The 55902-nt window shown below is 70.2% G+C and carries 55 protein-coding genes (2 of these 55 only partly in view); 33 read left to right on the top strand and 22 right to left on the bottom strand.

Features of this window, described 5'->3' with window-relative positions:
* Positions 1 to 185, bottom strand: partial view of a hypothetical protein gene (locus JGU66_24475; protein ID MBJ6763940.1) — the 5' end (the start) only. The gene continues 949 nt to the left of window position 1, outside the view; the window shows 185 of its 1134 coding nt (coding positions 1–185); the start codon lies at positions 183 to 185; its stop codon lies beyond the left edge, outside the window.
* 87 nt (positions 186 to 272) lie between these two features.
* Between JGU66_24475 and corA the strand changes: the two genes are divergently transcribed.
* Positions 273 to 1214 carry a magnesium/cobalt transporter CorA gene (gene corA, locus JGU66_24470; protein MBJ6763939.1) on the top strand — a complete coding sequence of 314 codons (942 nt, stop codon included), beginning with the start codon at positions 273 to 275 and terminating at the stop codon, positions 1212 to 1214.
* 14 nt (positions 1215 to 1228) lie between these two features.
* Positions 1229 to 2014, top strand: a complete 786-nt coding sequence (locus tag JGU66_24465) for an alpha/beta fold hydrolase (GenBank protein MBJ6763938.1) — start codon at positions 1229 to 1231, stop codon at positions 2012 to 2014.
* 21 nt (positions 2015 to 2035) lie between these two features.
* Here the strand turns inward: JGU66_24465 and JGU66_24460 are convergent, their stop codons facing one another.
* The gene (locus JGU66_24460) at positions 2036 to 2833 is read right to left on the bottom strand and encodes an SRPBCC domain-containing protein (GenBank protein MBJ6763937.1); all 798 of its coding nucleotides are present in this window, start codon (positions 2831 to 2833) and stop codon (positions 2036 to 2038) included.
* A 472-nt stretch (positions 2834 to 3305) separates the two neighbouring features.
* Between JGU66_24460 and JGU66_24455 the strand changes: the two genes are divergently transcribed.
* The 10 genes from JGU66_24455 (at position 3306) to JGU66_24410 (ending at position 17544) form a co-directional block, all read left to right on the top strand.
* Positions 3306 to 4355, top strand: coding sequence for a DUF1702 family protein (locus JGU66_24455; GenBank protein MBJ6763936.1), 1050 nt, complete (start codon positions 3306 to 3308; stop codon positions 4353 to 4355).
* 1588 nt (positions 4356 to 5943) lie between these two features.
* Positions 5944 to 7266, top strand: coding sequence for an RnfABCDGE type electron transport complex subunit D (locus tag JGU66_24450; GenBank protein MBJ6763935.1), 1323 nt, complete (start codon positions 5944 to 5946; stop codon positions 7264 to 7266).
* Positions 7263 to 13079 (top strand): SDR family NAD(P)-dependent oxidoreductase, encoded by a 5817-nt coding sequence (locus tag JGU66_24445; protein MBJ6763934.1) that lies wholly within the window; start codon positions 7263 to 7265, stop codon positions 13077 to 13079. Before JGU66_24450 ends, JGU66_24445 begins: the two co-directional genes overlap by 4 nt.
* Complete coding sequence (locus tag JGU66_24440; protein ID MBJ6763933.1) at positions 13066 to 13491, top strand: acyl-CoA thioesterase; 426 nt, start codon at positions 13066 to 13068, stop codon at positions 13489 to 13491. The genes JGU66_24445 and JGU66_24440 overlap by 14 nt, the downstream gene beginning before the upstream one ends.
* Before the next feature lie 23 nt (positions 13492 to 13514).
* The gene (locus tag JGU66_24435) at positions 13515 to 13784 is read left to right on the top strand and encodes a peroxidase (GenBank protein ID MBJ6763932.1); all 270 of its coding nucleotides are present in this window, start codon (positions 13515 to 13517) and stop codon (positions 13782 to 13784) included.
* A gap of 48 nt (positions 13785 to 13832) precedes the next feature.
* Positions 13833 to 14156, top strand: coding sequence for a peroxidase (locus JGU66_24430; GenBank protein ID MBJ6763931.1), 324 nt, complete (start codon positions 13833 to 13835; stop codon positions 14154 to 14156).
* Positions 14116 to 14922 (top strand): ABC transporter permease, encoded by an 807-nt coding sequence (locus JGU66_24425; protein MBJ6763930.1) that lies wholly within the window; start codon positions 14116 to 14118, stop codon positions 14920 to 14922. Before JGU66_24430 ends, JGU66_24425 begins: the two co-directional genes overlap by 41 nt.
* Positions 14923 to 14930: 8 nt before the next feature.
* Positions 14931 to 15713: an ABC transporter ATP-binding protein gene (locus tag JGU66_24420; GenBank protein MBJ6763929.1), complete on the top strand. Its 783-nt coding sequence runs from the start codon at positions 14931 to 14933 to the stop codon at positions 15711 to 15713.
* A complete protein-coding gene (locus JGU66_24415) occupies positions 15710 to 16483 on the top strand; it encodes an ABC transporter permease (protein MBJ6763928.1) in 774 nt (257 codons plus the stop codon). The genes JGU66_24420 and JGU66_24415 overlap by 4 nt, the downstream gene beginning before the upstream one ends.
* A 2-nt stretch (positions 16484 to 16485) precedes the next feature.
* Positions 16486 to 17544 (top strand): ABC transporter substrate-binding protein, encoded by a 1059-nt coding sequence (locus JGU66_24410; protein ID MBJ6763927.1) that lies wholly within the window; start codon positions 16486 to 16488, stop codon positions 17542 to 17544.
* A gap of 32 nt (positions 17545 to 17576) precedes the next feature.
* On the opposite strand, the gene JGU66_24405 is transcribed toward JGU66_24410, so the two are convergent.
* Both JGU66_24405 and JGU66_24400 read right to left on the bottom strand, forming a co-directional pair.
* Positions 17577 to 18299 carry a glutathione S-transferase family protein gene (locus JGU66_24405; protein ID MBJ6763926.1) on the bottom strand — a complete coding sequence of 241 codons (723 nt, stop codon included), beginning with the start codon at positions 18297 to 18299 and terminating at the stop codon, positions 17577 to 17579.
* Between the two features lie 10 nt (positions 18300 to 18309).
* A complete protein-coding gene (locus tag JGU66_24400; GenBank protein ID MBJ6763925.1) occupies positions 18310 to 18690 on the bottom strand; it encodes a hypothetical protein in 381 nt (126 codons plus the stop codon).
* Between the two features lie 229 nt (positions 18691 to 18919).
* On the opposite strand from JGU66_24400, the gene JGU66_24395 reads away from it, so the two are divergent.
* From JGU66_24395 to JGU66_24385, 3 genes are all read left to right on the top strand, one after another.
* Positions 18920 to 20074, top strand: coding sequence for a hypothetical protein (locus JGU66_24395; protein ID MBJ6763924.1), 1155 nt, complete (start codon positions 18920 to 18922; stop codon positions 20072 to 20074).
* 55 nt (positions 20075 to 20129) lie between these two features.
* The gene (locus JGU66_24390) at positions 20130 to 21059 is read left to right on the top strand and encodes a bZIP transcription factor (protein MBJ6763923.1); all 930 of its coding nucleotides are present in this window, start codon (positions 20130 to 20132) and stop codon (positions 21057 to 21059) included.
* 69 nt (positions 21060 to 21128) lie between these two features.
* A complete protein-coding gene (locus JGU66_24385) occupies positions 21129 to 21587 on the top strand; it encodes a TfoX/Sxy family protein (protein MBJ6763922.1) in 459 nt (152 codons plus the stop codon).
* A gap of 24 nt (positions 21588 to 21611) precedes the next feature.
* Here the strand turns inward: JGU66_24385 and JGU66_24380 are convergent, their stop codons facing one another.
* From JGU66_24380 to JGU66_24370, 3 genes are read right to left on the bottom strand one after another with little or no spacing between them, the layout of a single operon-like run.
* Entirely contained in the window at positions 21612 to 21995 is a 384-nt protein-coding gene (locus tag JGU66_24380; GenBank protein ID MBJ6763921.1) for a hypothetical protein, read from the bottom strand.
* A gap of 36 nt (positions 21996 to 22031) precedes the next feature.
* Positions 22032 to 23036 (bottom strand): membrane dipeptidase, encoded by a 1005-nt coding sequence (locus JGU66_24375; protein ID MBJ6763920.1) that lies wholly within the window; start codon positions 23034 to 23036, stop codon positions 22032 to 22034.
* Positions 23037 to 23063: 27 nt separating this feature from the next.
* Positions 23064 to 24164 carry a serine/threonine protein kinase gene (locus JGU66_24370; GenBank protein MBJ6763919.1) on the bottom strand — a complete coding sequence of 367 codons (1101 nt, stop codon included), beginning with the start codon at positions 24162 to 24164 and terminating at the stop codon, positions 23064 to 23066.
* A gap of 270 nt (positions 24165 to 24434) precedes the next feature.
* Between JGU66_24370 and thiS the strand changes: the two genes are divergently transcribed.
* The 6 genes from thiS to JGU66_24340 all read left to right on the top strand — a co-directional run bounded on the left by thiS (position 24435) and on the right by JGU66_24340 (position 29316).
* The gene (thiS, locus tag JGU66_24365) at positions 24435 to 24635 is read left to right on the top strand and encodes a sulfur carrier protein ThiS (GenBank protein ID MBJ6763918.1); all 201 of its coding nucleotides are present in this window, start codon (positions 24435 to 24437) and stop codon (positions 24633 to 24635) included.
* A gap of 14 nt (positions 24636 to 24649) precedes the next feature.
* Entirely contained in the window at positions 24650 to 25435 is a 786-nt protein-coding gene (locus tag JGU66_24360) for a thiazole synthase (protein ID MBJ6763917.1), read from the top strand.
* Positions 25435 to 26052: a thiamine phosphate synthase gene (locus tag JGU66_24355; GenBank protein ID MBJ6763916.1), complete on the top strand. Its 618-nt coding sequence runs from the start codon at positions 25435 to 25437 to the stop codon at positions 26050 to 26052. The genes JGU66_24360 and JGU66_24355 overlap by 1 nt, the downstream gene beginning before the upstream one ends.
* 19 nt (positions 26053 to 26071) lie before the next feature.
* Positions 26072 to 27115, top strand: coding sequence for a hypothetical protein (locus JGU66_24350; protein ID MBJ6763915.1), 1044 nt, complete (start codon positions 26072 to 26074; stop codon positions 27113 to 27115).
* Positions 27116 to 27128: 13 nt separating this feature from the next.
* Positions 27129 to 28016, top strand: a complete 888-nt coding sequence (locus JGU66_24345; protein MBJ6763914.1) for a DUF4129 domain-containing protein — start codon at positions 27129 to 27131, stop codon at positions 28014 to 28016.
* 130 nt (positions 28017 to 28146) lie between these two features.
* Positions 28147 to 29316 (top strand): DUF4350 domain-containing protein, encoded by a 1170-nt coding sequence (locus JGU66_24340; protein MBJ6763913.1) that lies wholly within the window; start codon positions 28147 to 28149, stop codon positions 29314 to 29316.
* Positions 29317 to 29320: 4 nt separating this feature from the next.
* Here JGU66_24340 and JGU66_24335 read toward each other — a convergent pair whose 3' ends face one another.
* The 5 genes from JGU66_24335 to JGU66_24315 form a co-directional block, all read right to left on the bottom strand.
* Entirely contained in the window at positions 29321 to 30523 is a 1203-nt protein-coding gene (locus tag JGU66_24335; protein MBJ6763912.1) for a glycosyltransferase, read from the bottom strand.
* A gap of 35 nt (positions 30524 to 30558) precedes the next feature.
* Positions 30559 to 31620: a glycosyltransferase family 4 protein gene (locus tag JGU66_24330; GenBank protein MBJ6763911.1), complete on the bottom strand. Its 1062-nt coding sequence runs from the start codon at positions 31618 to 31620 to the stop codon at positions 30559 to 30561.
* Between the two features lie 15 nt (positions 31621 to 31635).
* Complete coding sequence (locus JGU66_24325) at positions 31636 to 32154, bottom strand: serine acetyltransferase (GenBank protein ID MBJ6763910.1); 519 nt, start codon at positions 32152 to 32154, stop codon at positions 31636 to 31638.
* Positions 32155 to 32260: 106 nt separating this feature from the next.
* Positions 32261 to 33772, bottom strand: a complete 1512-nt coding sequence (locus JGU66_24320) for an oligosaccharide flippase family protein (GenBank protein MBJ6763909.1) — start codon at positions 33770 to 33772, stop codon at positions 32261 to 32263.
* The gene (locus JGU66_24315) at positions 33769 to 34938 is read right to left on the bottom strand and encodes a polysaccharide deacetylase family protein (GenBank protein MBJ6763908.1); all 1170 of its coding nucleotides are present in this window, start codon (positions 34936 to 34938) and stop codon (positions 33769 to 33771) included. Before JGU66_24315 ends, JGU66_24320 begins: the two co-directional genes overlap by 4 nt.
* A gap of 286 nt (positions 34939 to 35224) precedes the next feature.
* Here JGU66_24315 and ccmA point away from each other — a divergent pair, with 286 nt between their 5' ends.
* The 10 genes from ccmA (at position 35225) to JGU66_24265 (ending at position 43733) form a co-directional block, all read left to right on the top strand.
* On the top strand, positions 35225 to 35884 hold the full coding sequence (gene ccmA, locus JGU66_24310) for a heme ABC exporter ATP-binding protein CcmA (GenBank protein MBJ6763907.1): 660 nt from the start codon (positions 35225 to 35227) through the stop codon (positions 35882 to 35884).
* Between the two features lie 44 nt (positions 35885 to 35928).
* Positions 35929 to 36576, top strand: a complete 648-nt coding sequence (locus JGU66_24305) for a heme exporter protein CcmB (GenBank protein MBJ6763906.1) — start codon at positions 35929 to 35931, stop codon at positions 36574 to 36576.
* A gap of 2 nt (positions 36577 to 36578) precedes the next feature.
* Positions 36579 to 37298, top strand: coding sequence for a cytochrome c biogenesis protein CcsA (ccsA, locus tag JGU66_24300; protein MBJ6763905.1), 720 nt, complete (start codon positions 36579 to 36581; stop codon positions 37296 to 37298).
* Position 37299: 1 nt separating this feature from the next.
* Positions 37300 to 37485, top strand: coding sequence for a hypothetical protein (locus JGU66_24295; protein MBJ6763904.1), 186 nt, complete (start codon positions 37300 to 37302; stop codon positions 37483 to 37485).
* Between the two features lie 6 nt (positions 37486 to 37491).
* Complete coding sequence (locus JGU66_24290) at positions 37492 to 37977, top strand: cytochrome c maturation protein CcmE (protein ID MBJ6763903.1); 486 nt, start codon at positions 37492 to 37494, stop codon at positions 37975 to 37977.
* On the top strand, positions 37974 to 39998 hold the full coding sequence (locus JGU66_24285) for a heme lyase CcmF/NrfE family subunit (GenBank protein MBJ6763902.1): 2025 nt from the start codon (positions 37974 to 37976) through the stop codon (positions 39996 to 39998). Before JGU66_24290 ends, JGU66_24285 begins: the two co-directional genes overlap by 4 nt.
* Positions 39995 to 40549 carry a redoxin domain-containing protein gene (locus tag JGU66_24280; protein MBJ6763901.1) on the top strand — a complete coding sequence of 185 codons (555 nt, stop codon included), beginning with the start codon at positions 39995 to 39997 and terminating at the stop codon, positions 40547 to 40549. Before JGU66_24285 ends, JGU66_24280 begins: the two co-directional genes overlap by 4 nt.
* Before the next feature lie 158 nt (positions 40550 to 40707).
* A complete protein-coding gene (locus JGU66_24275) occupies positions 40708 to 41883 on the top strand; it encodes a zinc ribbon domain-containing protein (protein MBJ6763900.1) in 1176 nt (391 codons plus the stop codon).
* 374 nt (positions 41884 to 42257) lie between these two features.
* Positions 42258 to 42764, top strand: a complete 507-nt coding sequence (locus JGU66_24270) for a cytochrome c-type biogenesis protein CcmH (protein MBJ6763899.1) — start codon at positions 42258 to 42260, stop codon at positions 42762 to 42764.
* A gap of 3 nt (positions 42765 to 42767) precedes the next feature.
* A complete protein-coding gene (locus tag JGU66_24265) occupies positions 42768 to 43733 on the top strand; it encodes a tetratricopeptide repeat protein (GenBank protein ID MBJ6763898.1) in 966 nt (321 codons plus the stop codon).
* Positions 43734 to 43781: 48 nt separating this feature from the next.
* Here JGU66_24265 and JGU66_24260 read toward each other — a convergent pair whose 3' ends face one another.
* The 9 genes from JGU66_24260 to JGU66_24220 form a co-directional block, all read right to left on the bottom strand.
* Positions 43782 to 44984: a GNAT family N-acetyltransferase gene (locus JGU66_24260; protein ID MBJ6763897.1), complete on the bottom strand. Its 1203-nt coding sequence runs from the start codon at positions 44982 to 44984 to the stop codon at positions 43782 to 43784.
* A gap of 66 nt (positions 44985 to 45050) precedes the next feature.
* Entirely contained in the window at positions 45051 to 46229 is a 1179-nt protein-coding gene (locus JGU66_24255; GenBank protein ID MBJ6763896.1) for a DegT/DnrJ/EryC1/StrS family aminotransferase, read from the bottom strand.
* Positions 46217 to 47341 (bottom strand): GNAT family N-acetyltransferase, encoded by a 1125-nt coding sequence (locus JGU66_24250; GenBank protein MBJ6763895.1) that lies wholly within the window; start codon positions 47339 to 47341, stop codon positions 46217 to 46219. The genes JGU66_24255 and JGU66_24250 overlap by 13 nt, the downstream gene beginning before the upstream one ends.
* Positions 47342 to 47373: 32 nt before the next feature.
* Positions 47374 to 48456 (bottom strand): YvcK family protein, encoded by a 1083-nt coding sequence (locus tag JGU66_24245; GenBank protein MBJ6763894.1) that lies wholly within the window; start codon positions 48454 to 48456, stop codon positions 47374 to 47376.
* Between the two features lie 62 nt (positions 48457 to 48518).
* Positions 48519 to 49886 carry a sugar transferase gene (locus JGU66_24240; GenBank protein ID MBJ6763893.1) on the bottom strand — a complete coding sequence of 456 codons (1368 nt, stop codon included), beginning with the start codon at positions 49884 to 49886 and terminating at the stop codon, positions 48519 to 48521.
* An 80-nt stretch (positions 49887 to 49966) separates the two neighbouring features.
* Entirely contained in the window at positions 49967 to 50704 is a 738-nt protein-coding gene (locus JGU66_24235; GenBank protein MBJ6763892.1) for a CpsD/CapB family tyrosine-protein kinase, read from the bottom strand.
* A gap of 29 nt (positions 50705 to 50733) precedes the next feature.
* Positions 50734 to 52146, bottom strand: a complete 1413-nt coding sequence (locus tag JGU66_24230) for a chain-length determining protein (GenBank protein MBJ6763891.1) — start codon at positions 52144 to 52146, stop codon at positions 50734 to 50736.
* Positions 52147 to 52177: 31 nt separating this feature from the next.
* The gene (locus JGU66_24225) at positions 52178 to 53326 is read right to left on the bottom strand and encodes a hypothetical protein (protein MBJ6763890.1); all 1149 of its coding nucleotides are present in this window, start codon (positions 53324 to 53326) and stop codon (positions 52178 to 52180) included.
* Positions 53327 to 53398: 72 nt separating this feature from the next.
* Positions 53399 to 53971, bottom strand: coding sequence for a polysaccharide biosynthesis/export family protein (locus tag JGU66_24220; protein ID MBJ6763889.1), 573 nt, complete (start codon positions 53969 to 53971; stop codon positions 53399 to 53401).
* 385 nt (positions 53972 to 54356) lie between these two features.
* Here JGU66_24220 and JGU66_24215 point away from each other — a divergent pair, with 385 nt between their 5' ends.
* The gene (locus JGU66_24215; protein ID MBJ6763888.1) at positions 54357 to 54551 is read left to right on the top strand and encodes a hypothetical protein; all 195 of its coding nucleotides are present in this window, start codon (positions 54357 to 54359) and stop codon (positions 54549 to 54551) included.
* Positions 54552 to 54638: 87 nt separating this feature from the next.
* Complete coding sequence (locus tag JGU66_24210; GenBank protein MBJ6763887.1) at positions 54639 to 55088, top strand: EVE domain-containing protein; 450 nt, start codon at positions 54639 to 54641, stop codon at positions 55086 to 55088.
* On the opposite strand, the gene JGU66_24205 is transcribed toward JGU66_24210, so the two are convergent.
* A protein-coding gene (locus JGU66_24205; protein MBJ6763886.1) for an amino acid permease crosses the window boundary here: on the bottom strand, positions 55036 to 55902 show its 3' portion. 600 nt of this gene lie beyond the right edge of the window; 867 of the gene's 1467 nt are visible here — the last part of the coding sequence; its start codon lies off the right edge, out of view; the stop codon is at positions 55036 to 55038. The genes JGU66_24210 and JGU66_24205 overlap by 53 nt on opposite strands.

The following is a 55902-nucleotide window of genomic DNA, read 5'->3' as shown; positions in this document are numbered from 1 at the left end:
GAGTCCGCGACGGGGGACTCGTACTTCACCAGGTCCAGGTCGCTCAGGCGGGCGATGGCGTGGGCGGCCGCGAGATACACTTTTCGCAACCGCTCGGCGACGTCACGGTCCGCGAGGCCCTGGAGGATTTCTTCGAGCCTCGGGGTGAGCGAGGCCTGGGGGTTGTTTTCGGCAGCAGCAGACACGGGATTCCTACTCTAACGCTCGACTTCCGGCGCGGGGAGTTCTAGCACCGCCCGGGAGCCGAGGAACCAGTCCAGGAGCGCTACGGGATGATTCAGGTCTGTCTGCTGGAGGACGGCAAGATCCTCACGGGCGGCGAGGAACTGCTCGACCGACCGGGCCGCAAGTGGATCGACGTCAGCGAACCGACCGAGGAAGTCATGGGTCGGCTGGCCACGCGCTACGGACTGCACCGACTCGCGGTGGAGGACACGCTCCACCTGGATCAACGGCCCAAGCTGGAGGAATACCCGGGCCACCAGTTCATCGTCCTCCAGGGCTTCACGCGGGGTGCGGACGTGTGTCAGCTCACGCTGCACGAGCACCACTTCTTCCTCGCCGAAGACTGGCTCATCAGCGTGCACTCGCTGAACTTCCCGGGGTTCGAGTCGGTGTCCAAGCGGGTGAAGGATGATCCGCGAACGCTCCAGGAGCGGGGCACGGACTTCATCCTGTACATGCTCGCCGACACGTTGGTGGACGCGCAGTTCCCCATCCTCGACAGCTTCAGCGAGGAGTTGGAGGACCTGGAGGTGGCCATCTTCGAGCGGCCGGATCGCTCCCAGCTCCAGCGCATCTTCGAGCTGAAGCGGATGCTGGTGACGCTGCGGCGCGTGCTGTCCCCGCAGCGGGACGTGGTGAGCCTGCTGTCGCGCCGAGGCGTACCGTTCATCCACGAGCGCACGACGCTCTACTTCCGCGATGTGTATGACCACCTGGTGCGGCTGTACGAGCAGATCGACGCGGGCCGGGACATCGTGGGCAACGCCATGGATGGCTATCTCTCCATGGTGGCGAACAAGACGAACGACATCACCAAGCAGCTCACCATCTTCGCCACGTTGTTCCTGCCCCTGTCCTTCATCGTGGGCTTCTTCGGGCAGAACTTCGACGTGCTTTCGACGCCGCAGCACTACACCGCGATGTGGGCGATGATCGTCGGGTTCCCGCTGGGGCTCATCGCCTGGTTCAAATACAAGCAGTGGCTCTGAGCCGCGAGGATTCCATGCCACACATCACGACCGAGGATGGCCATTCCCTGCACTACCGCGACGTGGGCCAGGGCCCGGCGGTGCTGTTGCTGCATGCCTTTCCGCTCACGGGCGCCTCGTTCGACGCGCAGGTCGCGGCGCTGTCATCGCGCTACCGCTTCATCCTCCCGGACCACCGCGGCTTCGGGCGGACGGCGCCCGGCGAGGGCCCGCTCGAGATGAGCCGCATCGCTCGGGATGCGCTGGCCCTGCTCGACGCGCTCCAGGTGGACTCCGCGGTGGTGGGCGGCGTCTCCATGGGAGGCTATGCGGCCATGGCGCTCCTGCGAGAGGACGCGGGCCGGGTGCGTGGACTCGTGCTGGTGGACACGCAGGCCACCGCGGATGACGACGCGGGCCGGGAGCGGCGTGAGGCCAACGCACGCGAGGCCCTGGAGCACGGACCCGAGGCCGTCGTGAAGAGCCTGCTGCCCAAGCTGGTCGCCGAGGGCCCCGACTCGCCCGTGGGCCGTTGGGTCGCGGCCCAGATGCGCGAGGCCTCGCCCACCGGACTCGCCGCCGCCCAGCGCGGCATGGGCCTTCGCCCCGACAGCAAGGACATGCTCGCGCGCTACGCGGGGCCGGCCCTCGTGGTGGTGGGCGAGCAGGACGCCATCACGCCCCTGGAGAAGGCCCAGCAGATGGCGGGGCTGGTGGCGGGCGCGCGATTGGAGCTCATCCGTGGCGCGGCGCACCTGTCCAACCAGGAGCGGCCCGAGGAGTTCAACGCCGTGCTGAGAAGCTTCCTCGACTCGCTGTGAGCGACATGGCGGCGACACGCCTCACCGTGTCGCCAGCCACGGCCCCATCAGGGCGAACAGCAGCGCGGCCTGTCCCCAGGAGTGGCCCTCCAGCCCCGCGAGCAGGCGGGCCCACAGGGCGGCGAAGCGCCGTCGCTCCGGGAGCTGCAGCGCGGGCGGCAGCGCGGTCCAGCCTTCGTGGGTGATGCCCACGTAGGCGCCTCCCCGTGACGCCTCCACCGTGACCACGGCGCGCGTCTCCGCGCTGCCCCAGTCCGCGCGGTGGAAGTCCGCCACCACCTGATTCGGCCCGGGTGAGTGCAGGGCCACGTCCGCGCCCTCGAAGCCGCTGCGCCACCAGCGCGGATCGCTCATCGTCCCCAACACCGTTCGGGGCGGCTCGCGCGTCAGGGCCGCGGTGCCAATGGTCTGGCTCCACTCATAGCGAGACGTCCGGCCCGTGGTGACGAAGCGCTCCAGGCGCGACAGGAAGTCCACCCAGCCCGCGCGCAGGCTGTCTGCTTCGGCGGAGGTGCGCGCGCCGCGATCGGTGACTCCCACCAGCGTCCCCGCTGCCTCCGGAACCAGCTCGAACTGGATGTGGAAGACAGGCCCGAGGCCCATGAAGCGCCATTCCCAGCCCAGGAAGCGCTCAGGGACCCAGCGGGTCACCTGACCCAGGAAGCAGTCTCCATCTCCGAAATCGAAGCAGAACGAGCCCTCGGGGCCCAGGTCGCCCGAGTCAGCGAACCACCGCGACAGCCGAGGCCCCTCGGTGAGATCCCTCCAGACGTCCTCGGGGGGATGAGAGATGGGGGCCCGCAGGGTGACGACATGCATGACGCGCTCCGGGAGGTGGGCCGCCGGTGATCCCGCCGGGGCGGCCAGGAAAGACTCCGTTGGGGTGCCACGACACGGAAAGCCGCCTCCCCCGTCTGACATTGCGCGGCCCGCCTCGGGAGGTAGCACGGCGATAACAAATTTGTCGACCTGGCGAGGAGGGCAATGTCTGCGTTTCCCTCGGAAGAAACCCTCGAGAGGCTCAACAAAAGCAGCCACTTTCGAGCGCGACGCAATGACATCCAGACCCTACTGCCCGCAGGTAGCAGAACCTGTCGGAACCCAAACACTCACCCACTTCTCCCTCTCAAGCGCAATCCTTGCCACCAGGGCGCGCGCCTTGACGAGGCAGAGAACCGGCGATGTATAAACCATCTAACCCAAAGCAAGCGATTGCCCTCGCGGCACGGCCCTCCCTCCGGCCTGCCGCAAGCCATCACAGTTTTGTCTTCACGCAGGCCCGGGGTCCCCCATGCCCGCAACGCCGCTTCGCGACGATGTGAAGGAATCCCCTCCAGGCTCGGCGCCGCCCGAGCCCCTCGGTGACACTCGAACGTCCTGGCTGCCACGGCTCGCCGCGGTCGCACGGCGAGGCGTCTTCGGGCTCGCGGACTCCGAGGCGTCCTTCGCGCGGCGTGGCTTTCGCGGCGCGGGAGGCTCCACGCAGGCCCACCTGGAGCACATCGGTCGCACGTTCATCCTCGGCTACAACACGGCGCTGGAGACGCCGCGCGCGGACGGACTCGTGCCTCGGCTCCAGCACGTCGATGTCAGCATGCGTGGCTTCGCGTTCGAAGGCGCGGCCATGGCGCTGGCGTTGCTGGACACGCTCACGCCCTGGGGCCCATCGCGCGTGAATGCATTCCTGGAGGGCGGCGCGCAGTCTCATGTGTACATGGTGCACGTGGGCGCCGGATGGGCCTGGGCGCGCCTGCACCGCGACGCGCGACGCGCGCGCGCGGCGATGGATCCCCTGCTTGGCTGGCTGGGCGTGGATGGCTACGGCTTCCATCAGGGGTACTTCCATCCCCAGCAGTTCATCGAGCGACGCGCACGCCCCGGGCTGGGCGGCTATGCGGACCGCGCGTTCGACCAGGGCCTGGGGCGCAGCCTGTGGTTCGTGGAGGGCGCGCACGTCGAGCGCGTGGTGTCACGAATCTGGAGCTTCCCCACGTCCCGGCGCGCGGACCTGTGGGCCGGCGTGGGGCTGGCGTGCACCTACGCGGGTGGCGTGGAGCGCGAGGCATTGGGGGTGCTGCGGGACGCCGCGGACGACCACCTGCCGGCCCTGCGCCAGGGCGTCGTCTTCGCGGCGCGGGCGCGAGAGCGGGCGGGCAATCCCGTTCCCCATGTCACCTGGGCCTGCGAGGTGTTGTGCGGTCGCGGCTTCAGCGAGACCGCGGCCCTCGCCGAGTCCGCCCTGGAGGCCTGCGGCCCAGAAGACAGTGAAGACGCACCGCGCTTCGAGCGCTGGCGCCAGAACATCCAACGGGCCGTCGCGCCCCCCGCGAGGTCCTCATGAGCACGCTACGCACCCTCCTGACCCGGCACGCGGCGCGACTCGCCGCGCTGTGCGCCGTGCTCGTCCTGTATGGCTTCGCGCGCCTGCCGGAGCTGGGCTCAGCGGAGCGGACCGCCGCCGTCGCGCGCTTCCACTTCGAGCGCGAGCCCTTGCCCGTCGCGACACCGCGTCCGCCCGAGCGATACACCCGGGAGGTCAATCCCTCGCTCCAGCGCATCCAGGGATGGATCTCCGCGGTCGGTGCCGCCGTGGCGCTGCACGACCTGGACGCGGATGGGCTGCCCAACGACGTGTGCTACGTGGACACGCGAACGGACCAGGTCATCGTCGCGCCCGCCCCTGGCACGCCCGCGCGCTACGCCCCCTTCACGCTCGACGCGGCGCCGTTCGCCTGGGATGGCAAGACGATGGCGCCGATGGGCTGCCTGCCCGCCGACCTCAACGAGGATGGCTGGACGGATGTGGTCGTCTACTACTGGGGTCGCACGCCCCTCGCCTTCCTTCAGCGCCCGAGCGAGCCCGGCACGGCCTCGGCCTTGTCCGCGGAGCGGTTCGTGCGACAGGAGCTGGTCCCCGGCGGCGCGAGATTCTTCACCAACGCCGCCACCTTCGCGGACATGGACGGTGACGGACACCCGGAGTTGATCCTGGGCAACTACTTCCCGGACGGGGCCCACCTCCTCGATGTCCAGGCGACCGAGCCAGACGAGATGCAGGACTCGATGACGCGCGCCTTCAACGGCGGCGTCGACCACTGGCTGCGCTGGGTGAGTGCCACCTCCGGAGAGACGCCCTCCGTCACCTTCGCGGAGGTGACGGGCCTGCTCGATGATCCCGAGGAGGAATCGCTCGTCTCCCACGGGTGGACGCTCGCGCTCGGAGCAGCGGACCTGGACGGCGACGGGCTGCCCGAGCTGTACATCGCCAACGACTTCGGACCGGACCGGTTGCTGCACAATCGCTCGCAGCCCGGGAAGCTCCACTTCGCCCTGCTCGAAGGCCGCAAGAGCCTGGGGACGCCCAACTCCAAGGTGCTCGGCCGGGATTCGTTCAAGGGCATGGGCGTGGACTTCGGGGACACGAACGGCGACGGACTGCTGGACATCTTCGTCAGCAACATCTCCGCCGAGTTCTCGCTGTTCGAAAGCCACTTCCTGTTCGAGAGCACGGGCGAGCTGTCACGGATGCGCGAAGGCGTGGCGCCCTACGTGGACACCAGCGAGGAGCGCGGCGTGGCGCGCAGCGGCTGGGGCTGGGAGACGCGCTTCGGCGACTTCGACAACGACGGCACGCTCGAAGCCACACAGGCCACCGGCTTCCTCGCGGGCACCGTGGATCGCTGGCCCGAGTTGCAAGAGCTGGCCACGGCCAATGACTCACGACTGCGCCACCCCGAGAGCTGGCCCCGGTTCCAGGCCGGCGATGACCTGAGCGGGCATCAGCACAATCCCTTCTACGTGCGCGATGCGACAGGGCGGTACCAGGACCTCGCGGTCGACGTGGGCCTGGGGGCCACCGAGGTCACCCGCGGCATGGCCACCGCGGATGTCGACGGAGATGGCGCGCTCGACCTGGCCATCGCCAATCAATGGGCTCCCTCGTACCTCGCGCACAACCGTGCGCCCGCGCCCGGCGCCTTCCTGGGCTTGAGGCTGTTGCGCCCGGTGGGCGGCGACGCGGGCGGCACGGTGACGGTCGTGCCCGGGCTGCCTCGCGAGGGAGGCAAGGCCACCCCCGTGATTGGCGCGGCGGCCGAGGTGATTCTGCCCGATGGGCGTCACCTCGTCGGACAGGTGGATGGCGGCAACGGGCACTCCGGCAAGCGCAGCCCGGAGCTTCACTTCGGCCTGGGGGTGGTTCCCATCAACACGCCCATCACCGTGCGCGTGTCATGGCGAAGTGCCTCTGGACAGCTCCAGCACCAACAACTCTCGCTCACGCCTGGCTGGCACACCCTGCTGCTGGGGCGCGTGAACTCGGAGGTCACGCCATGAAGACCTGGGCCGGCTCGCTTCGCCTCGGGGGCCTTCGCCGCTTCGCTGTCGCCATCACCGTCCTCAATCTCCTGGGACACTCGGTGCTGGGGTTCGAGATGGCCTGGGCCCATCCGCTCGTCGCGCTGGGTACGGCGTACGCGATGGAGCTGATGCTGGAATGGCTGGAGGCGCGCGCGCAGGGACGCGCGCCGCGCTTCACGGGAGGCGTGAAGGCACTCGTCGACTTCCTCCTGCCCGCGCACATCACCGGCCTGGCGGTGGCCATGCTGCTGTATGCCAATGCGCGCCTTGCTCCCGTGGCCTTCGCGTCGGCGGTGGCGATCGCGTCCAAGGCCCTGTTTCGCGCGCCTGTCGAAGGGACGTGGCGCCACTTCCTCAATCCCTCCAACTTCGGCATCAGCGTGACGCTGGTGGCGTTCCCCTCCGTGGGGATCGCACCGCCGTACCAGTTCACCGAGAACCTATTCGGCGTGGGCGACTGGGTATTGCCTGCCGTCATCGTCTGCACGGGGACGTTCCTCAATGCGCGCTTCACGCAGCGACTGCCGCTCATCGCCGGGTGGCTCGGAGGCTTCGCGTTGCAGGCGATGCTCCGCGCGTGGCTGATGAATGGCGCCATCATGCCGCCGCTCATGCCCATGACGGGCGTGGCCTTCGTCCTCTACACCTTCTACATGGTGACGGATCCCGGGACGACGCCGCGCCAGCCCTTGGCCCAGGTGCTGTTCGGCGCCAGCGTGGCCGCCGCCTACAGCCTGCTGGTGGGCCGGCACATCGTCTTCGACCTCTTCTTCTCCCTGACGCTGGTGTGCCTGGCACGCGGCGCCCTGCTGTACGCGCGCGCCCTGCTCCCCCGACGTGACGCTCCGCCCGCTGCCCTCGCCACCTCAGCGGGGGGTGAGCCGCACTCATGAAAGACATACCGCTCGCCGTCGTCGGGCTCGCGTGTCGGTATCCAGACGCGAGTTCGCCAGCGGAGCTTTGGGAAACGGTCGTCGCCCAGCGTCGCGCCTTCCGTCCCATGCCCGCCGCGCGCCTCCGGTTGGAGGACTACTTCTCCGAGGATCCACACGCCGCCGATCGAACACCCGTGCGAGAGGTCGCGGTGTTGGAGGGCTATGTCTTCGATCGCCTGCGCTTCCGCGTCGCGGGCAGCAGCTTCCGCTCCGCGGACATGACGCACTGGCTGGCCTTGGAGGTGGCGGCGGATGCGCTGCGCGATGCGGGGCTGGATGAAGGGCGTGACCTTCCGCGCGAGACCACCGGCGTCGTGGTGGGCAACACGCTGACCGGCGAGTTCTCGCGCGCGCAGGGCTTGCGGCTGCGCTGGCCCTATGTCCGGCGGATGGTGGAGGACGCCCTCGGGCGGGAGCGATGGGAGCCGGAGCGGCTCGCGCTCTTCCTCGCGAGTCTGGAGGATCGCTTCAAGGCCCCGTTCCCGCCCGTGGGCGAGGAGACGCTGGCCGGAGGCCTGTCCAACACGATCGCGGGCCGTATCTGCAACCACTTCGACCTGAAGGGCGGCGGCTTCACGGTGGATGGCGCGTGCGCGTCGTCGCTGCTCGCGGTGACTCAGGCGTGCGGCGCGTTGGTGGCGGGGGACCTGGACGTGGTGCTCGCGGGCGGAGTGGACCTGAGCCTCGATCCCTTCGAGCTGGTGGGCTTCGCCAAGACGGGCGCGCTGGCCCTCGAGGACATGCGCGTCTACGACGATCGCTCCGCGGGCTTCTGGCCCGGCGAGGGCTGCGGCTTCGCGGTGCTGATGCGCCATGACGACGCGGTGGCGCGAGGGCTGCGCGTGCGCGCCTGGGTCCGGGGCTGGGGGGTGTCGTCGGATGGACAAGGAGGACTCACGCGCCCCGAGGTCGAAGGGCAGCGGCTCGCCTTGCGCCGCGCCTATCACCGCGCCGGCTTCGGCATCGACACCGTGGGCTACTTCGAGGGCCACGGCACCGGCACCGCGGTGGGGGACGCCACCGAAATCCAAGCCCTCTCGACGGCCTTGCGCGAAGCGGGGGCACCTCGCTCTGTCGCGGCGGCGCTCGGCTCGGTGAAGGCAAACATCGGGCACACGAAGGCCGCTGCGGGACTCGCGGGATTGATCAAGGCCATCCAGGCGCTCGAAGCCCGCGCCCTGCCGCCGATGCCAGGAGCAGGTCGGCCGCACGCGCTGCTGCGGGGCGAGGCTCCGGTGCTGCGCGTCCTGCACGACGTGGAGGAGTGGCCCGACTTCGGTCCGCCCCGCGCGGCAGTCAGCGCCATGGGCTTCGGCGGCATCAACACGCATGTCGTGTTGGAGGCGCCCACGTCGACGCGGCGCGCCCCGCTGGGGCTCCGCGAACGTCGACTGGCCGCATCCGCGCAGGACGCGGAGCTGTTCCTGCTGGGCGAGGCCAACCGCGAAGCCCTGGCCGCTCGCGTCGGCGTGCTTCGCGAACAGGTTCCGCAGCTGTCGCGCGCGGAGCTGGTGGACCTCGCGTTCGAGCTGCAACGCAGGGCGGGAGGCTCGCGGTTCCGAGCCGCGCTCATCGCATCCACGCCGGGGGAGCTGAGGACTCAGCTCGACAGCCTCGCCCGCGCGTTGGCCGAAGGCGTGACCTCACGATGCGATGTCGAGGCAGGACTGTTCCTGGGCGAAGGCGCGCGAGCTCCCCGCATCGGGTTCCTGTTTCCGGGCCAGGGCTCTCCCGCGCATCTCGGAGGTGGAAGCTGGCGGCGCCGCTTCGCGTCCGTCCGCGACTTGCTGGAAGCCCGCGTGCCGGAGGATGGGCCAGACGCCACGGTGGACACCGAGGTGGTTCAGCCGGCCATCGTCGCGGCATCGCTGGCGGGCCTGCGCGTGCTCGCGGAAGCAGGCGTCGTCGCCGAGGTCGCGGTGGGCCACAGCCTCGGGGAGTTGACCGCGCTGGGTTGGGCGGGGGCGATGGATGAAGCCCCACTGCGTGCGCTCGCGCGGGCTCGGGGACAGGCCATGGCCGCGCTGGGTGTGCCTTCCGGAGCCATGGCGGGAATCGCCGCGGACCGTGCACGCGTGGAGCCCCTGCTCGTCGGCCTCGAGGCCAGCGTGGCCGCCTGTAACTCGCCTCGCCAGACGGTGGTGTCGGGCGAAGCGCGGGCGGTGGACATCGCCACGGCACGCGCACGAGAGCAAGGGCTCGCGGTCGCGCGGCTCGCGGTGTCCCATGCCTTCCACTCACCGCTCATGGCTCCGGTCGCGGAGTCGCTGCGTGCCTCCCTCGCGAGGACCTCGTTCCTTCCACTGCGCCGGGCCGTCGCCTCCACCGTGAGCGGGCGGTTGATCGGCGCGAATGAGGATCTCCGCGCGCTGTTGCTGGAACAGCTCACCGCGCCGGTTCGCTTCACGTCGGCGATGGAGGCCGCCGGCCCCGTGGACCTCTGGCTGGAGGTCGGACCGGGACAGGTCCTTACGGGCCTGGGAGCAGACAATGTCTCCACGCCCATCGTGGCGCTCGATGTCGGCGGTGCCTCGCTGCGGGGACTTCTGCGCGCGGTCGGTGCGGCGTTCGCGATGGGAGCCCCCTGCGTCCCCTCCGCGCTGTTCGACGGGCGATTCACCCGGCCGTTCGATCCCTCTCGCAAGCTCTCGTTCTTGGAGAATCCTTGCGAGAGCGCCCCCATCCCCGACAGCGCCGCGCCGCGAGATCCGCGTCCGGTCGCGCAGCCCGAGAAGACGACGGGCCGCGACGACAGTCCACCCGAGGCGCGGGCCCAGGGCTCCGCGCTGGAAGTCGTTCGACGACTCGTCGCCGCTCGCGCAGAGCTTCCGGAGCAGGCCATCGGTGATGACGACCGCCTCCTGGGTGACCTGCACCTCAACTCCATCAGCGTGTCGCGCATTGCCACCGAGGCCGCTCGGGTGCTCGGCCTTCCCCCGCTCCTCGCGCCGCTGGAGTTCGCCCACGCGCAAGTGCGAACGCTGGCCCAGGCCCTGGAAGACCTGCGTCGCGAAGGGGCCCACACGCGCGAGCCTGCCGCATCCCTTCCCGACGGCGTGGATGCTTGGGTCCGCGCCTTCGCCGTCACGTGGAGTCCACGCCCGCTCGCGCCACCCGGACCGCACGCCTGGCCTCCCGGTGCATGGACCGTCTTCTCTTCCGCGTCGGAGGCCCGCGCGACGGAGCTGAGCGCGCGTCTGAACGCAGTCTGTCCGGGCCCTGGCATCGCGGTGGTCGTCTCCCCAGTGACGACCGAGGCGGATGCCCTGATGCTACTCCGAGCCGCGCACGCCGCGCTGGAGGGGCGTGGGCCGATGCGCTTCCTGGTCGTCCAGCACGAAGGCGGGTGCGCGGCCTTCGCGCGTTCGCTCCGCCTCGAGGCGCCCGACCTCGCGGTGGGAGTGGTCGATGTCCCCGAGGCTCATCCTCAAGCCCTGGAGTGGGTGCTCGCGGAGGCGCGTGCCCTGAGTCCTGGCATGCGCGAATGCCGCTACACCCGCGAGGGCGTCCGTGAAGAGCCCGAGCTGCGCCCACTGTTCCCCGCCAAGGAAGTCACACCCGGGCTGGATACGAACGACGTCCTGCTCGTCACGGGCGGAGGAAAGGGCATCACGTACGAGTGTGCCTTTGAGCTCGCGCGCAGCAGTGGGGCGCGGCTCGGACTGCTCGGCCGCTCTCGCCCAGAAGAAGACGCCGTGCTCGCCACGAACCTCCAGCGACTCGAGGCCGCGGGCATTCGTGCCAGCTATGTCGCCGCGGACGTCACGGTTCCGGAGGCCGTTCACCGAGCGGTGCGCGAGCTGGAGGCGACACTGCGGGGCCCCATCACGGGGGTGCTGCACGGCGCGGGGCTGAACGTTCCTCGACCGCTGGCTCGGCTCGATGAATCCTCGCTGCGCGCGACCCTGGCCCCCAAGGTCGAGGGCCTGAAGAACGTGCTCGCGGCGGTGTCCGCCGAATCCGTGCGCCAAGTCATCGGGTTTGGCTCGGTCATCGGTCGACTGGGCTTGGAGGGACAAGCCGACTACGCGCTCGCCAATGCGTGGCTCACGCGCGAAGTGGAGCGCTGGGGCGCGCAGCACCCCGCGTGCCGGTGCCTCTGCGTGGAGTGGTCCATCTGGTCCGGACTCGGCATGGGTGAACGGCTGGGACGCGTGGAGGCGCTCGCCCAGCGCGGCATCCAGGCCATTCCTCCAGAACAAGGCGTGGCCATGCTGCGAGCCCTCCTCGCGACACCCTCGTCCCCTGTGGCGGTGGTGGTGAGCGGACGCATGGGCGCGCAGCCCATGCTCTCTGCGGCATCCGGCGCCCTGCCCTTCCTGCGGTTCGTTGAGCAGGTGCGCGTGCATCAGCCCGGGGTCGAGCTGGTGGTGGACATCGAGCTGTCCGACGGGACCGACCTGTCCTTGGATGAGCATGTCTTCCGAGGCGAGCGGCTGTGGCCCGCGGTGCTCGGCCTGGAGGCAATGGCCCAGGTGGCCACGGCGCTGATGGGGCACGAGCGAGCCCCCGACTTCGAGCAGGTGCGCTTCGAGCGGCCCGTGGTGGTGCCCCCAGGCACGCGCCGCACGCTGCGCATCGCCGCGCTGGCAACCGCCACGGACTCAGTGGACGTGGTGGTGCGCTCCGAGGAGACTAACTTCCAGGTCGACCACTTTCGCGCGACGTGTCGCGCGTCCGCGCAAAGCCTCACATCCTCGCGCTCGGAGCGCTGGCCCGTGCCCAGTGAGGAGGCGCAAGCGCACCAGGGGCTTGAACCGGAGCGAGACTTGTATGGCCGCCTCTTCTTCCACTCCGGGCGCTTCCAGCGCATCGCGCGCTACCTCCGGCTGCGCGCGACGGAGTGCGTGGCGGAGCTGACCGGCACACCCGATGCGCCATGGTTCGCGCGCTACCTGCCCGCGCGGCTCGTGCTCGGCGAGCCCTCCACGCGAGACGCGGCGCTGCACGCCATCCAGGCATGCATTCCGCACGGGCTGCTGTTGCCCGTGGGCGTGGACTCCATCCGCCGCGCCGCCACGAGCGAAGAGCCACGACACGTCATCGCGCGAGAGCGGTCGAGCGACGGCCAGCTCTTCACCTACGACGTGGAGCTGTGCGACGCGCGGGGTGAGGTCCTGGAGCGATGGGAGGGCCTGCGCTTGCAGCGAATCGAATCGCCCCCAGAGCCCACCGAGTGGCCCGCGTCCCTGCTCGCGCCGTACATGGAGCGACGCATCGGGGAGCTGCTGCCCGGGGCCACGCTGCACGTCGCCTTGGATGCACGACCCGACGAAGTGCGCCCCGGCCGCACCGACCGGGTGCTGCGCTCCGTCATGGGCGCGACCGGCGCTGTCTTCCGCCGCCCAGATGGCAAGCCTGTTCCCACGAACGGAGTGGGTGCCTCCGCCTCGCACGCGGGCACACTCACCATGGCGGTGACCGGGCCGGGCAGCGTCGGCTGCGACATGGAGCCCGTGGAGGCGCGCACCCCGCCCGTGTGGCGCGAGTTGCTCGGACCCGAGCGCTCGGCCCTCGCGGAGCTGGTGGCCCGTGAGCACGGCGAAGACCTGGCGAGCGCCGCCACGCGCGTGTGGACCGCCATCGAGTGCCTGAAGAAGGCAGGCCTGCCCGCGGCCACGCGGCTGGCCATCGCCGGAGCGGAGCCGGATGGATGGATTGTGTTCGGCGCGGGCTCGCGGCGGGTGGCCACGCTGCGCACCCACCTGCGCGAGCACCCGGGCCCGCTGGTCCTCGCGACCCTGAGCGGAGGCGACGATGCGAGCGTTTGAGTACCGGCACACCGTGGCCTTCGAGGAGACCAACCTGGTGGGCAACGTGTACTTCGTGAACCACCTCCGGTGGCAAGGCCGCTGTCGCGAGTTCTTCCTGCGCGAGCACGCGCCGTCCACGCTCTCCCAGCTCGGCCTGGGGCTCGCGTTGGTGACGACTCGCGTGGCGTGCGACTACCTCGACGAGGTCCGGGCCTTTGACGAGCTGCTCATCCTGATGCGGCTGGGAGGACTGTCACGCAACCGCGTGACGATGCGCTTCGACTACCTGCGGCTGGCCCATGGCCAGCGCGAGCCGGTGGCGCGGGGCGACCAAGAGATTGCCTGCATGTCGCGCCAGGGCGGGCGCAACGAACCCACGCCCTTTCCCGCCGAGCTTCGCGCCGCGCTCGATGCGTTTGTCGTTCGTTGACCGCTTCCCTCGCGAGGACACCCATGGCCCCCAAGAGCCCCGACCGCCGCATGCACCTGCCCGATGTCGAGTCCCATGAGTCCTCGTGTCATTACGGGGCGCTCATCCGACAGGCGCGAAGCGCGGGCTTCCCCCCGCCGCAAATCTGGCACCTGTTTGCCTTCAAGCCCTCGCGAGGCGCGGCCCTGTCACGCTTCACGCAGGAGGTGATGCGCGGGCCTTCGCCGTTGTCGCCCGGGATGCGCGAACTCATCGCCGCGTATACGTCCCGAGGGAACGAATGCGCGTTTTGAACGGGCTCTCACGCCGCGGTCGCGGCGGAACTGTTGCAATCCCCCGACATGGTTCAAGCCGTCCTTCGGGACGCATCGACCGCGCCCATCTCGGACGCGGAGAAGGCGCTGTTCGTCTTCATCGACACGCTCAATCTGCGCTCGAGCGCGCTGGGCCGAGAGGACGTGGACGCGCTGCGCGCCGTGGGATGGACGGACGAAGCCATCTACGACGCCGTCAGCGTCTGCGCCCTCTTCAACTTCTACAACCGGTGGATCGACGGCACGGGCGTCCAGGACATGAGCGCGCCGCTCTATCAAGCCTCCGGGCAGCGTCTGGCGGAGTTTGGCTATGCGCCACCTGAAGACCCTCCCGATTCCTCCGACCCGTGATGCGTTGGGACTGGGCTTGGCGGGCCGGCGTCCACTCGTGCTCCGGTCTCTGGGGCTCGTGGGGCTCGTGCTCGCCTGGGCGCTCGCGGTGGCCCTGGCGCGCTCGACCCCCGTCCCCTCTCCCTTGCGAGTCGCCGCGGGAATGCTGGAGCTGGTGCAGCGACAGGTCATCGTCCGGCACACGGTGGCCTCGCTGTTTCGCGTGACGTGGGGGTATCTCGGGGCGCTCGCCCTCGCGTTGCCGCTCGGACTGCTGCTGGGCTGGTTTCGCCGGGGCGAGCTGGCGCTCTCACCGCTTCTCCAAGTGCTGCGGCCCATCTCGCCGCTCGCCTGGATTCCCATCTCCATCCTCTGGTTCGGCGTGGGGGATGTCTCGGCCATCTTCATCATCTTCCTGGCCTCGTTCTTCCCCTTGGTGACCACGGTGGCGAGCGCCGTGCGGGGCGTCCCCGAGGTCCACCTGCGCGCGGGCCGCAACTTCGGGCTCACTTCCGCGGCCCTCCTCTGGCGCGTGGTGCTGCCGGCCGCAATCCCACGCATCTTCGTGGGGATGCGCCTCACGCTGGGCGTGGCCTGGCTCGTGGTGGTGGCGGCCGAGATGCTCGGGGTCAACTCGGGTCTCGGCTTTCTCATCCTCGACGCACGCAACGCGGGCAATCGCTACGACCTGGTGATGGCGACCATGGTGCTCATCGGGGGCATCGGCGTGGGACTGGATGCACTCATGCGCTGGCTTCAGCGCGCGATGGACGGGAGCACGCGATGACTGGCCCGATGCCCAAGCTGCGCCTGCGCGGACTCCACGCGCGCTTTCCCACTGAACAAGGCGAGCGGTCCGTCCTCGAGGACGTGAACCTGGAGGTGGAGTCCGGCGAGTTCGTGTGCCTGTTGGGCCCCTCGGGCTGCGGCAAGTCGACACTGCTCAACATCGTGGGCGGGTTCCTCGCGCCCGCCGAGGGTGAGGTGCTCGTGGACGGGCAGCCCGTCACCGGACCGGATCCCCGGCGCATCTTCGTCTTCCAGGAGCGAGGCACCTTTCCCTGGCTGACCGTGGAAGGAAACATCGGGTTCGGCCTCGCGCATCGTCCCGCCTCGGAGCGCCGCGAGCGCGTGGCGCGCGCCGTGGCCCGCGTGGGCCTGACAGGCTTTGAGCGCGCCTATCCGCACGAACTCTCCGGAGGGATGAAGCAACGCGTGGAGGTGGCCCGCGCCCTGGCGGTGGATCCAGACGTGCTCTACATGGACGAGCCCTTCGGGGCACTCGACTCCATCACCCGCCTGGAGATGCGCTCGGAGCTGCTGCGCATCTGGTCCGAGGCACGCAAGACGGTCCTCTTCGTCACCCACGACATCGACGAGTCCGTGCAGCTCGCGGACCGCGTCGCGGTGATGTCGGCGCGCCCCGGCCGCATCCGGCGCGTGGTGGACATCGACCTGCCTCGCCCGCGAGACCTCAGCGCGCCGCGCTACCTGGCCTTGCGCGACACGCTCATGGCGGAGCTGGGATTGGCCCATGGCATCCGCGGTCTCGTGCCGCCACGCCAGGAGAGCGCATGATGCGCCGCCGCCTGGAGCATGTGGGCCTGCCGCTCCTCGCCAGCGCGGTGCTGGTGACCCTCTGGCACCTCGCGGTGGTCCACACCGGCACCAAGATCTTCCCCTCGCCGGCGGCGGTGGCGCGGGGCCTGGGCGAGCTGCTGCGCCGCGGAGTCCTGGGGACGTACCTGCTGGATTCGCTGCGGCGCGTGGCCCTGGGGACGGGCCTCGCGGTGATGCTCGGCGTACCCTTGGGGAGTTGGATGGGGTTGCAGCGCGAGGCGGCGCTCGCTATCGACCCCGTCGTCCAATGGCTGCGGCCCATCAGTCCGCTGGCCTGGAGTCCGTTGGCCATCGTGCTGTGGGGCGTGGGAGAGCCGGCCACGGTGTTCCTCATCTTCCTCGCCGCGATCTTTCCCATCACCACGGCGGCCACGAGCGCGGTGCAGGCCATTCCCGAAGTCCACCTGCGCGCGGGCCGCAACTTCGGACTGGGCCCGGGCGCGCTGTGGCTGCGCGTGCTCCTACCCGCGTCGATTCCGGACTTGCTGGTCGCGCTGAGAATCACGCTGGGCATCGCCTGGCTGGTGGTGGTGGCCGCGGAGATGCTCGCGGTCGACTCGGGCCTCGGCTACCTCATCATCGACGCGCGCAACGCCGGCAAGCGCTACGACCTCGTGGTGGCGGGAATGCTGCTCATAGGCTGCGTGGGTTGGGCCATCGACGCGGGTGTGCGCCGACTGGAAAGACTTCACCCCGTCCGCTGGGGCTTTCCGGACCAGGGAGGATGACCATGGACCTTCGCCAGCGCGTGGTTCTCGCGGCCCTGCTGTGGATGGGAAGCCTCACGGGCCTGCACCTGTGGCTCAACGTGGACTGGGCCGCCGTGCTCAACGCGCGCCTGCCCGAGAACGAGCGCAAGCTGACCGTCGCCTACGTCCCCGTCACGTGTCACCTCGCGTGCCCCGTGGCGGATTACATCTCCCGGCGGTCCATGGAGAAGACTTCCTATCTCTTGAAGATGTTCCAGGGGTTCCCGGAGATAAAAGAGGCATTGATTGCCAATCGCATCCAAGCGGGCTTCCTGGTGGCGCCCATGGCCATCGCCCTTCGCGCGCAAGGCGTTCCCATCAAGATTGTCTATCTGGGCCATCGCTACGGCAGCGCCGCCGTGGTGCGCAAGCAAGGGCCGGTGAAGACCGTGGCGGACCTCCGGGGCCGCACCGTCGCCGTGCCCAGCCGCTTCTCCGACGAACGCCTCATGCTGCTCCAGGCCCTGGAGCGCGCGGGAGTACCCTCGCGCGAGGTGAAGGCCGTGGAGATGGCGCCGCCCGACGTGGGCGCCGCGCTGGAGGTGGGCGCCATCGATGGCTACGTGATGGGCGAACCCTATCCCTCTCAAGCGGAGCTGGGAGGATACGGGCGCGTCCTCTTCCACGCGCGCGAGTACTGGCCGGACTACATCTCGTGCGTGCTGGTGGTCCGGCAGGACGTCATCGACCGGCACCCGGAGGCGGTCCAGGTGCTGGTGGATGGCATTGCGCGCTCGGGCCTATGGCTCGACCAGGGCACGCGTGAGCGCCTCTACGCCGCGGACTTCGTGGGTCGCTACTACTTCAACCAACCCCCGGCGCTGCTGCGCTGGGCCCTCACCCAGCCCCTCGGCCGCGTGATGTACACGCCCCTGACGCCTCGGCGGGCGGACTTCGAGCTGGTGCAGCGGCTCATGCACCGCGACGGGCTCATCCCCCAGGAGCTGCCCTTCGAGGAGATCGTGGACACGCGCTTCGCGGAGGCCACCCATGACGCCACCGCCTGGACCTTCGAGCCCTGGGATGACGCCTTGGAATGAGCAGCGGGAGTGAGCAGCGCGAGGGGTGGGCGCTACGCCGCCAGACGCGTGGGCTGGAAGAAGCGCTGCTGGAATCGCTCCTGGTACTTCACCAGGTTGTCCTGCGCGAGGACGTAGCGCCGAGCCGACGAGTCCACCGGGAACGCGGCCACGCTCGCCACGAAGGCATACACGGTGGCATCGAAGGACGTGGGCGCGTCTCCCAGCAGGAAGGGCTTGTTGCCCAGCAAGGTCGCCACCGCCGAGAGGTCGTCGCGCGCCATGGCCTGAATCTCCTCCCGGCTGTGGCGGCCGGTGCCTTGCCCATGCAGGGTCCGCCGCATCTGCCGCCTCACCGAGCCCGCGATGGCGAATCCGAAGGGCCGCAAGAAGGGAGGAAAGAGGCCGCGGAACACGGGGCTGAAGACTCGCCAGCCCTCGTCATCCAGCCAGCGCTCGTGGAGGGAATGAAAGTAGGTCCCCTCTTCCAACATGCGTCGCACCGCATGCCCTAGCGCGCGCTCGGCGGTCCCCAGCTTCGCGTCGAGCGGATCCCCATGATTCTGTTTCAGGTACTCGATGATGAATTGCGAGTCCCCCAGCCGCACGTTCCCATCCACGATGAAGGGAACCTTCCCCTTGGGTGCCGCGCGCGGGTCCGCCGGGACGACGCGATAGGGGAGCCCCACCATCTTCAGGTAGGACTCCAGCTTGATACAGAATGGACTGATGCTGGCGAGCCCCCAGGCTCCCGGTGATGCATGGACGGTGAGCATCGTTCGCTCCTCAGGTCAGCAAGCCTTGTTTGTGTAGCTCCTCGAGCCGCGCCACGGACTTCTCTTCCTGCGCGGCCCGTTCCGCGAAGCCCTCCAGGGGCGTCACCTTCATTCGCATGAGGCCCCAGAAGGGAAGACTGCGCAGCATCCGGCTCAACTCCTCGTTGGACGCCGCGCGCATGACGACCACCGAGGCCTTCTCCCCCACCACGGAGCCGCCCCCCAGGATTCGCCCTTGCTGCTCCCATTCCGCGCACTTGCGCAGACCCGGGAGCACCGAGTCTCGGAGCATGCGCATGGCCTTCTCCGCGGAAGCCGGAGCGGCGGACTCGATGAACTCCCAGGTCACGAGATAGAGCATGTCTTGTGTTGCGGAACGCGACTCGACCATGGACAAACCTCCGATGACTCCCAACCCGACACATCCCCTACCCCACGAGTCCTGAGCCGGGGGCAGCCTGGGACCAACCCCCGCCGCGCGCCAGCGCCCTCGGGTCGCGAACAACGTCCGTCACGCAACACAGGCTTTGTTTTTACATACAGGACGGGCGCGCGTCTTGACGGTCTCCTCCCGCAATTCCTAGCATCCTGTCCAAAGCAAAACGGCCCAGGTGAACACCATGCCCTCGAAGCGGGTTCGATATCCCTTTCAGGTCCTCGCCCTCTGTCTGTCCGCGTGGGGCATCGCCTGGGCAGACCCTCCCGCGCAGAAGGACAAGGCACCGGACCCCAGCGGCATCCGTCGAGGGAAATACCTGGCCACCATTGGCGTCTGTGAAGCCTGTCATACGCCCCCCGCTGTCCCGGCGGTCCCCGGCGGCGGCGACCCGGAGCGTGAGCGTTTGTTCCGGATGGATCCAGACTGGGTCAAGTATCTGGACCCGCAAAGACAGATGGCTGGCGGCGTCCCTTTCATCCTCCGCCTGTCGGGCACCACCCACGGCCTGGTCGTCACACCCAACCTGACCCCAGACGTCGAGACAGGGTTGGGGAGCTGGACGGAGGATGAGATTGTCGAGGTGCTCCGGACCGCCAAGCGCAAGGATGGCCGAGTCCTGTTCACCTTCCCCCCGCACAGCTTCTACAACCACATGGCGCTGGAGGACGCGCGCTCGCTGGCGCGCTACCTGAAGAGTCTTCCCCCCATCCGCAACCCCATCCAACCTCGGACCTTGCCATTTGAACCACAACCCATGGTGGCGGAAGGTCCGGTGAGAGCCCCGCAGGGCCGCACCCGGGAGCGGGCCACCTACCTGATGGGCGCGCTGGTGGGCTGCCGGGAGTGCCACTCCCATCACGAGAACGGCACGCTGGTGGAGTTCGCGGGCGGCAGCCCCTCGGACCCATTCCAGGGCTCGTTCCGACTGGGACCGGACCTGCCGCTGCGCCAACTGGAGAAGGGCTTCGCCGCGTTCCCCTACCCTGGGTTCGCGGTCCTCTACGGCAGCAACCTGACCGTGCTCGGGCACGGGGGCGCGCTGGAGCGCGTCTCCACCGAGCGCATCGTGCGCGCCATTCGCCAAGGCATCGACGTGCGCGAGGACGAGTACGGGCGGCCCCGGCCCATTGCCCACGTCATGATGTGGCAGTTCTACAAAGACATGGCGGACATGGACGCCCTGGCGCTGGCGGACTACCTCAAATCCCTCACCCCGGTGGCCAATCCCGTGGGCGAGCGGCTCAAGCTCTTTGGCACGGATTGGGAGGCGGCCTTTCAGCAGACCTACGGCGAGCCGCCGACTCCCGAGGACAGGGCCGCCTTCGGCAAGCCCTAGTGCCCACCCCTGTGGCGCGCATCACAAGACATCCAACCCCAGGAGTAGACCCACGATGACCATCAATCTGACCATCAATGTCTCGGACCTTCCCGCGGCGACGGTGTCCGGGGCATCGGGTGACGAGCGCGTGGCGCGTCTGGAGCAACAACTGGACGCCCTGTCGCGTAGGAATCAGCAACTCACCGAGCGGCATGACGAACTCATCCGACAGATGGGCAATCACATCTCCCCATTCCCAGCCATGGGCGTGGACGGCTTCCTCAGCCACTTCATCATCCAGATCCAGTTCCTGAAGGGAGAGATGGCCGGCAAGGTCATCTCCCTGGCCATGCCCCCCGCCACGCAGACGGTGTCTCGCGGCGCGCCGTTCATCTACAAGGGGCCGCAGGCCAATCACCAGGTGCCCCTGGAGCTGCCCAGCAACTGTACGCTGGCGAACAACATCTGCGAGGCCGACTTCATCGCCCACCCGCCGGAGTACTTCACGCCGGGCCAGGAGACGGTCTGGATGCAGATCCTCAACCTGGACTCGCGCATGGAGACCGAGTGGGGCCCCATGCGCATCATCCTGGGCGAGACGCTCAAGCGCGAGTACCCCGACATCTTCCGCCCCTCGCTGGGCATCGCGCAGTCCCTGGGCGCCAAGGGCTTCCCCGCGCGGCTGTTCTTCAACCCGTACGCCATCGTGGAGACGCCCTTCGGCGCCTTCCGCGCCATCCACGGCACCCTGGCCTATGGCCGCGTCACGGCCTTCCCGCCCGTGGGCACGCCCGTCAGCATCTGCGAGTGCATCCCGCTCGAGGACGTGGATGACGTGCGCAACGCCAAGAGCCGCGTGGCCGGCAAGGTGGAGCCCTTCGCGCGCATCATCTCGCTGTCGCACCCCATCGACACGCCCATGCAGCTGACGGGCGGAGAGGCCTTCAACCTCATCGAGCACATGATCGAGCAGGGCATCAAACCACTGGCCAACAATGGCTGAGGTCGGCGGCCCTCGGGGCGTCGCGGCTGGCGCATGATGCCCGGCCGTTCCTCTCACCCCCGAGACGCCATGGTCGCGACCTATCCCCACCTGACCGAACTGCTCGAAGAGGCCTCGCAGCGGCTGCCGGCAGTCTCGCGGCGCCGCATGTTCGGCTGTGACGCGCTGTTCGCGAACGACGCCATCTACGCCCTGGTCTGGAAGACGGGGCGCATCGGCCTGAGGTTCCCGGAGGCCACGGCCTTCGACGAGCTGATGGGCCGCCCGGGCTCGGCCCCCTGGATGGCGGGGCCGAAGACGATGTCGCACTGGGTCCTCGTCCCGGAGGCCTTCCACGACGAGCCCGAGGAACTCACCCGGTGGGTTCGGCGGGCCCACGCGCTCGCCCTCGCCAGCGCGGGTGCACCCAAGACGCCCGCGCGCAAGAAGACCGCGAAGAAGGAGGCTCGCCCCGCGGCGAAGAAGGCAGCGCCGCGCGGTCGGGTCAGCGGAAGCGCGCGCCGCGCCCCCTCGCCCGGCAAGGCGTGAAGCCAGCGCGGGGAGCGTCCCGCCTCACGGCGTGCACTGGACTCGGGAGTCCTCGGTCGTCGCGCAGCTCGAACAGGCCAGCGTCTGCACGAGGAGTCCCTCGCGGCACTCCAGCAGGGCCTTGCCGTCCGAGCGGCACATGGCGTGCCCCTCGGCGGAGCTGGCGCAGTTGTCGCCCGCGACGTTGCCGGAGGTGTCGCAGCGCACGCTGTCCTTCAGCTCTCGGCAGCCCAGCGTGCCGCGACACTGCAGCTCTCGCCAGGAGCCGCCGCGACACTCCAGGGCGCGCGCCACGTCCAGGCAGATGTAGTCGCTTCCGTTGCAACCATCTCCCGCGTCCGGGCTACCGCAGCCGGCGAGCAACAGGAGACCGACGAAGGACGCACACGCGAGGCGGAGGACTTTCATGGGCGGCGGCGACTATTTCCGAGCGCTCCCCCCCGGTCAACCGCCGAGCGTTTCGCGAAAGTAGCGGCGGAAGTTCTCACCCATGACCCGTTCTACCCACGCCTCCGGGTGGCGCCGCAGCAGCGCCTCGGTGATGAGGTGCAGGTCCGTCACGTCGCGCATGCCGCGCGGCAGCGGCACCATGCCGTCATGGTCCGAGCCGAGTCCGACCCCTTGCTCGCCCATGACGTCCACCGCGTGCTCGATGTGGCGGACGACGTCGTCTACTGAGTCGCCCCCCAAGTAGACAGGCGCGAAGATGACGCCCACCACACCGCCGCGCTCCGCGATGCGCCGCAGGGACGCGTCCGTGAGGTTGCGCCAGCCCCCGCCCGCCGCGCGCACGCCCGTGTGCGAGCAGAAAAAGCGCACCGTGGGGTGCGCGAACAAGTCCTCCAGCGTGCGCTCCGCGGCGTGGGCCACATCCACGCTCAGACCCAGCCGCGCCATCTCCGCCATGACCTCGTGGCCCAGCGGCGTCAGCCCCCGGTTGCCCATCATCGGAAAGGAGGAGCCCCCCAGTTCGTTGTTGGACAGGTGCGTCAGCCCCATGAAGCGCACGCCCCGCTCATGCAGCCGCGCCAGCCGGTCCACCTGCCCCTCGATGGCATGTCCCCCTTCCACGCCCAGCACCGCGGACAGCCGCCCCTGCGCCAGGTTGTCCTCCAGGGCCGCGCCCGTGGTGGTGATGCGCACCGTGTCGTCCGAGCGCGCGGCGGCCTCCTCCAAGCGGGAGATCTGCCAGAGCGCCCGGGACCACTCGCTGGCGCGCGCCTCGCGGGGCCAGCCGCGCCACGCGGCGAACACCGGGAAGCCTCCGACGAAGGGGAAGCCCCGCGTGACGATCGTGAAGCACTGGAGCTTCACCCCGGCCTCGCGCAAGCGGGGGAAGTCCACGTGGCCCTCCTTGGAACGGACGCTCAGGTCACGATTCCAGAGGAGGGAGTCCGCGTGTCCGTCCGCGATGCACCAGCGCCGGTGAAGCTCGTTCACGTCGACCATGGGCGGCAGTCTTCGCCGTCCCCGCACTCAGGCACAAGGCCCGTGCCCGTGCTCCACCAGCTCCGCGGCCCATCGCTCCGAAGGCCCCAGCGCCCGCCGCAGCCAGGACACCTCACGGGACGCTTCTCGGTGGCCATAAGGCCGCCCCAGTCCCTCCAACACCTCGCAGAGCGCGTCCCGCAGCTGCGCGCCCGACTGGAACCGCGCCTCCGGTTCGCGCCGCAGCACCCGCCGCAGCACGGCGGCCATGCGCGTGGACAGTCCGCGCGTGGCGCTCTCCACATGCGCCTCCGTGAGGCATGCCATGCGCAGGGCCATCTCCGAAGCCGGTAACCAGCTCAGGTCCGCCGCGCGTGGGGGCGCGTGCCCGAGCGAAGGCGCCGCCGTCCGAGCCGCGCGCTCCACGTCCTCCAAGTCCAAGAGGTGGAGTCCCGTGAGCAGCTCCAGCAACACCACGCCCAGCGAGTAGAGGTCCGCCCGTCCATCCACGGGCTGATGCGCCAGGGCCTCCGGCGCGGCGTACGCCACGTCGCCACACCGGGGCCCTTGCGCCTCGAGCGCATGAGGCGCCAGCCGCGTCCACGCCAGCGCGAAGTCGGACACCCGCACCCGTCCGTGCACGTCCACGCGGAGGGTGCGCGGGCTGACATCCCGATGCACGGCGCCCAGGGGACGCCCCACTTCGTCCTCGAGCGCGTGGACATGCTGGAGCGCGTCCGCCACCTCCGCGCCCACGTGCGCGACGAACGCCTCCGACAAGGGCTGGCCGCGCAGCGCCGCGAAGCTGCACAGCGTCTCCAGCGAGTGCCCCTCCACGTATTCCGTGACGAGGTGGAGCGCGCCCGCGTGGACGCGCGCCAGGAAGACCTGGGGGATGGCCGGGTGACTCAGGCGCATGAGCAGCCGCGTCTCCTCGCGAAGCTGCTCGCGTCCGTGCTCGTGGCCCGGGTCGCGCATGCGCTTGATCAGGACGAGCCCCCCAGGCACCTCCGCGTAGTGCCGCCGCGCGAGCAACACCTCCCCCGCCCCGCGAGAGCCCAGGTGGCGGATGAGTTCGTAGGATGTGGCGCCGACGGAGAAGAGGATGCTGGTTCGGGCGGGAGACCGAGTGGGTGGCGGAATGGGCATCGCGGGTGAGTCCTCCTGGAAGCAGGCCCGGCCATCCCTACCACCCGGGTCAGACATCCCTTTCCCCTCCCAGAGGATGGCGCGTGACTCGCGCGGGCCCGCTCACGCCCCTCCTGCGCCCAAAGAGGAAGCGTCCGACCTGCTGGCACCCATGAGGCGATCCCCGCGGGGCCATTGCACGTGGCGGACGGACGCCGGGGCGTGCGCGTTGACAGCGCGGAGTCCCCCTTGTAGTGCCAGCGCATTCCCGTCCCAAGGAGTCGTGACGACGTGACGGTGTGGGTGAATGGCGAAGCGCGCGAGGTCTCCGAGGGCACGCTCCTGTCGTCGCTGCTGGAGTCGCTGCAGATCGGCGGTCCGGGAGTGGCCGTGGAGGTGAACGCGGAGGTCGTGCGCCGGGCTCGCCACGCCGAGCACTCCCTGCATGAGGGAGATCGCGTGGAGATTGTCACCTTCGTCGGTGGCGGGTAGCCAGGAGGGATGCAATGAGCGGCATCGTGGACAAGCCTTTCACCCTCGCGGGTGTGACCTTCAGCTCGCGCCTCATTCTCGGGACGGGGAAGTACCCCAGTCACGACATCATGAAGCGCTGTCATGAGCTGTCCGGCACGGAGATGGTGACCGTGGCCGTGCGGCGCCTGGACCTGAAGGCCACGGGCGAGGCGTCGCTGATGAACTGGATCGACCGCAACCGCCTGCGCCTCTTGCCCAACACGGCGCTCTGCTACACGGCGGACGACGCGGTGCGCACCTGCCGGCTCGCCGAGGAGCTGGGCATGAGCAAGTGGGTGAAGCTCGAGGTGCTCGGCGACGAGAAGACGCTCTACCCGGACGTCGAGGAGACGGTGAAGGCGGCCCGCATCCTGGTGAAGGAGGGCTTCACCGTGCTGCCCTACACGAGCGACGACCCCATCACCGCGCGCAAGCTGGAGGACGCCGGCTGCGCGGCGGTGATGCCGCTGGCGGCGCCCATCGGCAGCGGCCTGGGCATCCGCAACCCGCACAACATCCGCCTCATCCGCGAGACGGTGAAGGTGCCCGTCATCGTGGACGCGGGCGTGGGCACGGCCTCCGACGCGGCCATCGCCATGGAGCTGGGCGTGGACGCGCTGCTCATGAACACGGCGATTGCTGGCGCGAAGGACCCGGTGCGCATGGCCGTGGCGATGAAGAAGGCCGTGGAGGCGGGCCGCGACGCGTTCCTCGCCGGGCGCATTCCGCGCAAGGCCTACGGCTCCGCGTCCAGCCCCATCGAGGGGCTCGTCGAGTAGTGCCTCCCCTGCCCCGCGTCCTCGTCATCTCCGACTGGCGCTTGCCGCGAGAGCGCCTGCTCGCGGCGCTGGCGCGAGCGCTGGACGCGGGGCCCGACGTCGCCGTGCAGCACCGCCACCCCGAGGCGCCCGCGCACCTCTTCCTGGAGGAAGCGCGGCTGCTCGCCGAGCTGTGCCACGCGCGAGGTCGCGCGCTGTTCGTGAACGGGCGATTGGACGTGGCGCTGGAGGTCGGTGCGCACCTGCACCTGCCGGCGTCCGGACCCACGCCTCGGGACGTGCGCCCCGCGCTTCCACCGGAGCGGTGGGTGAGCGTGGCCGTGCACGACGCGGACGAAGCGCGGCGTGCATGGGGTGCGGACCTCGCGCTGGTGAGCCCGGTGTTCGCTCCGGGCTCCAAGCCGAACGACACGCGTCCGCCGCTCGGCCCCGAGGGTTTCGAGGCGATCGCGCGGATGCTGTCGTGCCCCGCGCTCGCGCTCGGAGGGATGACCCCCGAGCGGGCGCGGAGGGTGCGGGCGGCCGCGGGCGTCGCGGTCATCTCCGCGGTGCTCGACGCGGCGGACCCCACCCAGGCGGCGCGAGCCTTGGGGGATGCGTGTCCACCCTCCACCTGAGGCGCTATGGTGCGCTCCGGTGAGTCCTCCAAACGCCTCCTCGGACCTGCGTCCCCTGGCCCTCGGTGAGTTGATCGATCGCGCCGCGATGTTCTGGCGCACCCACCTCAAGGCGCTGTTCACCTTGTGCCTCGGGTTCGATCTCCTGAACTACATCGCGGCCAAGGGCACCGCCCTCATGCTCCCCCGCATGTTCGCGATGCTCGACACCCGTGGAACAGGGGATCCGCTCGAGGCGCTGCTCGGAATGGGGCGCTTCCTGGCCATCAGCGTCGCCGCGTGGACGCTCATCATCTGGAGCTATTGGCTCGCGACGGCAACGGTCACCCGGTACGCGGTGCCCGCGCGACTGGGCGAGCCATCCACGCCGGCAGATGGCTTTCGGCGGACCTTCGCGCGCTTGGGGACGCTGACCGGGGCGTACTTCCTCTCCCTCGGATGGTCGATGGGCGCAACGCTCGTGCTGTGCCTGCCGGGCCTCGTGTTGGGCGGGCTGGCGTTCGCCGCCGCGGTGAGTGGCGGGAGCACCGGACTGTCCAACGCGGCGAGCATCGCGCTGCTGGTGGTGGGCGGGCTGCTCCTGGCCCTGGGGTTCCTCGCGTCCACCCTCTGGTACTTCCTGCGCTTCATGCTGCTCCCCCCAGTGGTGGCCATGGAGGACCTGGGGGCCTGGGGCTCCTTCCAGCGCTCGGGTGAGCTGCTCTCGGGGCGGATCGAGCCGGGGTTCATGGGTCGCGGAACCGTCCGGGCCATGGTGCTGTCCACGGTCGTGGGCGCGATGCTCATCGCGGTGAGCACGGTCTCCGGCCTGCCGGTCTGGATTGTCCGCCTGGTGGCCGGTGGCAACATCTTCGATCCCGTGGCCATGGCGTCCGTCCCGCAGACCCTGCTCGTCCCCGCCGAGCTGTTCCAGGTGGTGGTGCAGACCATCTTCACGCCGCTCGGCATCGTCGTGTCCGCGTTCTTCTACCTGGACATGCGCGTGCGAAGAGAGGGCCTCGACCTGGAGCGCCGCCTGGGAGAGCCCGCGCCCTCGGAGCCGTCCTCCTCGGTCGTGGCCTGAGCGCGAGTCCCCTGTGCCGAGTCTGGCCCTCCTCGTCCTGCTGACCGCGCTGCCGTGCGCCGAGCGCGAAGGCCTCGCGCAGCGGCTGGAAGAGACGGCCCTGCGACAGCCCGAGCAACTGCCCTCCGCGGTGGATGCGCTCGTCCAGGGATGGGGAGGACTCCCGCCGCCCTCCCCGGAGCCCGGCGCGGCCCCCGTCGCGCGAGCGCAACAAGTGGCGCGCTATCTGGAGCAGGCCTGTGCGCTCCAGGATGCCCCCGTGCCCGAGGGCCCCGAAGCGAACGCCCGCGGCGCAGAGCGGCTCCAGGAAATCCTGAACCGCCCCGAGTTCGCCCGCGCCCGCGAGCGCAACGGTGACGTGCTGAAGCGGATGCTGCGCGAGGTCCAAGCGTGGCTGGAGAGCCTGTTCGAGTCGCGCAGCGCCCAAGGCTTCGCGGTCGCGACCCGCGCGGTGATGCTCGGCATCGCGCTCGCGGTGGTCCTCTTCGGCCTGCTGCGGTGGCGAAGGATTGGCCCACGCGCGCAATCCCCGCACACGGACACCTGGGGCGAGGGGGCGCCAAGCAAGTTGGACCCTCCGCCCGAGCACCTCGGCCGGGCCCGCGTCGCGCTCGCGCACGGCAACGGTCGCGAGGCGATCCGCGAGGGCTTGTTCTGTCTGCTGTCCACGCTGGAGCAGCGCGGCTGGGCTCGGCCCGACCGAGTGAAGACCAACCGGGAACTGGCCGCGGAGCTTCCCGGACGTGGCGCCTCCAGCACGCTCACCCGCGACGTGGAGCAGCTCCTCGGCTGGTACGATCGAGCCTTCTACTCGCTGGCGCCGGTGACAGCGGCGGAAGCCACACGCTTCGTCGACGACGTCGAGCGCCTGCGCGGCACGCTGCACCCGGGGACGCCATGAGTCCCGGTCCTGATACGTTGCAGCGGAGCGCTGCTCGGACGGACCTGCTCGGCGTGGACGGCGAGTGTCTTGGGGCGTGGCGCGGGCGGTTGGCCCTTCGCGCCTCCGCTCGTTGTTCAGGGAGGACCCCGTGAGCAGTCGAGCATTCTGGGTCCTCGGCCTCCTGGTGGTGCTCGCCCTGGCCCTGGGGTTGGCCGCGGGGAGTGCTCCCGCGGCGGACTCCCCTGTCCCCTCCGTGGAGAATCCGGGCCCCGTCGGATTGCGCGCGCTGTGGCTCTATCTGCGCGAGGGTGGCCAGCCCGTCGCGGCACACGAGTCCTCTCTGGAGGCCCTGCCTATCGGGACGCGCACCGTGGTGCTCGCGGCACCGCAGGCCCGCGTCGTGTCCGAGTCCGAAGTGGAGTCCCTGTCGCGCTTCGTCGAAGCGGGCGGCACCCTGCTCTATCTGGTCCCGAGAGACACGACCGCGAGCCAGCCGGCCTTGGATGCATGGCTCGCCCTGGAGACCGGTCCGCTGCTGGGCGCGAACCACCAAGGCATGCCCTCCGAATGGACGGATCCAGGCGGCACCACCGCGGACGTGTGGCTCTCCGGAGGACTCGCGCGAGGGCTCACCCGCTTGCGCGTCTCGAGGGATCGCTCCGTGCGCGTGCGGCACGCGGACGCCTTGCCGCTCGCGGGCGTCGGCAATAGCGCGGTCCTGTGGCGCTGGCCGTTGGGCCGAGGCGAGGTCTACGTGCTCGCCGGCGCGGACCTCGCGGAGAGCCGCCGCCTGGAGCTGCTCGACAATCGCCGCTGGTGGGACGCCGTGGCCGCGCGCGGGCCGCTCGTGTTCGACGAGTTCCATCACCGAGCGCAAGCGCCTCCCCCCATCTCACGGGGCATCTGGGTGTTCCTCGCGCAGGGACTCGCGGCAGGACTCCTCTACGTCGTCTCGCGAGGCACGCGCCTGGGCGCGCCCCGTCCCCTGCTCACGCGCAAGCACCGCTCCATGAAGGAATACGTCGCGAGCCTGGGCTGGCTCATGCGCCGCTCACGCGTGGAAGCAGAGCTGCTGCCCGAGCTGGACCTCGCCCTGCGGCAGCAGCTCCAGGAGCGCCTCGGCATCGCGCTCACGCTTCCGGACGCGGAAGCCGCACGGCTCCTCGAACAGACCTGCGGCATCCCCGCGACCGAGTTCCTCGACGCGAAAGCAGACCTCACGCGCGCGCTCGCCCACGCCCCCGTGCGCCCGAGCGACTACGCGCGCGTGGCCCGGCGCTACGCGAAGCTGGAGCGAGCCGTGGCAGGCCGCGAGTAGCGACCTACAGGCGCTTGCCCGCCGCCAACAAGGCCGCGCCCACGTGGCGTCGAATCTCCTCGACCCGCGCCTCCCAGCTCTCGTGGAAGATGCGCTCGGCGCGCTCGCGCCGGGGCCCGCCGCCCTCGGCCAGACAGGCGTCCACCTGCCGCACGAAGTCCTCGGTGTCCCGAGCGATGCGGCACAGGCCCACCTTGCGCACCTCGGGCAGATCCGTGGACACCACCGGCAGGCCCGCGGCCAGGTACTCGCGCACCTTGAGCGGGTTGGCGTTGAGCGTCAGCTCACTGACCTTGAACGGCATGAGCGCCACATCGAACGCCTTGCTGTAGCCGGGCAGGTCCGCATAGGGCTTGCGCCCCAAGAGGTGGATGTTGGACACGGCGCGCAGCGGCCCCACGTCACAGTCCGGCATCGTCTTGCCAATGAGCACCACCGAGCCTTCCGGATGGGCCCGCGCCGTCGCGATGAGCGCGGCCTGGTCCACCCACTCCGCCACCAACCCGAAGAACCCGATGATGGGCCGAGGCAACCGCGCGATGTCCTCGGGAATCGGGGTGGCCGCGTCGCAGGCCTTCACGAAGTGCGCGTAGTCCACGCCATGGCGCACCAGCACCGTGCGCGGATTGAGCAGCGCCTTGCTGTCCCGCAAGCGCTCCGCCGAGGTGATGCACAAGTCCGCGCGGCGCAGCAGCCGGGCCTCCAGCTCGGCGATGTGGCGCCCGTTGGTGTCGCTGAACGCGGAGAACTCATCCACGCAGTGGTAGACGACGAAGTCCTCGCCCAGCGTTCCGGACACCGGCGCCGAGGCGGGCAGGAAGCTCCAGGACAACGGCCGCTGGAAGCGAAGCTGCCGCATGGCGCGCAGCACCTGCCAGCGCAGCAGCTCGCGATTGGCCAGCCGCACCACCTCCGAGCCATAGAACGGCACGGCCAGGGGAGACAGCACGTGGATGTGGCGCTCCACCTCGCGCAGCCCCTCGGTGAACGTCCGCAGCTTCTTGGCCAGCCGTCGCACGTCGTGCGCGTTCGCCTTGGGCGCGCGGTTGCCGATGCTGTTCACCCACAGCACGCGGTTGTCGCGCGCGAGGATTCGCATGATGTGGACCTTGGACAGCGGGTCCCCATCCCAGTCATTCGAGAACACCACCAGGTCTCGCCCCCGGAGTGCTCTCCGGGCCAGGTCCATGTCGTCGCCGCGTCGCATCGTCGTCGCCTCCGGGTCCTGATGGGAAAGTCCGTTCACACCGCGGGCGCTGCCCCGGCCCGCTCGGTCCGGCCCGTCGCGAGCTCGGCGTACAGCGCTTCGAGCACGGGCCCCGCATCGGGTGACACGACACGCGGCGGCCCCGCGTCCAACGCCTCGCGCACGCGGAACGCCAGGTCTCGCGCGCTGTCCGCTTGGAACACGCGCGTCCCTACCGGACGGGGACACACGTCGCTGGCCACGCACGGCACCCCGAGCGCCAGCGCCTCCCGCACGGAGATGGAATCCCCATCGTGCGTGGTGGGCCGCAGGAACGCGTCCGCTCGGGACATGAGCCCCAGCGCGGCTTCGTGCTCCAGCTCGCCCAGGTCCTCGAGATACGCGGCCACCCGCGTCTCGCGCGCATCGCGGCGGAACTCCTCCGAGCGCGTGCCCGGACCGAACACCGCCAACCCCACGTCCGGCAACTCATCCACCAGCCGCCGCAGCGCCTGGAACGCCAGCCGCCGCCCGTACACAGGCGAAGGATGGTGCGCCATCACCAGGAGCGGTCTGCGCCGAGCGCGCGCGGACTCCACCCGAGGCGGCACCGCGCCCGCCCTCACCTGTGATGCGCAGAACGCCGGATGCACCAACACCTTGTGCGCCGGCACGCCGCACGCCACCACCGCATCCCGCACCGCGCCGGATACGGCCACCACGCGCGCGTATCCCCCGAGCGCCATCCCCGCCAGCACCCGCCGCGCGGACGAGGCGCGGAGGTAATCCGGCAGGAGCCCCGAATGCAGCGTGATGACGCGGGGCGCGCGCCCTCCCGGTAGCCCCCCCACCATGCCCGCCAGCACCCATGACTTCGGGTTGTTGCCGCTGGTGTGCAGGTGAAGGGTCCATCCGCCCGCCACGAAACCCGCGAGCCGCAGCCCGAAGTGCGCGGGGCCATGCACCGGAATCACGTCCGGAGCCGGCCGGCCGCCCTTTCCAATGTCCAGCACCTTCACTTCGAGTTCGCGACCGCGCAGGTACTGCAAGAGCTGGCGGACGTGGATGGCCACTCCGCCATACGGCGGCGGATGGTCACCGACCAGGAGCACGCGCATGTTGGCGTCCCTTCCCTATCGGGCCGAGGCCTGCGGTGCCGGCACCGGCGTGAGCTTGGGACGCGGCGGCAACAAGCCCATCTCCCGCTGGTAGCTGGTGAGCGGATCCGGGTCCTGCCGGATGACCTTCGCCGGCACCCCCGCCACCACCGCGCCCGCGGGCACGTCCTTCAACACCACGGCGTTCGCCCCAATCACCGCGAAGTCGCCGATCCGGATGTTCCCCAGAATCTTCGCCCCGGCGCCGATGCGCACGTAGTCCCCGATGATCGGCGCGCCCACGAGCCCCGAGCGTCCGCCCAACGTCACCTGCTGCGAGATGAGGCAGTGCTTGCCCACCTTCGCCGCCCGATGAATGACAACCCCGATACCGCCGTAACCCAGTTGCGTTCCGTCCCCCAGCTCCGCCTGCTCTGGGATGTAGGAGCTGTGCAGGTAGTAATTCAGCTTGCGCACCACGGCTGGCAACAGTGGCACTCCACGATTCCGCAACGCGCGTGCGACCCTGTACAGCGTCATCGCCTGCAACACCATCACGCCTCCCTCGCCCTGACCCTCACCCCGTCGCCACCATGGCCGGGAACCTAGGTACCTACCCCTGGAGAGGGAAGTCCTCCCCAGTTCCACCCTTCCTCGGCGCTCACTGCGCGCGCCGCGTCCTCAAGGCCGCCAACGCACTCAGCGGCCGAACCCCCGTGGCGTACAGCACCGCCACATACCCCGCGAGGAACAGCACCCCCGCGATCCCCAGCGGCAGCACCCGCCAGAAGAAACCCTCGGGCAGCTTCAGCCAGGCCCCGTGCACGCCCGCCCGGAGGACGAAGACGCCCACGCCCGCCGCGCCCGCGGCCAACGACGCCTTGCCCAGCTCCGACCAGGGAAGCACGTCCCACAGGCGCAGCCGGTGTTCGGCCGTGGACAGGGCCGCCGGCACGCGCGCCAGGAGCAGGGTCTTCCCCACCACCTCGGCCACGGCCCAGGCGCCAATGCCACCCAACATTCCAAAGCGCCGCACGCCCACCCACAGGAGCGGCACCGTGACCGCGGCCTTCACGAAGTACGAGGCGAAGATGGCGCGCGTCATGCCTCGAGCGCGCAGCGTCCCATCCATCGGGAGGACGGACAGCACCACGCCCAGCACGCTCACCCGGAAGATGGGAACCGCGGGCAGGAACTTCTGGCCGAACATCGCCGAGATGAACTCCGGCGCGGCGGCGAACAGGAACGCGGCGAAGGGAAGGAACACGAAGGCCAGCTTCCCAGACGCCTCGCGGAACGCCCCCACGCCCTCCTCCAGCCGCCCCGCGTGCTCCAGCTCCCCCAGCCGCACCATCAGCACCTCGCTGGTCGGCGTGTAGAGCAGGTCCACCACCGGGAGCTGGAAACAGCCCACGCGGTACAGCGCATAGAGCGCCGGCGCGACAGCGCCCGCCACCGCGTACAGGTGCGCGTTTTGCTGCGGAATCGCCAGGAGCATGGCCGCGCCGAACGGCGCCGAGTACGCCAGTTGCGCGCGCAGCAGGCTCGCTCGCACCAGGGGCCCCCGCGCGCCTCGCAGCGCCACTGCCCACGTGGCGACGTAGCGCGCGCCAGCGAATGCCATCACCGCCAACATCAACCCGTGCAGCCCGTAGCCCAGCAGGGGCGGCACCACCATCACCAGCGCGCGCACCGCGTCCGAGGCCAGGTACACGACGGCCGAGGCCCGCGTGCGCCCCTGACTCGTCAGCGAGACCTCCAGCGGATAGCTGCCCAGGAGCAGCGCGGTGTAGGCGGCCAGTGGCCCGCGGTGGTCCATCAACGCCGGGTTGTGGAAGGCGTCCGCCACGCGGCCCAGCAGGCTCCACACGAGCCCCGCGCCCAGCAGCCCCGTGACGGTGACGAACAGCAACGCCTGCCCCAGGTACGGCCGCCGCTCCTCCGCGCGAGGCAGGAAGTAATACAGGCTCTGCACCATCCCGAATGGCAGGACGTAGTAGAGCGTCGTGGCCACCAAGAAGAGCTGGTAGTACGTGCCGTACTCGTCCAACGGCAGGACGCGCGCGAGCACCAACGGGATGGACAGCGTCAGCCCCGCGGTGAACAGGCGGGCCAGCACGAGGGGACCGGCGCGCCCCAGGAACGAGGCCTCCGGCGCGGCGGTCTCACTCACGGCAGGTCCTCGGACGGGTCCGCTTCTGGCCGGAGAATCTGCGCCAGCGACGCCATGGCCTGCGGGCGCCGTCCAGGCACCGGGTGGTTCATCCCCAGCGCGCCAAAGCAGTCATCCAGCTGGCACACCGTGAGCGCGGACGAGTAGTCCCCCAGCACGCCCACGCTGAAGTTCTCCCACATCACCTTGCGGCGCAGGGTGAAGGGATCCCCACCGATGCGGTTGGGGGTGTCCTCGGTCGTGACGCCGGAGCGGAACCCGTGCGCGGCCAGCACGCGGATGATCTCATCCGAATACCAGCCATTGCAGTACGCGAAGTCCCGCACGACACCGCCCACCTCGCGCTCGATGGCGCGCTTGGACTCGAGCACTTCCTGCTCGACGACGGCGGTGGGCTCCAGGGTCAGCACGGTGTGGCCCTGCGTGTGCGCGCCGAACTCGAAGCCCGCGCGCGCCATGCGCCGCACCTCGTCCCAGTCCATGACATCGCCTTGCTCAGGCGTCAGCTCCGGGCCCCCGCCGAGCTGCTTCTCCAGCGCGTCGATGATGTCGGTGAGCACATGTGTGGGGTGCTCGCTGATGAAGTCATCCAGGGCCGCGGACACCGTCTTGGTGCCCGAATGCACCGGGCCGAGCAGGTCCAACGCGGGCGCCGGGAGCGCGTCGAACACGGGGCGGTAGCGCCGCTGCTGGACGCGGCGCAGGAGGTGGAAGAGGCGATCGTGGTTGAAGCGCCGCCGTGTCCCCACGAACGATGTCGGCAGGTAGATGATGGCGGGGATGCCCATCTGCTGGAGGATGGGAAAGGCGTACCGGTAGACATCGCGATAGCCGTCATCGAACGTGACGACGCACAGGTCCTTCTTCGCCGCGCGTCGGCCACTCATGACATCCACCGCGTCCCCAATGCTCACCAGCTCGTAGCCGGCGGCGTGGGCCCCTTCCATGTGCTTGCGGAAGGTCTCCTGGGAAATCAGCAGACCGGGAATCGAGCGCTGCAGCTCGCCGGTGAAATCGCTGACCACGCGGTGGTAGCTGACGATGAGGATGCGCCGTCCACCCGAGCGGATCCGCTGGTAGGTGGCCAACGCCCTGCGCATCCCGCTGTAGTGCATCATCCCGGCGGCAGCCACCTTCACCGCCCGCCGCAACACCGTCCCCCCCATGTGCCCGCCCCCTCCCCGAGAGCCCCATCCGCTGAACCGCGCCCCAGCGCGCGCTCCGTGTGCATGGCGAGTGCCACAGCTCCCTACTCTCACGGCGGGCATGACACGCCGATGCACACGGATACCCACCTGCCCGCGCCATGCCCCGCGCGACCCCACGAGAGGAAAAGCTTTCAACCGTGGCTGGGGCTGATGGCGGACAGAAACCCGGACGCTCCTCCCCCTGGCCGCCCGCCTGGGTTTCACTGGTGGACAGTCCGAGAAAAGGCTACGAACGCCCCCGCCGATGCCCCCTCCCTCCCTCGGAACCGCGCTCGCCTTCCACGACGTGAGCAAGCGCTACGGCCGCACCTGGGCCCTGGCGCGCCTCACGTACGCGCTGCCCGCGGGCCGCTCCCTCTTGCTCACCGGCCACAACGGCTCCGGCAAGACGACGCTCCTGCGACTGGTGGCCACCGCGCTCAGCCCCACCGCGGGCCAGGTCCAGGTGCTCGGGCGGGACAGCGTGACGGAGCGAGACGCCGTGCGTCGCGAGGTGGGGCTGCTCTCCCACGCCAGCTTTCTCTACGAGGACCTCAGCGCGCACCAGAACCTGGTGGTGCTCGGTCGGCTGCTCGGCCTGGAGTCCCCGGACGACACCGCGCGCGCGCTGCTCACCAAGGTCGGCCTCACGCGCCGCTCGGACAGTCCGGTGCGGCACTTCAGCGCCGGCATGCGCAAGCGCCTGGCCATCGGCCGTCTGCTCATGAAGAAGCCCACCCTGGCGCTGCTCGACGAGCCCTTCGGCGAGTTGGATCCCGCCGGCATCCGCGACATGGAGGGCTTCATCGCCGAGCTGAAGTCCGCGGGAGTCACCGTGGTGTTGGCCACCCACCTCATCGAGCAGGGGATGACGCTGTGCGAGGAGCGCCTGCACCTGCAGGATGGCCGGGCGGTGGCCGCGTGAGCACGCCCCGTCCCATCGGCGTCCTCAGGGCCACGCTCGTCCTGATGCGCAAGGACCTGCTGATTGAGTGGCGGACGCGCGCGCGCCTCAACGCGCTCGTCTTCTTCGCCATGGCCACCCTGCTGCTCTTCTCCTTCGCGCTCGGGCCGGACACCCGGCTCCTGGAGCGCAACGCGGGCGGCTACCTGTGGCTGGCCATCCTCTTCGCCAGCGTACTGTCGCTGGGCGAGTCCTTCCGCGTCGAGGCCGAGAACGCCTGCCTTGACGGGGTGCGTCTGGCCCCCGCGGATGCCCGCGCCATCTTCCTCTCCAAGGCCCTGGGCAACACCGCCCTGCTCGTGGTGCTGGGCATCGTGCTCGTCCCCGTCATGGTGGCCCTGTTCGGGGTCAAGATTGTCCTGGGCCTGGGCGACCTGGGCCTCACCCTGATGCTCGGCTGTCTGGCCCTGTCCGCGCCGGGGACCGTCTACTCGGCGATCGCGTCGAACGCCCGGGCGAGGGACGTGCTGCTGCCTCTGCTACTATTTCCGCTCATCGTGCCGTCGCTGCTGGCCGCCGCGAAGGCCACCACGCTCGTGCTCCAGGGTGACCCCATGCATCAGCTGGGCTCATGGTTCGGGCTTTTGAGCGGCTTCAATCTGATTTACTGGGGGCTGGGGTTCCTCCTGTTCCCGAAGGTCATCGAGGACTGAGCATGGGAAAGCAACTGCACAGGGTGCTGCCGGTGGTGGCCGTGGTGCTGCTCGCGGCGGGCGCCTACCTGGGATTGTTCTGGGCGCCTCCTGACCGGGAGATGGGCGACGTGCAGCGCATCATGTACGTGCACGTCCCGGCGGTGTGGATGGCGCTCTTGGCGCTGACGCTGAACTTCTGCTGCTCGGTGACGTACCTGTTCAAGCCGAGTTGGAAGACGGACGCCATGGCCGAGGCGAGCGCCGAGGTGGGCCTCCTGTTCGGCACGGTGGGCGTGCTCCTGGGCAGCATCTGGGGCCGGCCGACCTGGGGCGTGTACTGGACGTGGGATCCGCGCATCACCACGGCGGCCATCATGCTGGTGGCGTACGTGGGCTACCTGGCGCTGCGCCGCTTCGTGGAGGATCCGGAGAAGCGCGCCGTCTGGAGCGCGGTGGTGGGCATCATCGCGGCGGTGGACGTGCCCATCGTCTGGTTCAGCGTGCGCTGGTGGCGCAGCCTCCATCAGGTCCAGTCGAGCCCCAAGACGGTGGATCCGCTGATGGTGCTCCCCCTGCGGGTGAGCGCGTTCGCGTTCCTGGCGCTGATGATCGTCTTCATCTCGCGCCGCTACCTCATCGCGCTGGCGGATCGGAACGCGGAGGTCGCGCTGCCCGAGGCGCTCCCGACCGACGACCCCGCCACGCGCGGCAACAGCGGCACTCCCAAGGTGGTGGCCTGACATGACCTCGCTCTCGACACTGTTGGTGCTGGCCCAGGCCGCCGCGAACCCCGTGGGCGCGGGCCGCATCCAGGGCGGCTGGGGCTACGTGTGGACCTCGTATGGCATCACCTGGGCGGCCCTGGCCCTGTACGCGCTCTCGCTGTGGATGCGCCGTCCCCGCACCCCGCCTGGTTCCAAGGAGTAAGCCCCCATGACGCCCGCCCTTCGCAACCGACTCGTCGCCGTGGTGGCCCTGCTGGTCGCCGGCAGCGGTCTGGCCTTCGTGGCCTTCGGCAACATCGGCGACAACCTCGTCTATTACTGGAGCCCCTCGGAGCTCCTGTCCAACGGCGAGAAGGCCTACTCGGCCACCATCCGCCTGGGCGGCGTGGTGCAGCCGGGCAGCATCCAGTGGAACGCCCAGCACACCACGCTCGAGTTCCGCGTGGCGGACGGGCCCAAGCCCGAAGCGCAGAGCGTGCTCGTGCGCTCCACGGAGACGCCGCCGCAGATGTTCCGCGAGAAGATCGGCGTCGTGGTGGAGGGCACGTATGACCGCTCGGGCGTCTTCAGCTCGAACCGGCTGATGGTGAACCACTCCAACGAGTACCGCGCCCCCAAGGAGGGCGAGGCTCCGCGGCAGTGGCAGGAGACGCTGTCGGAGAACACCACCGCCGCCGCGACGGGGGCGAAGTGAACGGCGCGATTGGAAATGCCCTGGTGCTCGGAGGCCTGGCGTTCGCGGCCTTCGGCGCGGTGGTGGGGCTCGTCACCGGCATGCGCCGCACCGAGGCGGGCTTCCCCTGGGTGATGCGCGCCGTCTGGGGCTTCTGCGCCTGCATGGTGGGTGCGAACGCCACGATGGTGTACGCGCTCGTCACGCATGACTTCAGCGTGAAGTACGTGGCCCAGGTGGGCAGCCGCGCCACGCCGCTCGTGTACACGGTGGTGTCGCTGTGGAGCGCCCTGGAGGGGTCCATCCTCTTCTGGGGCTTCATCATGGCCGTCTACGTGGGCGCCTTCGCGTGGATCCATCGCCGCGAGCACGCCCGGTACATGTCCCTGGCGCTGGGCACCATGCTGGCGGTGGGCGTGTTCTTCGCGTTCCTCATCGCCGGGCCGGCCAACCCCTGGGGCGCCATGTCGCCGGTGCCCGCGGACGGGCCGGGCCCCAACGCGCTCCTGCAGAACCACGTGCTGATGATCATCCACCCGCCCATGCTGTACTCGGGCTACGTGGGCATGACGGTGCCCTTCGGCGTCGCGGTGGCGGGCCTCCTGCGCGGCGAGATTGGCGAGGCGTGGATGGCGCCCCTGCGGCGCTGGACGATGGTCGCCTGGCTGTTCCTCTCGGTGGGCATCATCCTCGGCTCGTGGTGGGCGTACGCGGTGCTGGGCTGGGGCGGCTACTGGGCGTGGGATCCGGTGGAGAACGCGTCCTTCCTCCCGTGGCTGACGGCGACGGCGTTCATGCACTCGACGATGGTGCAGGAGCGCAAGCGGATGCTGAAGCTGTGGACGCTGAGCCTCGCGCTCGCCAGCTTCGTGCTCACCATCCTGGGCACGTTCATGACGCGCTCGGGCATCTTCAACTCGGTGCACTCCTTCACCCAGTCGGACATCGGGCCCACGTTCCTGGTGTTCATCGCGGTGCTGCTGGTGGTGTGCATTGGCCTGCTGGCCGCGCGCGGGCACCTGCTCATCCCCGAGGGGCGGCTGACGTCGCTGGCCTCGCGCGAGGCGAGCATCCTGGTGAACAACCTGGTGTTCGTGGCCATCACCTTCACGGTGCTCTTGGGCACGCTCTACCCGCTCGTGTCCGAGGCGGTGCGCGGCATCCGCGTGAGCGTGGGCGAGCCGTACTTCAACAAGATGGCGGTGCCGGGTGGCATCGCGGTGCTCTTCCTCATGGGCGTGGGCCCGGTGCTGCCCTGGGGCACGCCGGACAAGGCCACGCTGCGCCAGCAGTTCATCATCCCCACCCTCGTGGGCCTCGTGGTGACGGGGGCGTGCCTCGCGGCGGGGCTGCGCGGCGTCTACCCGCTGCTCACGTTCGGCCTGGCGGGCTTCGTCACCGTCGTCACCCTGCGCGAGCTGGCGCTGCCGGTGACGGTGCGCATGCGCGAGCGCAAGGAAGGCCTGGGCACGGCGCTCGTCACGGCGGCGAGCAAGGCGCGCCGGCGCTTCGGCGGCTACGTGGTGCACCTGGGCATCGTGGTCATCATCGTCGCGGTGGCCGCGTCGTCGTCGTACGTGGAGCACACGTCCGGCACGCTCCGGCTGGGCCAGACGATGAACCTGGGCGGCTACCAGATGAAGTACCTGGGCCTGTCCAGCGGCGAGGAGCCCCACCGCACCTTCGTCGCGGCGCGCGTCGAGGTGACGGCGCCCAACGGCTCGGTGGCGGAGCTGCGGCCTCGGATGAACTACTACGAGCGCAGCACGGACCCCATCGGCACGCCCGCGGTGCGCGAGTCCGTCAAAGAAGACTTCTACATGTCGCTCATGGCCTTCAGCGAGCAGGCCGGTACCGCGAGCTTCAACGTGTGGGTTTTCCCGCTGGTGGGGTGGATCTGGTACAGCATCCCGCTCCTGCTGGTGGGCACGCTCATCGCGCTGTGGCCGCAGCGCCGCTCCGCCGCGGTGGCGGCCCGTCCCGCGCCGGTGGTGGGCGCGGGTCCGCCCGTCGCGGGTGACGCCGAGCGAGGTGCCGCATGAAGCGCTGGCAGTACACGCTCGGCTTCGTGGCGGTGTGCGCGGCGCTGCTGTTCGTCCTCTTCAAGGGCTTCGGGCGGGATCCGCACGAGGTGCCCTTCATGCTCAAGGGCAAGCCGGCTCCGGCCTTCACCCTGCGCGCGCTCGACACTGGTGAGCGCGTCAGCCTGGAGGAGCTCAAGGGCCGCCCCGTGGTGCTCAACTTCTGGGCGTCGTGGTGCGGGCCCTGCCAGCAGGAGCACCCGGTGCTGGAGTGGGGGGCGCGCGAGTACGGCTCGCAGGCGGTGTTCCTCGGCGTCGTCTTCGAGGACACCGAGGACAACGCGCGCGAGTTCCTCTCCCGCATGGGCGCCAGCTTCCCGCAGCTCGTGGACCCCCGCTCGCGCATGGCCGTGGACTACGGCGTCGCGGGCGTGCCGGAGACGTACTTCATCGATCCGAACGGCATCATTCACGGCAAGCACGTGGGCCCCATCGACCCGCAGACGCTCACGACGCGACTGCAGCAGCTGACGGCCCAGGCCACCGCCACGCCGGCCCCAGAGTCGCACTGACCCCGCCCCGCGCGAGGTGCGACGCGTCCCTACCCAGGGCCGTCGCCCAGCGCGGGTGCGCGAGGCGCCTCGATTCCCGCTCAGAATCCGAGTAAGCCAACCGTTCCGCGATGAGGGCGGCCGCGATGGTCCCCTTCCCTGCGACGAGGTCGGCCAGCATGCGGTGCCCGGAGTGCGGCGAGAACGCGACGGACGCACGGTTGAAGTACTGCGAGAACTGCGGCGCGAAGATGCCGGTGTCGCAGGCGCCCACCCGCACGCGCACGGCGATCCGCGCGGCCCGCCCCGTCGAGGAGCCGGCCTACGCCTCGGAGATCATCGAAGAGGCCGAGGAGCACGCGCGCCCCTCCCAGGTGGGCGCGGCTCGGCCGGGCATGGCTCCCGTCGACGAAGGCGAGGACACCAACCCTGGCGCCAACCCCCTCCCCTTCGACGGGCCCCGGTGGCTAAGGGACGTGCCGGCACACTCGCCCAGCATCGTGGGCGTGGGGCTGGTGACGTGCGCGGTGGTGCTGGGCATCCTCCCGTTCTTCTCCAGCGTGGGAATCGCCGGCGGCGCGCTGGCGGTGCTCGGTGGCGTCGTGCTGGTGGCGCGCGAGCTGCGCGTCGCGGGGGAGCGGCCGGGTTGGGTGGAGTGGGTGCCCCTCACGCTGATGCGCTCCGAGGTCGCCGCGGGCTACGCCCTGCTCCTGGCCGCGCTGGCGCTGCGCTCGCTGAGCCTCGGCTTCACGCCGCTCTTGTGGATCGCGGGGGCGGGACTCGTCGCGCACGATCAGTACCGCAAGGTGTACGCGGGGCCCGATGGCGTGGGGCGCTACTTCGAGCCGCAGCGGCTGGTGCGCTTCCCGGCCGTGGTGGCCCTGGCGGGCGTGGCCCTGTGCCTGGGCACGATGTACCTGCCGTGGACGCGGGGCGCGAGCGGCAGCGCCACGGTGAGCAACGCGCCGGTGCCGGGGCGTGGCTCGGTGCCTCCCGAGCTGCGCGTGGTGGAGCCGCCGCGCGCCTCGGATGACTCGCTGTACAGCGCCGGGGGATTCGACGCGATGGACGCGGGTTGGGATCTGCCCGGCTCGCTGGTGCCCGAGCTGGCGCTGCTCGCCGTGCTGCTCCTCGCCGCGCTGCACGACGACGTGGCGAGGCCCGCGTGGCTGCGCTTCGTCCCCGCGGGCGCCGTGGGCGTGTGCCTGCTGTGGGCGCTCGTGAACATGCGCATCGCGCTGGGCCCCATCGCCTTCGTGTTCGGCCTGGGCGCGGTGGGCTTCCTCGCGCTGCGGCTCGCCATGGCTCGCGAGGAGAGCGCGCCGCCACCCGAGATGGACACCGAGGAAGGCTGAAGCCGCCATCCAGCGGCCGACGGCTCGCTGCCCTTCCTGGCGCCCTCCGAGTCCGCTGGGGGACCTGACAGGTCTCCTCCACTTTCTCCAACCAACAGATGCGCCCGTGCGCGCGGGGACACCTGCTGGGGAATTCCCCATGCGCCACTACCCTCGCCTCCGCCGCGACGCCTCGACGTCCGGCCCAGGTAGGGGGGAAGCCCATGGACAGTCCGAGCACGGCGCCGACGCGCGGGGGATGCCCGTCTCCATCGCCGCCCCGGCGCGCCTCCGGCCTTCCGCCTGGACGGGTGGCTGGCCTCACGGCCCGCCCAGGTTTCGCTGTCCAACACCCGGCGGACAGCGGTACGTAGGGAGCGCTCCCGGGAGCCCCGATGACCTCCGCCCTCCTCTCGCTGACCCTCGCCCTTGGGCTGGCCACCGGCCAGTTCGCCCCCCAGCAGGCCGCGAGCGACCCGCTCGCCCCGCCGCTGGAGGCCCGCGTCCAATCGCTGGGCAAGCACCTGCGCTGCGCGGTGTGCCAGGGCTTGTCCGTGTCAGACAGCCCGTCGTCCATGGCCCGTGCCCAGCTCGACAAGGTCCGGGAGCTGGTGGCCGAGGGAAAGAGCGACGCCGAGGTGATGGACTACTTCGTCGCCCGCTACGGCGAGTGGGTCCTGCTCGAGCCCCGCGCGGAGGGGTTCAACTGGTTCGTCTGGCTGGGGCCTGTCGCGCTCGTCGCGGGAGGCCTCGTCCTCATCCTGAAACAGCTCAAGCGCGAGCCCGCCGTGGCCGCGTCCGCCGAGCCCTCGCCTGAAGTCCCCGTCACGCCGGCCCCCGCGCCCGCGACGGAGGACGTCGACCCGTACCTCGCGGCCGTGCGCCGCGAGCTGGAGCGCTAGCCCATGCAGCCGCAGCCCACGAACTGGTTGCCCGGAATCATCGTCCTCGTCGTGGCCTTCGTGGCCGCGGCCGCCTGGCTGCTGATGCAGCGCAAGCGCAGCGCCACGCCGAACGCGGATGCCCCGCGCGACGGCGTGCAGGATGACCTGTCCCAGCGCGCGCAGTCGCTCATCGATCAGCTCCGCGCCCTCGAGTCCGACAAGCACCACCTGGGCGAAGAGCGCTACGCCGCGGAGAAGTCCCGCTTGGAGAAGGAGGCCGCTGCCGCCCTGCGCGCCCGCGATGAGCACGCGCGCCGCGCCCAGGACACCGCCGCCGCCGAGCGCCCCGCCGCCGCCCGGCCTGCCCCCACGGGCTGGGCCGCGCGCAACCCGCAGCTCGTGGGCGCGCTGTGGGGCGCGGGCGTGGTGACGTTCTTCGGAGGCCTGGGCTACCTGCTCGTCTCCGAGCAGCAGCCGCGCAGCGACGGGCAGATGGCCACCGGGAAGATGCCCGGCGCCATGGGCAACGCGGCCCAGGCCGAGGCCCCCATGGCCCCGCGCGAGGATCCCGCCCTCAACGAGGCCCGCGAGCGCCTGGCCTCCAACCCGGGCGACGTGGAGGCCGCGTCCCTCCTGAGCCACGAACTCATCCGCGCGCAGCAGTTCGAGGAGGCCATGAAGGTGACGGACAAGGGCCTCGCCGCGGACCCCTTCAGCGTGGAGCTGCGCGTGCACCGGGGCGTCCTGCGCGCCGCCGCGCACGGAGACCTGGAGGGCGCCGAGAAGGAGCTGACCACGCTGGTCAACACCTGGCCGGACTCGCAGGAGGCGCTCATCTTCCTGGGCAGCCTCGCGCTGCGCCGAGGAGACAAGGCCCTGGCGCTGGAGCACTTCGAGCGGTTCTCCGTCGAAGTGCCTCGCAACATGCAGCCGCCCCAGCTCGGCGCGGCCATCAGCCAGCTTCGCGGCGAAGTGGGCGCTCGTTAGCGCCCGCTTCGCGAAGACGTGGGCGCTCGAGAGCGCCCACCGTGCAGCTCAGTGCACCGCCGCGCGGCGCCGACGTTCGCGGCGGATGCGCTCCACCACGTCCGCCGGCAGCACCTGCTTCAAGCCATCGCGGAAGCGGCGCGCCCAGCCTTCCGTGCGCGTGTACCAGCGCCCCACCCGCATGGCGCCGTGCACGCGCACCGCGATGGTGCGCCGACGTTGGCTCACCCACTCGGACTTGTAGGGCTCGGTGCCGCGCAGGAAGTCGTACTCGGTGAGACCCGAGGCCAGGGCGTCCTTGAACGTCTCGCCCACCAGCACCAGGCCCACGCTGCGGTTGTGCCAGCGAGGGTCGTACCCCGACTGGAAGTAGACGAACGTGCCCGCGTGCACGAGCCCGTACACCGAGGCCACCGCGCGCCCGCCCACCTTCATCGTGTACAGCCGCAGCCGGCCGCGCTCCGCGAGCAACTGCGTGGCATCCCGGTGGAACGCCTCCACGCCCGAGCCCTTGATTCCCTGCGAGCCGCCATCCGCGCGCCACCGCGCCGCGTGCAGGCGGAAGAAGTCCGTCATCGGGCCCGCGAGCTGCCCCGGATCCTCGGAGCGCTCGATGCGATAGCCCTCCTGCTTCTCCAGCCACTTGCGGCGCCGCAGGTAGTTGTCCCGACGGCTGCCGCGCCGGAGGAACGCATCAAAGGGCTCCTGCGGGGTGAGCGTCTCGTAGGGACAGATGAAGCGCTCGCGCTGGAGGACCTCGAGCGGACCGAACAGCTCCCGCAGGACTCCCGGCGTCGCGGAGTCCTCGCGCAGGTCCGTCAGGTCCAGCACGTCCCACTCTTCGCGCAGCCCGTGGAGCACCTGGAAGAAGGCGCGAGCCACCTCGGCCTCGTGGCCCCGGCGCGCCACCACGTCCAAGTAGTCGCTGCCCACGTGCGTCTCGCCGAGGAAGCCCAGCCGGCGCACGCGCATCCCCGCCACCCAGCGCTGCTCCAGCCGCAGGGGCAAGAGCCCCATCAATCTCCCGCTCCGGTCCTTCGCGGTCAGCACCAGCGGGCGCACGTCCGGGACGATGCGCCGGCACCACGGATAGAGCCACTCCCATGCGCTGAAGGGTCCCGCGTTGCTGGCATCCAGCAGCTCGTCCCACGCAGCGCGCATCCCCGCCAGCTCCGACAGGTTGCTGAGCGCCGCCACGTCCAACCACGGCGCGGACTGCGGGCCCGATCTCACTTCGTCTTCGCGGATCACCGTCTAGCCTCCACTCCACCCGACCCGGAGAGAAATCCTCTCCCCACTCACCCTCGACATGCCCGCTCAGCCCGCGCGCTTGCGCGTGCGTTGGTCCGCGGTCACCGCCTCCCGCACCGCCTGCGCTACGTCCGCCATCACCTCGGGAGACAGGTCCTGGTGGCACGGCACCTCGATGATGTCGCGGCGAAGCTGCGCCACCTCGGGGAACTCGGCGGGGTCGCACGCGGGATGGAAGCGCCGCCAGAAGTCGATGGCGTCGATTCCTCGCGCATGCAGCCGCGCCATCATCTCCGCCTTGTCGTGCACGACGAGCGGATAGAAGAGTGGGCAGGCCCCGGGCGGAAGCTGATTGAACAGCGGCGGCGACACGTCCCGAAGGCGCCCCAACAGGAAGAAGTAGTTGCGGCGCCGCGCCTCGACGATGCCATCCAGGTCTTGCGACAGCGCGATGCGCTTCGTCAGCGGGCTCATGCCCAGGTCCACATGGCGGCGGTCGAAGTGCTGCGTGCCCGTGGCCACCCGCTCGATGCTCGCGGCCCGCACGGTGCCTCGGCCCACCGCGCGCGCCAGGCGCCGCAGTCCCCGGCCCACGAATCCGCCGCGCAGCTCCAGGTTCTGGAGCAGCGCCGAGGCGGTGTGGCTGAAGGTCGAGGCCAACGGAGGCGCGGGAGGCTCCGGCAGGCTGTACTGCCGCGGCCCATTCACGACGAGCGCCCCGCCATTGGGCACGGGCAGCGTCTTGTACAGACAGAAGATGCCCACGTCCCCCGTGGTCCCCAAGGGCACCGCGCCATCCGAGGACAGGAGCGACAGCGCGCAGTCCTCGATGAGCGGGATGCCGTGCTGATCCGCCAGGCGCCGCATCTGCGCCACCGGACCGGGGAAGCCCGCGTAGTGGATGAGGTAGAGCGCCTTCGTCTTCGGACCCACGCGCCGGGCCACGTCCTCCAGGTCTACGTCCCAGTGCTTGCCCACGCGGTAGAAGCGCGGCGTGGCCCCCGCGTCCACGAGCGCCTCCACCTCCACCCCGTGGTGGTAGGCGGGCATGAGCACCTCGCCCGCGTCCAGGCCCAGCATCTTCACCGTGAGCCAGACGGCGTTGCGCGCGAAATAGAAGTAACGAACGTTGGGCGAGGCAAAGGGCGGGTGGGCTCCAGGACGCACGCGCGCCATCAGCATGCGCGGCCAGAGCGTGGGCAGAGCCGGAACGTAGAGCCTGCCAGAGGGATTCAGCGCTTCCATCGCGACACGACCTCCTTCGCCGCGGGGATCCACCGGAACTTCGCCGCCCACAGCGCCCGGCAGAAGGGGGTGTCGTTGAAGAGGTACAGCCAGCTGTGCCGCCGCACCTTGTCCGTCCAGTCGCGCTTCCAGGTCATGTCCGGCCCCAGGAAGTCGAACTCGCGCAGGCCCTGATCCATGCACGCGCCCACCACGTCCTCCATGAGGAGCTGTCCGGGGCTGCAGTCCCCCAGCCGCTCGTCGTAGCCGGGCTTGAGCAGGAAGTAGCGGCCGTCGTGCTGCAAGCCGAAGTGGAACGCCACGGGCTTCCCATCCAGCTTCAGGAAGTACAGCCGCAGTTGCCCGCGAAACGACGCGTCGCGCGCCAGCTCCGTGTAGAAGCCCCGCGTGCGCGGGTCCTGGGCCATGGCCGTGCCCCGCGTGCCCTTCCACCCGCTCTGCTCCAGCGCGAAGCCTTGCTCCAAGGCTCCGTCCAGCTCGAGCCCGCCCGTCACCACTTCGAACGTGACGTGGCCCTTCTCCTCGAGCTTGCGGCGCCGGCGGCGGCAGTTGGCCTTGAACTTCGCGGGCAGCCCCTCGAAGTACACCTCGCGCTTCGCGGGCAACGGAATGTAGGGCGAGTGAAGCGACGCCCACTCGCCCACGTGCAGGCCCGAGCGCCGAGCGGCATCCAGCAGGCGGAAGCCACCCCCGCCGTCCGGGACGTCCGTCAGCCGAAGCACATCCCAGCCGCGCACCCCCCGCAGGTGCGCGATGAAGACCGCTGCGGCCTGCTCGGGCTCGCGCGCCACCAGGTCGAACCGGCACGAGTGGGCATTCGCCGTGCTGGAGAGCTGACGAACGGGCACGCCATGAAGCGTGGCCCGCTCCTCCCTCAACGGCAGCACCGCGGACAACACTCCGTCCGCGTCCCGCAGAATCAACACGCGCAGCCGTCCGTCCGCCGCGAAGTTATCCAGCCAGATGCGCACGAACTCGTGCCGGTAGAACAGCTCATGCCCCGTCGCCTCGACCAAGGCGTTCCACTCCGACTCCAGGGCCATGAACGCGGCCCGGTCGACAACTTCGACAACGGTGGGGGCGGGGCTCAGTGCTCTGGCATCAGTGGTCATGGCGCCCCCAAGGTGGTGACGGGCCGGCATCGCTACAACCCGCTGCGCGCCATCTTCAGGAGACACGACGCGACCTTGCGACTGTCGTGTCGGATCTTGGACCCCTCGCGCAGGAGGTCTGCCTGCACGGGCACCACGCCCAGCGCGAGCAGCTCGCGGTGACTGGACTCGACGACATACGAGCCACGCAGCCCATAGCGCTTCATCGCGTCCTCGGCGGGCAGGTGCGCGTTGATGAGCACCGCGTCGAGCACCGGCCCCACGTGCTCCAGCACCGACTGCACGTGGTCCCTGCACGTCATGCCGTCCGTCTCGCCTGGCTGGGTCATCAGGTTGGACACCAGCACCTTGAGGGCCCGCGACTCGCGCAGCGCCTGCGCCACCCCGTCCACCAGCAGGTTCGGCAGCACGCTCGAGTACAGCGAGCCCGGACCGATGGCCACGAGGTCCGCCGCGTGGATGGCCTCCAACAGTCCATCCGCGGGCGGCGGCGAGCGAGGGCTCAGGCTGACCCGGAGCACCCGGCCCTGCGCGCGGCAGATGTTCCGCTCGCCCACCACCTCCGTGCGGTCGTGCATCTGCGCCACCAACTGCACCGAGGCCAGCGTGCACGGCAGCACCTGCCCCCTCGCCCCCAGCATCTGCGCGGACACCCGCACCGCCTCCAGGAAGTCCCCCTTGAGCTCCGCCAGCGCGGCGATGAGCAGGTTGCCCACCGCGTGTCCGGCCAGGCCCCGCGCGCCGCCAAAGCGATATTGAAAGACTTCCTTGAGCGCGCTCTTGCCGCCCGCCAGCGCCACCAGACAGTTGCGAATGTCTCCGGGAGGCAGCGCGCCGTGCAGGCGCCGCAGCCGGCCCGAGCTCCCCCCATCGTCGCTCATGGTCACCACCGCGGTGATGTCCACCCCGGGGTCATCCGACTTGGGCAGCGCGCGCCGCGCCAACCCTCTCAGGACCATCGGCAGGCCTGTACCGCCCCCCATGGCCACGATGCGCGTCGGGCGATCCGTCGGCGCCTGCAACAGCTCGTTGCGCTCTTGTGAGTGGTGCCGCCGCCGGGTGTCTTCGTCACTCCAGGCGTCCGGGAGCGGCGCATCCACGTCCATTTCCACCATGCTTCTTCCCCCCTCCCCAGCCACCACGGTCCGGCCCTCGCGAGCACGGACATCCACCCTGACTACCTCGCGCCTCGACCGAGCAACACGTGCCTCACCGTGTGGAAGATGATTCCCATGTCGAGGAACAACGAGCCGTTCTTCACGTAGTAGAGGTCGAACTCCAGCTTGTTGCGCGCGTCTTCCACCGACGCGCCATAGGGATAGCGAATCTGCGCCCAGCCGGTGATGCCTGGCTTGACGGCCTCGCGCAGCCCGTAGAACGGAATCTGTTGCTTGAGCTGTGCCACGAAGACAGGCCGCTCCGGCCTCGGCCCCACGAAGCTCATGTCGCCCAGCAGGACGTTGAACACCTGCGGAATCTCGTCCACGCGCGTGCGGCGGATGAAGCGGCCCACGCGCGTCACCCGGTCGTCATTGGCCCGAGCCCAGACCGCGCCATCCTTCTCCGCGTCCGTGCGCATGCTGCGGAACTTCCACAGCCGATACGAGCCGCCCGCCAGCCCCACGCGCTCCTGCCGATAGAAGACGGGCCCGCGCGAGTCGAGCTTGATGGCCAGCGACACGAACAACAGGAAGGGGGAAGCCGCGAGCAACAGCACCGCCGACACCGCGATGTCGAACGCGCGCTTGAAGCCCCGCCGCATCGACGACATGGTGAGTTCATCCGCGAACGCGAAGTCGCTGGCGCGCAGGAACTGCACCGGGATGCGCCGCAGCACGCGCTCGCAGAAGCCCGCGGCGTCGTACACGCGCCGCCCCTCCAGTCGGCACCGCAGCAGCGCCTCCACCCAGTTGGCGCCACGCATGTCGTCCGCGGCTTGCACCACGTAGGCCGCGTCCAGCCGGCGAGCCACCTCCTCCAGCGGCTCGGACGCCTGCCTTGGGTCCACCATCCCCACCACGCGGAAGCCGCCCTCACCGCCCGCCTCGATGGCGCCCACCACCGCCAGGGCCTTCAAGCCATCCCCGACGAGCAGCACCGCATCCGGGGCACCCACCAATGCGCGGATGGACACGCGCACCACCAGCGTCCCCGCGAGCGCGCCCATGGCGCCGCCCAACAACGTCCCGGGAGGCAGCCGCACCGGCAACGCGAGCGGCAGCACCAACATGGCCAGCCCCGCCAGCATCGCCGTCACGCCCGCCGCCTTGAGGAAGCGGTAGCCGCGCACGCGGTCCTCCGCGGCGATGCGCAGGTCATACAAGTCCAACAAGTACAGCGTGAACTGGAAGGTGACGACGAACGCGGCGCCCAGCCCCACGAGCGTGGGCCACATCACCGAGAAAGGCGGGCGCGTCCCGGCGGGAGCGAGGAGCGCCGCGCACACCGCGGCCCCGGCCACGCACGCCAGGGCGATCGCCGAACTCTCCGCGAGAAAGAACGTGAGTTTCTTGGCTGAGAAATAGTGATGGAAGACCCGAAGCACTTGCTCCCCCGACCCGCCCGCCGTCCGCCGCTGGTCCCGCCACTCCCCCCTCCCCTGTCGGGAGGGCGGGAGTCCGAGTGCTACCGCTTCACGTAGTTCTTCAGGTACGGGGTGCTCGCCGCCTCCGCCCCGTTCAGCACGCACCCGAGCAGCGGCGCGCCACCCAACTGCTCCACCGCCTGGTTCACCGCCTTGGTGGGCGTGACGTTCGCCCGGATGACCATCAGCAACCCGTCCGCCTGATGGCCCAGGATGCCCGCATCCGCGAACGGCAGCGTGGGCGGCAGGTCCACGTACACCTCATCGAAGCCATCCCGCACGCCCTTGAGGAACTGCTTCATCCGGGCGCTCGCCAACACCTGCGTGGGCTCCTCCGGCGTCGTGCCCGCGGAGATGACCGCCAGCTTCGTGGAGCTGAAGCGCCGCACCACGTCGCGCACCTCGCACTCCCCGGCCAACAGCTCCGCGAGCCCGCCCTTGTTGCGCATGCCCAGCGTGCCCGCCACGCCCCCGCGCCGGAGGTCCGCGTCCACCAGCAGGATGCGCCGCTCTGGATTGGCCCGCGCCGCCGCGAGCGCCAGGTTGACGCTCGTCACCGTCTTGCCCTCGCCCGGCATGGCCGAGGTCAGCGCGATGACCTTCATCGGCCGCAGCTCCCGCATCCGCTCCAGCCGGTAATACAGGCTCCGGTACTGCTCCGCCGCCGCCGAGGCGGGTGCCGTCAGCGTCACCACCCGACGGTCCACCGAGTTGGGCGACGCCGAGCTGTCGTCCACGCGGGGCAGGAAGTTCCCCGCCCGCTCCATGGTCTGATCCATCTTCCGTCCTCCGTCCTTTTCCCAGCGCGTCAGTTCAACGAGGTGGGGGCTGACACGTTGTTGCGACCGCCAGACGACGCGGGCAGCAACACCCGCTTCTCCGTCTTGCCCTGCATGTTCGGAACCACCGCCAGCACCGGGAGCGTCAGGCGCTGCCGCACCTCGAGCCCGTCGCGGAGGCTGTCGTCGCGCATCTCCAGCACGGAGCCCGTGAGCAGGCCCACGCCCAGCGCCGCGACCAGCGCGATGAGCATGCCGCTCAGGCGATCCGGCCGCGCGGGCGTCACCGGCGCGCCCGCGGGGGAGATGACGTTGAAGAGGCTGCGCGCGCTCTTCGCCTCCAGCTCCTCGGCGATCTCCGCCTCCACCTTGCGGCTCACCACGCTCTGGTACTTCGTCCGGGCAATCTCGTAGTCCCGGTTCATCACCGCCAGCTCCTGGGCCCAGCGCGGCGTGTTGTCGAGCCGCTTCTGGTACGCCTCGGCCTGCCGCTGAAGGTCCTCGATCTCCTTCTGCACGTTGGTGATGAGCGAGCCCACCCGGGTGCGCTCCTGCCGCTCGGCCCACATGCGCCCCTCGGCGTCCCTGCGGCGCGTGGTCAGGTCCTCGAGCTCCTTCTGCATGCGCTTGATTTCCGGGTGGTCGTCCGTCCACTGGGTGCGCGCGTTGACGAGCTGCCGCGACAGCCCGTCCTGCGCGACCTCCAACCGGCCCGCCTCGCTGTCCACCGCGTTGTGCGCGCGCGCCAGGTCCGAGCGCCGGGCCTCCGCCACGCGCAGCTCCTCGGAGCGCGTCTGCATGAGCGCGCTGATGCGCTCCAGGCCGCGCATGTTCATCTCCATCTGCTCGGGCAGCTCCCCCAGGTGGTCCACCTTGAAGCGGGTGATCTTCGTCTCCCACGCGGACACCGCCTTGCCCATGGAGCCCAGCTCGTCCCGGAACAACTGCGTGGCGCGCGAGGCCTGCGCCTGGCGAATCTTCAGCGTCGCCTCGGAGAAGATGGCCGGCAGCCGGTTGGCCACCTGCGCCGCCACCTGCGGATCCCGGCTGGCGTACGTCAGCTCGAAGGACGTCTCCCCCTCCACGTGCACGGTGAGGTCCTTGCGCATCTGCTCCACCGCGGGCTCCATCCCCTTCTCCGAGACGATGTCCGGATAGAGGTTCATCTCCTCGATGGCCTCCTGGAGCACGGGCCGGGCCAGCAGCTCCTGGCGCACCGTGAGCAGGCGCTGCTCGATGAGTTCGCTCACCGTGTGCTGCACCATCTCCTCGGCGGGCCGCTGCGGCTCCACGCGCACCACCACCGTCGCCTCGTACATGCTCGGACGGGTCCATACGATGGCCGCGCCCACCATGAAGACCGCCACCGTGATCGCTCCCACCAGGGCCTTCCGGCGCCAGAGAGCCGCCAGCAGCTGGTCCGCCGTCATCCCACGCTCCATGTTCCGCTCCTCCTCCCGTTCCCGCTGACTGCTACCAAGCCGTGTAAATGAGCCGGGCCGCCAGCACGTTGCGCGTGAGGTCCCCTGCCTCCACCGCGTTGGCCACGCCGACCTGCTCGATGCGATTGAACGCGCCCTGCATCGACAGGCCGCGACGCAGCCGGTACTCGACGCCAGCGCCCACCGCGTAGCCCTGGGCCACGTGGACCGTGTTCTTCCATTCGCCGTAGAACTGGTCCGGCGCCCGCCCGTTGCGGAAGTAGCTGCCCAAGACGAACGCGGACAGCGGCGCGGAGAACCGGTGGTTCACCACCATGGACGCGTAGTCCGCCCACACCGCGCCGACGAAGCCCGTCGCGCCCACCAGGTCATGCCCCACCGTGGCGCCCACATCGAAGCGCTCGCCGTGGCGCGCCAGCTCCAACTGCACCCGAGGCAACACGCCGCCCTGCTGTCCCGCGGGCGCCACGTACTCCACGGGCCCGCCCTGCAGCGTGAGCGTCATGGGACGAGACAGCCGGTAGCGCAGCATGGCGAACGCGCCGTGAGACTGGCTGTCGCGGCCCGCATACAAGAAGCCCTGGTAGCGGTACTGCGCGCCCAGGCTCAGCCGGCGCGTGGCGTGGTACCAGAGTTCCAGGTTGGGAGCGTGCGAGGAGCCGCCCAGCCGGCCCGGCTCGAGCACGCGCGTCGTCTCGAACGCGTAGCCCGCGTGCAGGTCCATCCGCTGGGTCAGCCGCGCCATGAGGCCCAGCCGGGCCTGCGCATAGAACGTCGGCGCGTCCAGCCACGCCAGGCCCGCGCGCGGCAGCGACGTGGGGTCCGTCACCCGGAACACCCGCGCGGCGCCATCCACCTTGAACCGACGCGACAGCCAGTGCTGTCCCTCGAGGCCCACCCGGTGGTCCAACGTCACCTTGCCCGAGCCATGCCGCGCGAGCACATCGCCGGCGTAGAACGCATCGACCTCGGAGCGCTCGTCCTTCACGTTCACGCCCAGCTGCGGCGAGAACTTGGTCATCAGCTGACCGCCCGTCGCCATGGGCCCGACCTGCAGGTCGTCGTCGAAGCGCTCCTCGGCCATCAGCCGGAGCCGAGGCTGCACCACGCTCGATGCGTGCACGGCCGGCGCGCCGAGCAGCGCGCACACCACCACCGCCCTCTTCCACTCGCCCCTCACCGTCGCCCTCCGTCCCCTCACGCCCGCCGTCGCCCGACCACCACGCCTCGCCTGCCGCCGCGCTCCCTGGCCTCAGGGAACGACGATGGTGTCCCCCGGACGCAACACCACGTCCTGTCCCCCATCCGGTGACAGCAGGTCGCTGTAGCGCACCGGAATCTGCCCGCCCTTGCCGTCCGTGCGGATGACCGTGATGCCATCCGAGTTCGCGAAGTCGGTGAAGCCGCCCGCCAGCGCGATGGCCTGCAAGAGCGACACGCGGCCTCGCAGCGGATACGCCCCGGGGTGCGTCACTTCACCGGTGACGAAGACGCGGCTGCTGTTGACCTCGCGGACGATGACCGTCACGCGCGGCTCCTGCACGAAGGGCTTGAGTCCCTCCTTGAGGGCCTCGGCCAGCTCCGTGGGCGTCTTCCCCGCCGCGACGACCTCGCCCACCATGGGCATGGAGATGAAGCCGTCGGGCCGCACGGGCACGGTGCGCGACAGCTCCGGGTCTCTCCACACCGCCACGTCCAGCACGTCCTCGCGGCCAATGCGGAAGGGCTGATCCGAGTTGTCCACCTTCAAGCCTCGGTCATGCGCGCACCCTGACAGGAGGAGCACCCCGACCATCACCCAGAACCCCGCGCTCTTCTTGCCCATCGTCCGCTCTCCCTCTTGCGTCCCCAGCCGTCGCGCGCGCGCCACATCTCCGGGGCCACCCCCACCGGGCGCCACGCTTCCGGCGGCTGGCCTTAGCAGCGCGTGTGCCATCTCGCGTCGACAGGGAAAGGCCATGGATCGTCATGGGTTACGGCGTGCCTCTCCAGGCGACGTCCACGGCGTCGGGAAAAAATTTCCGACCTGCGATGCCGTCCTTCACCCGCCGCGTTCATCCTCTCCGCACCCCTGTCATGGAAGCGGAGTTCCCACGCAACGCCCCGCGCGTTCCCACTTCCGGGGGGAAACGCAAGGCATGCGCCTTGAAACACCGTCCAACCGACGCAAGGGGCAAGGGCTCCTGGAACGCGCGCAGAGGAGGCCGGGGATGGGGAAGGCAGCGGGAGCAATGGGTGTGGTCTTCACGTTGGGCGCGGGGGTGATGGCGCTGATGGGCGCCGCGCTCGGGGCCCACATCGAGGCCGCGGTGGTGGGCGGCGTGGGGTTGACGCTCTACGGCGTCAGCGCGCTGTTCCACACGAAGGCGGCGGCGCCGGCCAACGGAATGGCCAAGCAGGCTTGAGCCGCACGGGGCCCCGGAGTCCCAAGCTCCGGGGCCGCGCGGTGGCGCTGGCGAAGCGGGCCCGAGCCTGCTCTATGTTGCGCCGCCATGGCGAAACCCCAGTACTGGCTCATCAAGAGCGAACCCTCGGTCTATCCGTTCGCGCAGCTTCAGCGAGAGGGCCGCACGGCCTGGACCGGCGTGCGCAGCTTCGAGGCGCGCAACAACCTGCGGGCGATGAAGCCCGGCGACCTGTGCCTCTACTACCACTCCAATGAGGACAAGGCCGTCGTCGGCGTGGCCACGGTGCTCTCCGAGCCCGGCCCCGACGCCACCGCGCCCGGCGAGGACTGGGCCTCGGTGGACGTAGGCCCCGTCGTCGCGTTCTCGAGCCCGGTGACGCTGGCCACGGTCAAGGCCACCGCCGCGCTCAAGGACTTCCCGCTCGTCACCCGCAGCCGCCTCAGCGTGACGCCCGTCCCCACCGAGCACTTCAAGCTCGTGCTCAAGCTGGGGAAGACGGCGCTCCCGAAGGCGCCCGCTCGCTCGGCAGGGTGACCAGGCTGACCTTGGGTCCAGTGAAGCGGTGGCGCTGCACGCGCCACCAGTAGAGGCCCAGCACCGCCAGCGCTCCCGCGAAGGTGTAGCCGGCGAGTTGGTTGGGCGGCAGCATGAAGAGCACCATCACCACGCCGCACCAACCCAGCGCCACGCCGTTCACGAACGAGGACGCGCGCCCCAGGTCCCAGGGACCGCGATGCGACCACGTCCCCGCGCGGCGCGCGCGCCACCCCATCCACACCGGCAGCGCGTAGGACGCGTAGAGCGCCAGGGTGCTGAGCGCCACCATCGCCGCGTAGGCCTCGCTCCACAGCGCCACGACGAAGGCCATGGCCACGGACACCCACACCGCCACGGCGGGACTGCGGAAGCGCGGCGACACGCTGGCCAGCGGGCCCGACATCGGCAGGCCGCCGTCTCGCGCGAAGGCGAACAGCATGCGCGAGTTCGACGTCACCGATGACAAGCCGCAGAACCACATGGCCCCGATGGCCAGCCACACGAGCGCATTGCCGAGCGTGGGCCCCAGCGCGTGCGTCAGCACGAAGAGGAACGGATTGGGCGCGGCGACCGCCGCGGGCAGGTCATGGATGGCGAGCGTCACGACGGCCAGGAGCACCTGCCCCACCACCGCGCTGACCGCGACCGACAGGAAGATGCCCCAGGGGGCATTGCGCGTGGGGTCCACCGTCTCCTCGGAGATGTGCGCGCTGGCGTCGTAGCCCGTGAACGTCCACTGCGCCTGCAGGAGCCCGATGAGGAAGCCGTACGCGTAGAGCGGTGTCTCGGCGCTCGCGCGGGTGAAGAGGAA

The sequence above is a fragment of the Myxococcaceae bacterium JPH2 genome, from assembly GCA_016458225.1.
Classification (GTDB): domain Bacteria; phylum Myxococcota; class Myxococcia; order Myxococcales; family Myxococcaceae; genus Citreicoccus.
Note: the sequence above shows the minus strand (reverse complement) of the source record. Positions and strands in the feature narration are given on the sequence as shown.

Excerpts from the sequence above, each read along its gene's own strand:
- JGU66_24420 (MBJ6763929.1), top strand. The coding sequence starts at position 14,931 with ATGCCCAAGCTGCGCCTGCGCGGACTCCACGCGCGCTTTCCCACTGAA.
- JGU66_24395 (MBJ6763924.1), top strand. The coding sequence starts at position 18,920 with ATGCCCTCGAAGCGGGTTCGATATCCCTTTCAGGTCCTCGCCCTCTGT.
- JGU66_24295 (MBJ6763904.1), top strand. The coding sequence starts at position 37,300 with ATGACCTCGCTCTCGACACTGTTGGTGCTGGCCCAGGCCGCCGCGAAC.
- ccsA (MBJ6763905.1), top strand. The coding sequence starts at position 36,579 with ATGGGAAAGCAACTGCACAGGGTGCTGCCGGTGGTGGCCGTGGTGCTG.
- corA (MBJ6763939.1), top strand. The coding sequence starts at position 273 with ATGATTCAGGTCTGTCTGCTGGAGGACGGCAAGATCCTCACGGGCGGC.
- JGU66_24210 (MBJ6763887.1), top strand. The coding sequence starts at position 54,639 with ATGGCGAAACCCCAGTACTGGCTCATCAAGAGCGAACCCTCGGTCTAT.
- JGU66_24280 (MBJ6763901.1), top strand. The coding sequence starts at position 39,995 with ATGAAGCGCTGGCAGTACACGCTCGGCTTCGTGGCGGTGTGCGCGGCG.
- JGU66_24450 (MBJ6763935.1), top strand. The coding sequence starts at position 5,944 with ATGGGCTCCCTCGTACCTCGCGCACAACCGTGCGCCCGCGCCCGGCGC.
- JGU66_24330 (MBJ6763911.1), bottom strand. The coding sequence starts at position 31,620 with ATGCGCGTGCTCCTGGTCGGTGACCATCCGCCGCCGTATGGCGGAGTG.
- JGU66_24390 (MBJ6763923.1), top strand. The coding sequence starts at position 20,130 with ATGACCATCAATCTGACCATCAATGTCTCGGACCTTCCCGCGGCGACG.
- JGU66_24230 (MBJ6763891.1), bottom strand. The coding sequence starts at position 52,146 with ATGGAGCGTGGGATGACGGCGGACCAGCTGCTGGCGGCTCTCTGGCGC.
- JGU66_24250 (MBJ6763895.1), bottom strand. The coding sequence starts at position 47,341 with ATGACCACTGATGCCAGAGCACTGAGCCCCGCCCCCACCGTTGTCGAA.
- JGU66_24215 (MBJ6763888.1), top strand. The coding sequence starts at position 54,357 with ATGGGGAAGGCAGCGGGAGCAATGGGTGTGGTCTTCACGTTGGGCGCG.
- JGU66_24360 (MBJ6763917.1), top strand. The coding sequence starts at position 24,650 with ATGAGCGGCATCGTGGACAAGCCTTTCACCCTCGCGGGTGTGACCTTC.
- JGU66_24380 (MBJ6763921.1), bottom strand. The coding sequence starts at position 21,995 with ATGAAAGTCCTCCGCCTCGCGTGTGCGTCCTTCGTCGGTCTCCTGTTG.
- JGU66_24455 (MBJ6763936.1), top strand. The coding sequence starts at position 3,306 with ATGCCCGCAACGCCGCTTCGCGACGATGTGAAGGAATCCCCTCCAGGC.
- JGU66_24235 (MBJ6763892.1), bottom strand. The coding sequence starts at position 50,704 with ATGGATCAGACCATGGAGCGGGCGGGGAACTTCCTGCCCCGCGTGGAC.
- JGU66_24460 (MBJ6763937.1), bottom strand. The coding sequence starts at position 2,833 with ATGCATGTCGTCACCCTGCGGGCCCCCATCTCTCATCCCCCCGAGGAC.
- JGU66_24305 (MBJ6763906.1), top strand. The coding sequence starts at position 35,929 with ATGCGCAAGGACCTGCTGATTGAGTGGCGGACGCGCGCGCGCCTCAAC.
- JGU66_24270 (MBJ6763899.1), top strand. The coding sequence starts at position 42,258 with ATGACCTCCGCCCTCCTCTCGCTGACCCTCGCCCTTGGGCTGGCCACC.
- JGU66_24220 (MBJ6763889.1), bottom strand. The coding sequence starts at position 53,971 with ATGGGCAAGAAGAGCGCGGGGTTCTGGGTGATGGTCGGGGTGCTCCTC.
- JGU66_24385 (MBJ6763922.1), top strand. The coding sequence starts at position 21,129 with ATGGTCGCGACCTATCCCCACCTGACCGAACTGCTCGAAGAGGCCTCG.
- JGU66_24425 (MBJ6763930.1), top strand. The coding sequence starts at position 14,116 with ATGCGCCACCTGAAGACCCTCCCGATTCCTCCGACCCGTGATGCGTTG.
- JGU66_24325 (MBJ6763910.1), bottom strand. The coding sequence starts at position 32,154 with ATGGTGTTGCAGGCGATGACGCTGTACAGGGTCGCACGCGCGTTGCGG.
- JGU66_24410 (MBJ6763927.1), top strand. The coding sequence starts at position 16,486 with ATGGACCTTCGCCAGCGCGTGGTTCTCGCGGCCCTGCTGTGGATGGGA.
- JGU66_24245 (MBJ6763894.1), bottom strand. The coding sequence starts at position 48,456 with ATGGTGGAAATGGACGTGGATGCGCCGCTCCCGGACGCCTGGAGTGAC.
- JGU66_24275 (MBJ6763900.1), top strand. The coding sequence starts at position 40,708 with ATGCGGTGCCCGGAGTGCGGCGAGAACGCGACGGACGCACGGTTGAAG.
- JGU66_24335 (MBJ6763912.1), bottom strand. The coding sequence starts at position 30,523 with ATGCGACGCGGCGACGACATGGACCTGGCCCGGAGAGCACTCCGGGGG.
- JGU66_24445 (MBJ6763934.1), top strand. The coding sequence starts at position 7,263 with ATGAAAGACATACCGCTCGCCGTCGTCGGGCTCGCGTGTCGGTATCCA.
- JGU66_24375 (MBJ6763920.1), bottom strand. The coding sequence starts at position 23,036 with ATGGTCGACGTGAACGAGCTTCACCGGCGCTGGTGCATCGCGGACGGA.
- ccmA (MBJ6763907.1), top strand. The coding sequence starts at position 35,225 with ATGCCCCCTCCCTCCCTCGGAACCGCGCTCGCCTTCCACGACGTGAGC.
- JGU66_24405 (MBJ6763926.1), bottom strand. The coding sequence starts at position 18,299 with ATGCTCACCGTCCATGCATCACCGGGAGCCTGGGGGCTCGCCAGCATC.
- JGU66_24430 (MBJ6763931.1), top strand. The coding sequence starts at position 13,833 with ATGGTTCAAGCCGTCCTTCGGGACGCATCGACCGCGCCCATCTCGGAC.
- JGU66_24440 (MBJ6763933.1), top strand. The coding sequence starts at position 13,066 with ATGCGAGCGTTTGAGTACCGGCACACCGTGGCCTTCGAGGAGACCAAC.
- JGU66_24465 (MBJ6763938.1), top strand. The coding sequence starts at position 1,229 with ATGCCACACATCACGACCGAGGATGGCCATTCCCTGCACTACCGCGAC.
- JGU66_24255 (MBJ6763896.1), bottom strand. The coding sequence starts at position 46,229 with ATGGAAGCGCTGAATCCCTCTGGCAGGCTCTACGTTCCGGCTCTGCCC.
- JGU66_24290 (MBJ6763903.1), top strand. The coding sequence starts at position 37,492 with ATGACGCCCGCCCTTCGCAACCGACTCGTCGCCGTGGTGGCCCTGCTG.
- JGU66_24265 (MBJ6763898.1), top strand. The coding sequence starts at position 42,768 with ATGCAGCCGCAGCCCACGAACTGGTTGCCCGGAATCATCGTCCTCGTC.
- JGU66_24400 (MBJ6763925.1), bottom strand. The coding sequence starts at position 18,690 with ATGGTCGAGTCGCGTTCCGCAACACAAGACATGCTCTATCTCGTGACC.
- JGU66_24415 (MBJ6763928.1), top strand. The coding sequence starts at position 15,710 with ATGATGCGCCGCCGCCTGGAGCATGTGGGCCTGCCGCTCCTCGCCAGC.
- JGU66_24435 (MBJ6763932.1), top strand. The coding sequence starts at position 13,515 with ATGGCCCCCAAGAGCCCCGACCGCCGCATGCACCTGCCCGATGTCGAG.
- JGU66_24370 (MBJ6763919.1), bottom strand. The coding sequence starts at position 24,164 with ATGCCCATTCCGCCACCCACTCGGTCTCCCGCCCGAACCAGCATCCTC.
- JGU66_24315 (MBJ6763908.1), bottom strand. The coding sequence starts at position 34,938 with ATGGGGGGGACGGTGTTGCGGCGGGCGGTGAAGGTGGCTGCCGCCGGG.